This window comes from Paraburkholderia sp. UCT70, from assembly GCF_050434085.1.
GTDB lineage: Bacteria > Pseudomonadota > Gammaproteobacteria > Burkholderiales > Burkholderiaceae > Paraburkholderia > Paraburkholderia tuberum.
On record NZ_JBNPVZ010000002.1, the window covers coordinates 743,494 to 799,939 of the forward strand.

Sequence of the window (56,446 nt, forward strand, 5' to 3'; positions counted from 1 at the left end):
CAACCGGCTTCCAGCGTATCCCTACGACCATCCTGACCGGCTTCCTCGGTGCCGGAAAAACGACCTTGCTCAACCGCATCCTGACCGAGCATCACGGCGGACGCGTTGCGGTCATTGAAAACGAGTTCGGCGAAGCGGGCATCGACAACGAATTGCTGGTGCAGGACGGTAACGAGCAGATTGTCGAAATGAACAACGGCTGTATCTGTTGTACGGTGCGTGGCGACCTGGTGCGTATCCTTTCGACACTCGCCGCGCGACGGGAGACAGGAGAACTCGCGTTCGAGCGGGTCATCATCGAGACAACGGGTCTTGCCGATCCGGCGCCCGTCGCGCAAACGTTCTTTGTTGACGATGTCGTGCAGGAGAAATACCTGCTCGACGCCATCGTGACGGTGGTCGACGCGCGGCATGGCGGCGAGCAGCTCGACGAACATCACGAAGCGCAGGAGCAGGTCGGATTCGCGGACCGTATCCTCGTATCCAAGGTGGACCTCGTCGGCGAAGAGCAGGCGCAGCAACTGATGCGCCGGTTGCGGCAGATGAACCCGCGCGCGACGATCAGGCCGGTACATTTTGGCGAGACGGACCTGAAGCAACTGCTCGACATCCGCAGCTTCAGTCTGGATGCCATCGTCGACATCGAGCCCGATTTCCTTGAAGACGTTTCGCACGAGCATGACGACGATGTGACGTCCTTCGTCTACCGCATTACTGCGCCTCTGGATCGGGACAAGCTCGAGGCGTTCTTCAGCGCCACGGTTGCGATCTATGGTGCCGCGATGCTGCGCTACAAGGGTGTGCTGAACCTGGCGGGTGTCGACCGCCGCGCAGTGTTCCAGGGCGTACACATGATTTTTGGCGCGGATATCGGTAAGTCCTGGGGCGCGAATGAAACGCGCGAAACCCGGATTGTTTTCATCGGCAAACAGTTGCCACATGATCTTTTCAAGGCGGGCCTCGACAATTGTATGGTTGGCGAAGTCGTGCAGAACTGACACGAAGGATCGCAAGCCTGCTTGCCGCGCACACGCCTCGGCCAGCAGGCTGGCCGTGTCGATCATGCGATCTTCTTCACCACGTATGAGGCTCCACTTTTTCCATGCACAAGCTCCCCGTCACCGTACTGTCCGGCTTTCTCGGCGCGGGCAAGACCACGCTCCTGAACCACGTCCTGAATAACCGCGAAGGCAAGCGGGTGGCCGTAATCGTGAACGATATGTCGGAAGTCAACATCGACGCTCAACTGATTCGTGACGGCGGCAGCCAGCTCTCGCACATCGACGAAAAGCTCGTCGAAATGAGCAACGGTTGCATTTGCTGCACATTGCGCGAGGACCTGCTGATCGAGATCCAGCGGCTCGCGCGGGAGAAGCGCTTCGACTATCTGCTGATCGAATCCACGGGCATATCGGAGCCCTTGCCGGTGGCGGAAACCTTCACGTTCCGCGACGAACAAGGTCACAGCCTCTCGGATATCTCTCGCCTGGACACGATGGTGACGGTCGTCGACGCCTATAACTTTGTGCGCGACTACGGTTCCCACGACTTCCTGGCGGATCGCGGCGAAACGTTGGGCGGGGAAGACCGCCGCACCGTGGTCGATCTGCTGACCGAGCAAATCGAGTTCTGCGACGTGATCGTGCTGAACAAGACGGACCTTGTGAGCGCAAGCGATTTGGAGTTGGTCAAAGGCGTGCTGCGGGTGCTGAACGCCCGCGCGAAGATCGTCGAAAGCCGCTTTGGCCAGGTGCCGATCGGGCAGGTTCTCGATACCGGCCCGTTCGACTTCGAAGCCGCTGCGCAAGCGCCTGGGTGGCTCAAGGAGATGCGCGGCGAACACATTCCCGAAAGCGAACAATATGGCATCACCAGCTTCGTCTACCGCGCGCGCCGTCCGTTTCATCCGCAGCGTTTCTTCGACTGGATTCAGTGCGAATGGCCGGGCGTCGTGCGCTCGAAGGGGTACTTCTGGCTGGCCTCGCGCAACCATGCGGTCGGCGAATGGTCGCAAGCCGGCGCGATCTCGCGTCACGGACGCGCCGGGACCTGGTGGGCAACCGTGCCCAGGCACGCCTGGCCGCAGGAGCCCGAAGCACAGGCGATGATCCGAAGCCGCTGGCACGAGCGTTTCGGGGATCGTCAACAGGAGCTGGTCCTGAACGGCACCGGAATGGACGAGGTAACCTTGCGTGCGTCCTTTGATGCCTGCCTGCTAAGCGAGGACGAACTGGCCCGTGATGAAGTCGCGTGGCACAAATTTACTGACCCGTTCCCTGAGTGGACACAGTAAGGTGTGTCCACCCAGGCAGTAACCTGGCACCATGCATACTCAATCGCATTGAGGTACTTCGCCTGCCTGGTGCGGGGCACTCAGGCGAGTTCAACCGGGCCGTGGTCGTCGCAATGATCGCCGTGCGGATGGTGCAGGTGGCCGTTGACCAGGTAGTCGACGTGATCGCCATGCGGTACCGCTTCGTGGCCGCATGCCGGCCCGTGGACATGTCCCGGCTCATGACCGCCGCAGCTGGAAGTACATTGATCCGGATTTTTTCCGCTCACCTCCAGCCGGTGTTCGTCCACGTGATCGCCATGGGGATGGTGCAGGTGACCATCATGCAGATAGTCAATATGATCGCCATGCCTGATCGCAGTGTGTCCGCAGTTCGGACCATGCTGATGGTCATGTTGGGCATGATGCGGTTCGTTGCAGGTGCTCATAGCAATGCTCCTCGACTCACGTGATAGTGAACGCATGACGTGGGCTTCGCGGCGTGCCCGCAATGGGCAACGGTTAATCCGGCCAGATGGTAAGCGATCCTCCTTACGCACGGCGAAGCCAACGCCCTTTGTTTCCCCCCTAGATGATGCCATACCCCCAATAAAGTAAACGCGTCCGTGCTTTAATTAACTGGCGCGGCGGATTCGATAGTCGGAAAACATCGGGGCTTGCCTGGCAGGTCAACGGCAAAACGCGTCATTCCTCCTTCGGTGGCTCATCAAATTCGGACGGCGGATGTTCACACACGTGTTCAGCCATGTCGCTAATGACACGCTTTACATGCTCGTCAGCTGCTACACAGAAAATCTGTTTTCCGCGCCGATCGGCGCGCAGCCCCCGGGCTGCTCGCAGAAACCGCAGGTGATGGCTGACGAGCGTTTGCGACAGACCATATTTTGCCGCGATGTCGGAAACGCACATCGGCACGCGAAGGCATGCCGCAATTATTTTGAGGCGGGTCGGATCGCCCATCTGCCGGAACATCTCTACCAGTTCCGCGACCTGGTCGTCGGACAACTCGGATGCCTGCATTTTTGCATTCCAAAGAGTCACGTCGCCAATAGATGACGCACCGCCGCATGCACGGAAATACTGCGGTTGCCCGTGTCCTGCCAGAGGTCATCGGGATATCGACGTCGACCGATGGTTCTCGACACACTAACGGTGGCCGGCACCGATGTCACGAATCGCTTTGCCACAAAGCTTTGCCCAGTTCGACCGACGTCGAATGGCTGGGTTCCAGGCGCGACGAACAGGCTCGAACGTGTACGAAGGGTCGAATTGGGCGATTAGCTATCCGCAATCGAGCGATGGCGGCTGCACCTTCAAGGTAGCCCTTCGATCGGAGCCAGGTCGAACGGCTGCCGCCGCGAAGTATGGGTAGGATGGGTGGCGCGCGAATCGGCGCGGTCCGCGCAAGGATATCGGTGATGATCATCGATGCGCCGCAGTGCCGGCAGATGAAGGCCGGTCTCGTTTCGATGACGCTGTCTTCGGGTGATGCGTTGACCTCTGCCGCGACTTGCAGCAGTTCATGCACCTTCGCGAGGTTGGCGCGGCGCACCGGGTTCGCAAGCAGTCCATAGTGACCGATGCGATGGAAACCACCGGGAAGCACATGCAGCAGGAAGCGACGCATCAACTCGCCGGCCTCCAGCGTCATGGCCATGGAGCGGGTGCGCCCTTTCGAACGATAGTCCTTCCAGCGGAACGTCACGCCGCGTTCATCGAACGCGAGCAGGCGCTGGCTGGAGATCGCCACGCGGTGTGTATAGCGGGAGAGGTAGGCGAGTACCGCTTCGGGTCCCGCAAAGGGACGCTTGGCATACACGACCCATTCGCAGTCACGCAGCGGCGCAAGCCACCGGGCAAAGACAGCCGGGTCGGCGTCAGTCAGATTTGCGAAACGGGTAACCGGACGACTAGTCCTTCGAGGTCATTGGTCAATTGAATCTGGCATTTCAGTGTCCCACGGTTCCACGGTCGAGCGAACATGGTCGTGGAGTCCGCCTAGCTGACCGTGAAGCCGCCGTCCGCGGCGATGATCTGCCCGGTGACATAGCTTGCGGCAGGGCTTGCGAGAAAGAATACGCTCTGTGCAACCTCGATCGGGGCGGCCATTCGTCCCATCGGAATCCGTCCTGCGCCTACGATCGGCCCTCGAATCTTGAACGTCGCGCTGATGTTCTTGCCGCCCTCGCTGGCCATGCCGCCTGGAAGGATTGAATTGACGCGGATTCCGTCGGCCGCGAACTCGCTGGCCAGTGATCGCGTGATGCTGTCCACGCCGGCCTTCGCGGCGTCGTAATGGGCGTTGACGCCCCACAGCGTGGGTCGAAGCGCGCCGACGGAGGAGATGTTGACGATCGAACCGCCGCCGTTCGCCTTCATGCGCGTGATAGCCTCTCGGCAACACAGGAACGTGCCCCGCAGCGTGACGTCTTGCATCTGGTCCCATTGTTCGACGGACATTTCAAAGAATTCGGCCTTCGAACGGTGCGCCGCGTTGTTGATCAGAATGTCGACACCGCCAAACTTCGTATCTACGGCTGCGAATAGTGCCTTGACGGATGCTTCGTCGGCCACGTCGACTTTGCATGGCATCGCAATGCCGCCGTCCGCATCGATATCCGACGCTGTTGCCGACGCCGCGTCGGGGTTCAAGTCGGCAATCACGACCTTGGCGCCGGCCTCGGCGAGCAGTCGCGCAGTCTCGCGACCGAGACCTTGCGCAGAGCCGGTAACAACGGCGGTCTTGCCCGTGAGATTGAACCTCTGCGCGAGGTGCGCGCCGATCTGTGTTTCACTAAACATGGAATGCTCCGTTTTGAGTGTCGATGAAGGTCGCGCTGTTCGGTTCGCTTCAGTCTTGCCGCTGTGGCCCAATCGTTTGTAGTTCATCGGAATTCACCAGACAGTGAAGATGATTGGGTGCGGACGTCTTCAGCTAATCAGAAATCCGCCGTCGAGCGTAATCGATTGGCCCGTCATGTAGCGGCCTGACGGCCCTGCGAGGTACAGCACAGCGGCGGCAATATCGGCGGGATCGCCCCATCCAAGCGGCAGACGTCGCTCCGCATCCGTACCGGGTCCCGTGAGCTTTCCTGTTTTCAGGCGAGCCTGCATATCCGGATGAAACTGAACCTTGCCGGGCACTGCACCGGGAAGCACGCAGTTGACGAGAATCTGGTCGCGGGCATAGTCCAGCGCTGCGGAGCGCACTAAACCCGCTACGCCCGCTCGCGCGGCACCGTAGGCGCCATTGCCATTCAGTACGGCATGCGTGGCTCCCATGGTAGTCACGTTCACGATGCGTCCACCCCGGCCTGCGGCGAGCATGCGCTTGATCGCTTCTCGCATGCAAAAGAACACAGATTTCAGGTCGATCGCCATCACTTCGTCCCAGGCGGCTTCGGAGAACTCCGTAAGCGGCCCGTTATTGGTCATGGCCGCGCAATTGACCACGATGTCCGGGCTACCCCAGGCTGCGCTGACCTGATTGAACAACGCAATCACGGAGGTTTCACGTTCCACGTCTGCCTCGATAGCGATTGCTTCGCCGCCCGCCGAAACGATCTTGTCGACGACCGATTGCATGTGCGCTGCGCTGTGATCGGCGACTACGACCCGTGCGCCAGCCTCGGCCAGCACAGGGGCAATATCGATGCTGGAATTGCATCCCTTGTCAGTCACGACAGCGATTTTTCCGCTGATGCCGAATAGCCGCTCAAGCAAGGATGTGGTCATCGAGTTGTCTCCAGGGGGCTGTATTTCGCTTTTGATGAATTCTAGCGACAACGTCCGACGCGCAATGGTTACCGTGGGGAACAATTAGAGTGAGCTGGTTTCACTAATCCCGCGCTCTAACGGACGGCAGGAATGAAGCGACTCAGCGCCGTGCTAGCGGGCCTCGTGGAAACGGTGGGCGAAAATACGCACGCCGTTCTAAAACCGCAACGATTATACCAGCCGGGATTTCCCTCGTTGCGGGTCTTCGGACGTGCCGCGCAACATGTGCGTGGAGAACGTCGGTCCGGCAATGATGATGTCGGCACGAACGCACATACAACCTCACAGGAAGGCGCCAAGATGAATGTTGCGAAAAGAAGCCCCGTCCAGATGGAATCGCACCGACCGCGGCCAGGTACCGGCACGCTTCCTTTGCAGGTTGAGGACATCACCTCTTCGTGGCTGACGTCGGCGCTCGCGCGCAGCCATGAAGGGGTAGCCGTCGAATCACTGGCCATCGACGAGGTGATGTACGGCACGGCTACCAAAGTCAGGGTGCGTCTTGCTTACAACGCAACAGGGCGCGAGCTTCGCTTGCCGGAGTCTCTGATCGTCAAGGGCGGTTTCGTTCCCGAGTACCGGAACTTGAACGCCTACATATACGAATACGAGGCGAAGTTCTTCAAGGAAGTCCATCCCTGCTTGCGTGCAAATGTGCCTGCCTGCTTCTATGCAGAGACCGAAAGTCGAAGCGGGCAGTCGATCGTGATCCTCGAGGATCTACGTTCACGGGAAGTGGAATTCTGTCGCGTGCAGCGGACGCTGACGTTTGCGCAGGCGGCGGCAAACCTGGACGCGCAAGCGCGGTGGCACGCGCAGTTCTGGCAATCGCCTGCGCTCGAAAGCGATGGCGAACTGGCGTGGCTCGCGCCGCAGGACCCGCTGCCCGATGGCGAGTCCGGCACCTATCACTGGGGCCAGTTGAAACCCGAGGTGTTCGCCAGCTATACACAGTTGCCGCGCGGGGCCGCCCTGCCAAAGCGGTTTCACGATCGTGACTGGATGGAGCGGGCGCTCCTCGATCTGCGCGCTTTCGACCGCATCGGGCCGATGACGTTTCTCCATGGCGATGTTCACCTCGGAAACCTGTATTTCGACCGCGACGGCACGCCCGGCTTTCTCGACTGGCAGTCATATCGACGCGGACCGTGGGCTCATGACGTCACGTACTTCCTGATATCGGCTCTGGATATCGCGGATCGGCCGAGATGGGAGCGCGCGTTGCTCGAATACTATCTTGAGCGGCTCGCCTTTCACGGCGTCAACAACCCGCCGTCATTTGAAAGCGCGCTAGATGCCTACCGGCGCCACATCGTCTATGGGCTGTTCTTCTGGCTCGTGAATCCGGTGGAGTGGCAGGTCGAAGTCAACAATTGTGCAGTTGCGCCTCGGTTCGCGATGGCGGCACTCGATCACGAGATTCATGACCTCATGGGCCGATAACCCACCAGGCGTTGAGCGACACGCACTTGACGTCGCCACTTCCGCGGGAGTACATTTTTATGATCGGTATTCAAAAATGTGAATGACGGGAATGATAAAGGAGGCGAAGAATGTCGGAAATGGTCGCTCGACGCAGCACAACCTGGCCCAGCGTGTATGCGTGGGCAGGGCTCGGTGCCCTTTTCGCTTTTGCACAAATCCGCACCTACGTCGCATGGATTCGTTCGGAGGACTTCCGCCCCGTCGAGTTGGGCGCGGATCCACTACCGGAATCCGTGAAGGCGACGATCGACCATTACCAGTGGGTCAGCGTGCTGATCCTGATTCCCGTAGCGATCTGGTATGTCTACGGAATCGTCAGAAGTCGCAGCATCGACGCGGTGCGTTTGTTGATGATCGGTTGGCTTTCGGCATATTGGCTTGATCCATGGCTGGACTTTCTTCGCCCGATGTTCACCTATAACGCCTATGCGCTGAACTACGGCTGCTGGTGTCGCTTCATTCCATTCTGGCAATCGTCCCATGCTCGCATCGCCGAGCCTATCCTGATCGACGCGCCAAGCTACTTCTATACCTTTACAGGCACCGCCGTAGTGGCGGTGTGGGCGATGCGCGCGGTCCGTAAGCGTTGGCCCCGCGCGGGCAACGTACGACTCGCACTCGCTGGTTTTGCCGCCATCTGGATGACAATGGGATTGCTCGACATCGCGGCCAGCCGCTTCATGGGCTTCGACGCGTGGCCGGGTGCGTTCCAGAGTGTCTCCTTCTGGGGCGGTCACTACTACCAGTTTCCGGTCTATGAGTTCCTGCTGTTTCCGTCTGCTTTCGTGGCGTCGGCCTTCCTTCTGCTGAACGTCGACGAAGACGGATATACGGCCATCGAGCGAGGTGTCGATCGTGTCGGTTGCCATCCAGCGGTGCGCACGGCGCTTCGGGTGCTCGCTTTCATCGCGTTTTGCAACATACTGAATCTGGCCTACACGACCGCGATGGGTGTGCAGGCGGTGTATGCCGATCCGTGGCCGGCAGATATGCCGAGCTGGCTTGCTAACAACCGTTAGGCGCACAGTGCCCGCCATCGTCAAACGCCACAGCGGATAACCGATGACGCATTGCAAGCCGCATCGCTTCGCCGACGTCGAGTATCGTGTAGAAGACGAAGTCGCTATCGTCACGATGAGCCATCCGCCAGTCAACGGATTAGGTCTGGGAATCCGTCGCGGACTCGTTGCCGCGTTTGAAGCGGCCCGGTGCGACGCGCGGGTTCGCGCGATCGTACTCAATGGCAGTGGACGCGGCTTTTCCGCGGGAGGTGATATTCGCGAGTTCGGCACGTCCGCTGCCACAGCTTCGCCAGCGTTGTCGCTGCACGTTCATCCCGTGATCGAGGCGAGCGACAAGCCGGTTGTAGCCGCTATCCACGGGTTTGCCATTGGCGGTGGTCTGGAAACCGCGTTGGTGTGCCACTACCGTGTGGTCGCGGACAATGCGCAGATCGGCCTGCCCGAATGCAAGCTCGGCGTGATCCCTTTGTCCGGTACGCAGCGCTTGCCGCGTGTGCTGGGCTTCGCGAAGTCGATCGAATTCATTCTTGGTGCTCAAATCGTGCGCGCAGGAACCTTCCGGGGCACCGCGTTATTTGACCGGATCGTCGATGGCGATGAGCATGAAATGTCGCGCCTTGCGATCGAGCTTGCGCGTGAGAAGATAGGCGGTACATCGTTGCCATTGATTCGCCGGTTGCCATTGCCTGATGGCGATCCGGTTTCCATTGTCGCTGAAGCGCGCTCACGCCTCAGCTGTAGCGATGCAATAGAAAGCCAGTGTCTGGATGCCATCGCCGCCGCAGCCGAGTCGCCCGATTTCGATGCCGGCATGGCCGCAGCGCGTGCAATCTACGATCGGCTCGTTTCGTCCGATCAGGTGTCAATGCAACGAGATCGGTTTTTCAAGTCGCGCCGGGACGGCTCCGCTCGATGAGCACCAGCTGATTTGCTACTACGCGGAAAGTTGCTTGCGCAGATCGCCTTTTCGCACCTTTCCCGAGGGCGTGCGCGGCAGCTCTGCAACGATGCAAAGTTGCTCGGGCGTCTTTTGCCTGGCCACGCCCGCGCCGGCAAAGTGGGTCTGGACTGCGATCAGGTCGAGCGACGTGCGTTCGTGCAAGACGACGACCGCACAGACTCTTTCGCCATATCGTGCGTCTGGCTGCGCCACGACGGCGACATCGCGCACGGCCGGGTGAGTGGCAAGTACTCGCTCTACCTCGAGCGACGATATATTTTCTCCTCCGCGAATCACGATGTCCTTCTTTCGGTCCGTGATGGTCAGGCAGCCGTTTGCGTCGAGACGGCCGATATCGCCGGTCCGGAACCATCCGTCGTGAGTGAACGCGGCCGCATTGAGCGCCGGGTCGGTGTAGCCGACAAACAGCTCCGGTCCTTTGATCAGAATCTCGCCGTCGCGTCCGGCAGGCATGTCGCTGTCCAACTCGTCGACAATGCGCACCTGCGAGCCGGGTTGAATGCGACCGTCCGTGCAGGCCCGGATATCAAAAGGCGAATCGGCCCAGCCGACACTCACTGTCGAATGCTCGGTCAGCCCGTACGCGCGGGTTCCCGCGAAGCCGGCCCGATCGGCCATGGCGACGTGCTCGGGCGTGACACCCGTGCCGCCGAGACCGTAAGAAGCGAGGGACGCCAGGCTGCGCCCGTCGCGGCGGGCGGCTTCGAGGAGCCCCTGGAGATGAAACGGTGTGCCGCCCGAGAGGCGCACGCGATACTCGTCGACCAGTCGCGCGGCAAGCGAGGCGTCCCATCGGTCCATGAACACCATCTCGGTGCCTGTAATGAATGGACGCAACAGGAAATTGAAGCCTGCAATATGGCCAGCAGGGAAGGGCGTGAGATACGGCCCAGGCCCGTCGATGAACGGAATCTGCCACTCTGCGCCTACTGTGCGATGAGAGTGCTGCACGCCTTTGGGCGAAGCTGTCGTTCCTGACGTATACAGCAGCAGGCAGATGTCTTCCGACGTTGGCGGGTCAGCAGGGCGTTGTTCATGCGTTGTCGCGGCGAGTCGTTGCAGCGCGCCAAACGTGATGCCGTTCGAGGGCGCCCGATCGCCAACGACGATAACGCGCTCGAGGTCGGGCGTGTCGCCGAGCGCGGCGACACGCTCCAGGTAGTCGGTTCGGGACCAGAAATCGGGCACGCACAGAACGCGGGCGCGGGATTGTCGAAGGATGAAGCCGACTTCGGCGGGACCGTAGATGTGTACGATCGGCACGAGTACCGCACCGATCTCCAGTGCAGCCAGATACAGAAGCGCAGTCTCGCGCTGTGTGGGAAGCTGTATCGCGATCACATCGCCTCGACGCAGACCGACGGCTGTGAGTGCCTTGCCAATCTCTTTCGCGTCGTGCAGCAGGGACTCGGTGGTGCAAGTGTAGGCACCCGCCTGGGTATGAAAATGGAGTGGCGTCGCGCCGTGCTTTTCGACGGCGCGCGCAATCAGGGCCGCGAGAGGCAAACCGCTCGACCACGGCGCAGTTTTCGATTCGCGCAGATTGGAATTCATGCTAGCAAGGCTCGCAAGAGGCTCACCAGCGCGAGTGGCTGGTCAAGCATCATGTGATGGCCTGCGCGTGGCATCGTGATGGGACCCTTCGCGCCGGGAATCGAAGCTACTATGCGGAGCGCGCGATCGGCGCTGACCACGCTGCTGCACTCGGCGTGCACGTAGCTGACGGGAACCGCGATGCGGGTCAGCAGGTCTTCTTCGCCTTCGACCGGCTGGAGATTCCGCAACTTCGGGTCGAAGCGCCATACCCAGCCGTCGGCGGTTTGACGAAGTGATGTCCGCGCGAGATGCTCGAGCAGCCACGGCTCGCAATCTTGTTCCGGGATGAGTCGAAAGCGACTGAGTGCAGTATGCCAGTCCGGATAGGGACGGGGCGGCGGGCGTCGTTCCACTGCAGGCAAGGTTTCGCCGCGTAGCATGAAATACGAATCGAGCACGACTGCATGCGAGAGACGATCGGGAAAGGTCGCGCACGCCTGGAGCAGACGCGATCCGCCGAAACTGTGGCCCACCGCGACGCACGGTCCAGAGCCGATTGCATCTACGACAGCGACGAGGTCGCGCACGAAAACGTCGGCGCTGTATTCCTGCCTGTAGGCGCTGTCGCCCATGCCGCGGAAATCCAGAGCAAAGACGCGAAAGCGATCGGTGAAGAAGGGCGCAATGAAGTCCCACCAGTGCGTGTGCCCGAGAAAACCGTGTGCGAAGACAAGTGGCGGCTTACCGGTGTCTGCGGCGTTCCACGAGACATAATGGACAGTCACCCCGCCGCCTTCGGTGAAGTGAGATCGACGCGGCTGGGCCATGGCGTGGTCGAACCATGAGGGGACACGATCATTCATTGCGGATTTTCCATTACCTGAGGCTTGCACTCGCGGTCCACCGACCAGCTATGCGAGTACGATGTGCTGTCGATTCGCATCGATCCAGTCCACCATCGGGGTGAGCTGGACACCACGTTTGGAAAGCGAATCGATATCGACGCGGTACCCGACCGCGTTGATCCATTCCTGTGCATTCACCCATCCGGGTGCGAGACCCTTTGCTCGGGCTTCATCCGGTGACACGTGCGAAACGTTGATCTGTGCGCCCAGAACGTTGTTCAGGCGATTCGCAACTTCAGACATCGTGAGTCTTTCCGACGCCAGCGGCACAGTCTCACCGTGCCAGCGTTGCGGATCGTTTAGCGCGCTGGCCGCGAGCGCGCCCACGTCGTCGGCGGCAATCCAGTCGAGTCGTGCGTCGGGTAGCAACGCGCTGAGCAGCAAGCCTTCGCGCAGGTGCGGAAACATCGCGCCCGCTTTCGGCTCAGCGAGATTGTCCATCATGAATGCCGGTTGCAAGACCGTCCACGATTCGAAACCCGCGGCGCGAACGGCCTCTTCCACGTCCCATTTGTCCGTCCAGTATTTTCGGTTCCAACGTTTCTCGCTCCAGCCAGGAAACGTCTCATGATTGCCGGCCTGCGCCACGGAGGTGTGAACGAACTGCGGGACCTCCGCGTTGCGCGCTGCGTTGACGAGCGCAAAACCCTGGCGGCGTTCCCTGTCGCTGCGATCGAAATCAGGCAGGAGAACGGAGAAGACGGAACCGACGCCCTCCATCGCTTTTGCGAGCAAGTGGCGGTCGTCCAGATCTCCCCGTAGCGCCTGCGCATCCATTTCGACGAGTGCCCGCGCAGCCGGCGAGTCTGGATTTCGTGTCAGGAAGCGTACCTTGCGTCCAGCCGCAAGAAGATGGCGAGCCGCGGCGCCTCCTTGTGCGCCAGTGGCCCCGATGACGAGTACCGCGGCGGATGAATCGATCATGACTTGTCCCGAGGTCGAACGTTAGACGTTGGCCAGGCGTGTCACGCCTAGGCGGCTTGTCGCGCGATGCCGCTAACCCTGTGACAGCCATTGCAGGCTCGCGGCCTGGTGCTCACAAGCATTCGTTCTGATATTAGCACGATGTTCATAAAACCGCGAGCAAAGGCTGCCCGTGTCGATGCTTCAGAATTGCCAGGCCAAAGAGCAAGGCGAATGCCGCGAGGCGCAAAGACGAAGCTTCGTCTTTGCGCCTGACACGACGATCAATGCTGCGGGCGCAGCGTTTGAACGAGGCCGCCTTCATGTGCAACGATCACCTCGGATCCCGGCTGATAAACGCCGGCAATTTCGTCTCCGCGCAGGCGGTTGCCCTGGAAGCCGCGCAGATAACTCGTGTCGTCGAGTCGCAACACATGTTCACCATGCGCGTCGCGCACGACGATCTGGTCCGATGCGATCGACGTTAGCGTGCCCACATAGGGCAGCCGGGGCTCAAACGGGAAACTTCCGCCGTGCGGCAGGATGCGCGTGTCGAGTGACAGACGAAAACGGTCCGAATGATTGCTGAGACCAGAGTGCGGCGTGCGTCGGCTCATCAACAGGACGTCGCCCAAGCGGTAGTTCGTGCGGCGCCATGCGTCTTCTGGCACGCTCGCGAGATCGATGGGAACGATTTTGTCGCCGTCCTTCCTGTGCAGGCACGGAAGCTTATGCAATCCTTCCGCGACGGCCAGTCCGCCGACTTGCGCATCGATATCGCTGAGCGGAATCCAGCAGATGATGAAATCGAGGCGGTCGCTGTAGATAGCATCTTCATGAATGAAGTCGAACCGTGTGCGGCTTTTGTCGATAGCGGGCGGCGACGTGCGGTATTCGGTGAAAGGTACCCAATAAAGCGGTACGCCGAAGAGCCGCTGAAAGAATGCACGAACCGCGGGGTCGTCCATCACGGTGCGTGCCGCACGCTGCTCGTTCATCGCCTTCACGGGAAAAAAGCTGAAATTTTCGCGGTCTTTGCCAGTCCATCGCACGTCTCGGTCGTTGCGGTCCACGAAGCCGTTGCTGTCGAGGTGATCAACAAGCAGACCGCGCATGCGCTCCAGCGGCTCGTGGTCGAGAACGTCGCGAAAGAACAGGTAGCCGTCTTCGTTCCAGCGTTCTTGCAACTCGGCGTGATTGCCGAGAAGGTCATTGGAAACGTTGAATTCGCGCATCGTCGGCACGATATCCATGCTTGGTGTGCTCATAAATTGTCTCCTTTGGTCGCGGGGGGCGCTCTGATGTCGGCTCACAGCAATCCGCGCTCTTCCGAAGTGCGGGTCGTGGTGTCGATGCCAAGTTCCCGCAGCGTCTCCAGAACGGCCGTGGTAGCGGAGGCGACGGCCGGGAAGCCTGCATACGGAAGCGCCTGAATGAGCACCCCTTCGAGTTCGCGTGCGCTCAGACCGTTGCGCACGGCAATGCGGACGTGGTTCTTCAGTTCGAGCGTCTGCCGGTTGGCGATGAGAATGCCCAGCGTGACGAGGCTGCGCTGCTTGCGCTCGAGTTTGTCGTCGCCCCAGACATCCGCGAACGCGTAGTTGATGGCAAGGCGTGAAATGTCGGATCCGAAGCCGGTGGACTCGCTTGCGGCCCGTAAGCCGGCTGCCTTGTCTTCACCCATGATTTCGCCGAATACCTTTAAACCATAGGCAAGTTTTTCTTCGAGGCTCTTCACTTGTGTCTCCTGTTTAACCGCGGCGGCGCGGCTATTGATAGCGGATGCGACTCCGTGTTCCCCGCCGTTCCTGTCGCCGGCGATACCGACGATGATGCGTGCTAAGATCGCGGCGAAAGAGGATCAAAATCTGCATATTGGGGGATCGAAATTCGCAAGCCCACCGCCCCGACCGAGCCAGTGAAGGACGTTGCCGCGCTCGTGCTGCCAGGCAGTTATCTGTCGAGCGTCGGCGCGCTGGTAGACGGATTCGCGCTGATTGCACGACACATATTCACCCAGTTCGCGCCCCCGTACCGGCACACGATGAAGACCCAGGTACGCCTTCTGGGCGCCGACGGAAACAGCCTGGAGTTCGCCGGCGGGCGAAGGATGGAGAGTGACGGGAACCTGCTGGGCGATACGGAGTACCGCATCGTTTATGTACCGGCTTTCGCCGTGGCCAGCGAAGAGGCACTCGCAATGCTCCTCGATCACGCCGAGCCCGTGACGGAGTGGTTGCGCTGGCAGCGTGCGCGGAGAGCGGTGTTGGCCGCGAGCGGCACGGGAGGAGCGCTGCTCGCGCAGGCGGGGCTGCTCGACGGCGGCGCAGCAGCGGTCCCGCGAGTGCTCAGGAGCCTGTTCCGGTCGCGCTTTCCAAAGGTGCGCGTGGACACTGGCGCCACGATCGCCGAGCACGACGGCGTGCACACTTGCAGCGTGCCCGCAAGCGAGTGGCAACTGGTGGCCCGCCTCGTCGATCGTGCAATATCTCCACATACCGCTCAATGGCTCGCATCGACGACAGGAACGGACGGCGAGCGCGAGGAAGGCCGCCTGACGAGCGACGATCCGCTCGTCAGCAGCGCGCAATTCTGGCTCGCGCAGCGCTTCGCTCAGGACTTCAAGATCAGCGAGCTGGCGGACGTCCTCGCCGTCAGTCACGCCACGTTGCTGCGGCGCTTTACACGGAGCTTGGGCATGACGCCACGTGCCTATGCGAGTTCACTGCGCATCGAGTCTGCAAAGCGAATGTTGCGTAACACGCAGATATCCATCGAGCAGATCGCCGTGATGGTCGGTTATTCGGACGTGCGCGCATTTCGCAATATCTTCCACAAGCGGGTTTCGACAAGTCCTTCCGCGTATCGGCGGCGTAGCACGGACCGCGAATGAAGGCGGCCAGGGTTCTAGGCCGAATATTTGTCGAGTTCCGCTTTGCCGATATCGGTTGTCCGAAAGCGTTCAAGGAGATAGTCCACGAAAACCCTGACTTTCGCGGGCAGATACTGGCGGTGGGGATAGTGCACGTAAATGCGTGGCCCCACACCCGCCGCATCGTCTACGCGCACCCTGTATTCGGGAAGGACTATCTTGAGTGCTCCTGAATGCAGATGCGGCAGCACCACAGGCACAGAGGACGGCGTGATGCCCGCGCCGCTGATCGCAGCGATAAGGCCGGTATCCGGCTGACCCGCCACGGTGAGGCGGCCGCGGGGATAATGGACGAACGTTTTTTCCCTGCGCGTGCTTCCGGGCAAGCGTTCGAGATGAAGCGCTGCGAGTCCAAAAGGCATCCGGATGCCGACGAAATCATGTTCCGCCAGTTCATCCGGTGATTGCGGCACGCCCTTGCGTTCGAGGTAGTCCGGGCTCGCGACCAGTACGATAGAGTAGTCACACAGCGGACGGCAGACATGGTTGGTCCCTCGTCCCCGCGCGTGCTGGATGCTGACGTCGACACCGTCATTGACCAGGCGTGGCGCAATTTCGTCGTAGCTGATGTCGATTTCGACGAGTGGGTAGCGTTGAAGAAACTCCGCGATCACCGGAGTCAGACAATGCCTTCCAAACGTGGGCGTCACCGAAACTTTGATCAAACCCTCAGGATGCTCGGGGCTGCGCCGCACATCCGCGACGGCTTCGTCCAGTTGACTTAACAACGGCGCCACGCGTTGAAAGAACTGCCGCCCTTCGCTCGTGAGACTGAGCTTGCGGGTGGTCCGGTTGAAAAGACGCACGCCCAGTTCACGCTCGAGCGTGGCAATGCTCTTGCTGACGGCAGGCGGTGTGACCTGGAGCCGGGTGGCTGCGGCGATGAAGCTGCCGCAACGGACGGCCTGAACGAAAGGCTGCAGGTTTCGGATTTCGGGCATCGTCAATTAATGAAAAAAATTACATCAATCGACGTAATCGAGATTTGTCATATTGTCGAACCCGAAGTTCTCTTTACCCATATCTGTTCCAGCTCACCCGAGCCCCCTCGGTCGTTGTTCGTATTGTAGAACGACATTCCAAAATGTATGTTGAACGGTGGTGGACGTCAAGATAGTGCGCACCCGATATGACCAGGGTTCGTCCGTAGTGCACCGCAACGGGACAAAGGCGATATGCTGGGGACACCCGATATCAAAGCCATATCACGTCATGGAATTGCGGCATCTCAGACACTTCGTTGCGGTTGCGGAGACCCAGCACTTTGGCCGTGCGGCTGCGCGCCTGGGCATGGCGCAGCCGCCGCTCAGCCAGTCGATCATGCGGCTGGAGGAGCAGCTTGGTATCAAGCTGCTCGAACGTACACCGCGAGGCGTTTCGCTCACAGCCGCCGGAGCCGCGTTGCTCGCGGAAGCGAAGCCACTGATCGCGCAAGCGGAGCTGGCCGAGCGGCGCGTGCGGCAAGCCGCCGACGAACTGGCGAGCCTGAGCGTAGCGTTCGTGCCGATGTGTGCGCTGCGAATCATGCCGCTAGCCATTCAGGGGCTTCGCAAGCAATGGCCGGGCGTTGACGTCCGGTTGATCGAGCGCGGCAGTGCTTTGACCGTCGCCAGCGTGAAAAACGGCAGCATCGACCTGGGCGTGGTAGTCACCAGCTCGGCGGACGTCTCCGGTTTGGAAAGCGTGGTCATCGAGCGTCTGCGTGTGGTGGCCGCGGTTCCGGCGAAGTGGCCCGTGGCGGCGCAGCCTTCAATTCGTATCGCGGATCTCGCGCGATACCCGCTCATCATGTTCCCTCAGCAGATGTCGCAGCCGCTGTTCGCTGCGTTCGAGACAGCGCGCCGCGAGGCGGGCCTGTCGCCGCGGGTGACCCAGCAAGCGCGCCATCCATACACGATGCTCAACCTCGTGTCTCATGAACTGGGCATCGGTCTGATGCTGGACTCGGCGCGATACCTGCCCGTGGAGGGTGTCGCCTTCGTCGACATCGAGGATGTTCCGGCTTCAGGCGAAACTGAGGTGTCGCTGGTGTGGGCCGATAGACCTCACAAGCCCTACCACCGTTCGATGCTCGACATCATGCGCGATATCGCGTCGCCGCCGGCGGGGTGATACGCGCAATCGCACTGCTCGACAGCTTCGTCCATGCTGCTCCTTTCGTCATCCGCTTCTCATTCATCTTGACACTCCAAAGTGGTGTGTTTATCTTTGCGAATGACGTTCAGAAAACAACCCGCTCGCGCGGCGAGCCAAAGGAGGAGCAATGAGCACGAATGTGGCGAGTCTTTTCAATCTCGATCAGAAAGTGGCGGTGGTAACAGGGGCAGGCTCAGGCATCGGCCGCGAGACGGCTTTGCTGCTGGCGTCGGCCGGCGCGGCGGTGGTCGCGGCGGACCTGAATGAGGAAGCGGCGCAGCACACGGCCAGGCAAATCGAAAGTGCGTCTGGCAAGGCTATCGCGATCAAAGTGGACATCGGCGATGAATCGTCGATTCTTGCGATGTACGAAACGGTGCAGGCCAAACTTGGGCGCCTCGACATTCTCGTGAACAACGCGGGCATCTATCCGAAGACGCAATTCGTCGAGACGTCGGCAGAAAAGTGGGACAAGGTGCTCGGCATCAACTTGCGCGGCACCTTCCTCTGCATGCGCGAAGCGATCAAGCGAATGCAAGGTGCCAAAAACGGCGGTTCCATTATCAATATTTCGTCGGTGGCTTCGCTGCAGCCGGTGATTTTCGACAACGGTGACTACGGCGCGTCGAAGGCGGGTGTCAACAACCTCACCAAGGTGGCAGCGCTCGAATTCGCAGCAGACGGAATTCGCGTGAACGCCGTGCTGCCCGGCGGCGTGGCAACCGAGGGCGCGGCCGCATCGACGAAGGTTCATCAGGCTCACGGCCCGATCACCCAACCTGGTCGCATGCCGCTGGGCCGCATCGGCGTCGCCTCCGATATCGCGAGGGCAGTGTTGTTTTTCGCGTCGCCGGCATCGGACTATGTCACCGGTCAGCTTCTCGCTGTCGACGGCGGCTTCCAGGTCTCCTGATTACTCGTCTGCGTGTCATGTTCGAATCGCCAAGCTGCGTCGAGAACGCGGCTTAGCGCTGCAATTGCCTTTCCCCGATTGATTGCCGACCCGTTCGCACACACGTCCATGTGTGCAGCGGGCGCTCGCGCATGCGCGTCGGTCTGTGCCTGGTCGGGTAGTGAAAACACCGACGTCATTAATTGAACGACCTGTTGCATAACCATATTCCATGACCTAGGATGTCCATCAAGAGGCGCCATGCAAGCGCCCGAGAGGCATTAGCCTGATCGGAGACATGCGATGTACTTTCTCGACAGCGATTTACGTGGTCCTCTTGCGGACTATACGTACGACTATCGTCGCCAGCGCGCTGAAAAGGGCGCTCCGTCGTCGGACGAATTGGCTCGCGCAAAGCAATCGAATTGGGCGGCGCGCGTGCTGGGCGCAATGGCGCCTCGTATTCTGGGCAAGCTGCGGACGGAGGGCCGGGCGCGATGAAAACGCTGACTCGCGAGAGCGCTCGAGAAGCGCGTAGAGTATGGCTCCCACTCATTCTCCTATCGATTTCGGCGGCCGCGGTCTGGCTGCTGCAACGCGATCTGCGCATGGAAGAGCTAGGCCGGTCCGCACTCTTCGACGTCGTGATGATGTTTGCCGTGCTCGGGGCGACGGCATTGGCGGGCATCATCGGATGTGCGATTGCGAGCCGTGCGCGAGCGCAGGAAGCCGATTTGTCGACAGGCGAGGATTATTGCTTCATTGGCGCCGTGATCGGTGCGGTCGTCTTTTTTGTCGCCATGACTATCTAACGGTAGAAGCCATGAATGAAGAACTGAGCGCACGCGTCGAAGCACTGTTGGATAAGCAGGACATACTCGAATGCGTGCACCGCTATTGCCGCGGGGTCGATCGCATGGACCGGAAGTTGACGCTGTCGGCGTACCATCCGGACGCAATCGACGACCACGGCGCATTCGTCGGGGATGCAGAGGAATTCGTTGACTGGGCCTTTGCGTATCATACCGAGCATCAGTTGTCGCACCACCATATGGTGTTCAATCACAGCGTCGAATTGCAGGGCGACGAGGCGCATGGGGAGACGTACTGGCTTTTCTTCGGAGAAAATCGCGTCAAGCCAGACACGCTAGCGGTGGGGCGCTATATCGACCGCTTCGAAAAGCGTGATGGCGTATGGGCGATTGCCGCCCGTGTCTGCATCTCCGAAGCGATCAACGAACTGACCCCTGCGCAAGTGCCCACTGCGTGGCGCGAAATCCTGATGGGCAATGGCGTCAGTGCACGAAATCGTGAAGACGTCTCTTACGAACGGCCTTTAAAGACGCGCCAACCCAGCGAGGTTTAAGGCCAGACGCAAGCCTGCAACGACGCTTGCCACGGATACCAGGATCGATTTGCCATGAAAGCCAACGTCGGCAGGAAGCCGACGTTGGCTTTCAGCTATTGGGTAATGGCGCAATCGTGCTGTGACCGACAATCGACAGAAACTCGCGGCGGGTGGAAGGATCGTCACGGAATGCGCCCAGCATTCGACTCGTCACCAGCGATGCGCCGGGCTTGTGCACGCCTCGCGTACTCATGCACTGATGCGCAGCTTCGAGAATGACAGCGACTCCCTTCGGCTGCAGCACGGTGTTCAGCGCATCGGCGATCTGAACGGTCATCTTCTCCTGAATCTGTAGGCGCTTGGCATAGACATCGACGAGGCGCGCGAGTTTGGAGATGCCGACCACGCGATGCTCGGGCAAGTAGGCAACGTGCGCACGTCCGATGATAGGCACCATATGGTGTTCGCAGTAGCTCTCGAAACGGATGTCCTTTAGCACCACCATCTCGTCGTAGCCATCCACTTCGGAAAACGTGGTGGCGAGAATCTGCATCGGATCGGAGTCATAGCCCGAGAAGAACTCGCGGTATGCGCGCGCGACGCGTGCAGGTGTTTGAACGAGACCTTCCCTTTCGGGATCGTCACCGGCCCATCGGATCAGCGTACGCACGGCTTCTTCCGCCTGATCCCGCGTGGGGCGAATCGACACTTCCTCAGCGCCAATCTGATTGTCTCGTTTGTTCATCAACTCTCCTGATCATTCATGCCTCGTGCAATCGCATCGGCGTCCGCGAGTGCGGCACACGAGTGTCGGCGATGTGGAGGAAGTGTATATAATTGCACGGTGTTCGTAAATACAAACGTCCGGCGCATCTTACACGCGAGGTTCGACCATTGCGGGTCGAAAGATCAGGTTGCACTTACACAGGGATCAGCACATGAAAACGCGCATTACAGAGCTGCTTGGGATCCGATACCCCATTGTTCAAGGGGGCATGATGTGGGTGGGTCGCGCTGAACTTGCCGCCGCCGTCTCGAACGCCGGTGCGCTCGGCACCATCACTGCTCTGACGCAGCCCACGCCCGAGGCGCTGCGCAACGAGATCGCTCGGGTTCGCTCAATGACGGATCAGCCGTTCGCTGTCAACCTGACCATTCTGCCGACGATCAAGCCAGTGCCGTACGACGAGTACGTGCAAGCGGTCGTGGAGAACAGTGTGAAGATCGTCGAGACGGCGGGACGCAATCCCGAGCCCTATATGCCTGCATTCAAGGCTGCGGGAATCAAGGTCATCCACAAGTGCACGTCGGTGCGTCACGCGCTGAAAGCGGAGGCGTTGGGCTGCGACGCCGTGAGCGTGGACGGATTCGAGTGCGCCGGACATCCGGGCGAGGACGACGTGCCCAATCTGATCCTGTTGCCGGCCGCGGCCGCGAAACTGCATATTCCGATGCTTGCGTCAGGCGGCATTGCCGATGCGCGCGGGATGGTCGCCGCGCTCGCGCTCGGCGCGGATGGGATCAATATGGGTACGCGCTTCATGGCAACGCGGGAGGCACCGATTCACGAGAACGTCAAGCGCAGGCTCGTAGAGCATGACGAGCGCAATACGGCGCTGATCTTCCGCACGCTGAAGAACACGTCGCGTATCTTCAGGAATTCGGTAGCGGAGCAAGTGTTGGAACTCGAGCAAAAAGAGGGTGTGACGTTTGCGGATCTCAAGCCGCTGGTGAGCGGTGAGCGCGGTAAGCGAGTGTACGAGACGGGTGACACCGAGGACGGAACGTTTCCGGCTGGCCTCGCAATCGGGCTTATCGAGGATATTCCCACCTGCGCGGAACTCGTGAGTCGGATGGTCGCCGAGGCGCGCGCACTCATTCATGGCCGGCTGGCCGCGCTTGTAGAAGAGAGCTGAGTCCGCAACAGGACGGCCGTCGAACAAGGCTGCCCGCGCCCCCGGTTTTAGCGGGCGTGGCAGCCGATGCATGTATTACGATCGCAATCAGGCCTGCGAAGTCGGACGACCTTGTTCGTCGAGTCGTTCGAGGTGCGCCAGCAGCGACCGGGATGCCGCTGGCCAGAGCCTTTCGGGAACATCGGTATAAGCAAGACGCAGCCAGTCGTCGATCGAACCGGTCGGCAGTGCCTTTACCGCGCCGGCGATCTTTGCTTCCCGGGCGAGACGGTGTGCCTTGAGGCGGGCGATCTGGTCATGCGGTCGGTCCAGCACGTACCCATGTGCGGGCAGAATAAAGTCGATCTCACGTTCGGTGCAAATCGCGTTCACCCGGTCGAGTGACGTAAGGTACGCCGTCATGTTGCCGTCGGGAGGATCGATGATGGTCGTGCTGCCATTCAGAATGTGATCGCCGCTGAATAGCAGTCCGTCTTCCAGAAGGACCAGGCACACATGGTTGCTTGCGTGCCCCGGTGTCGAGACGACGAGCAATCGATGCGTCTCGCCGTCATGCGCGAGTGTCAGCAAATCGCCATCGAGCAATTCGCGGTCCGGAACGAAGTGATGGCTGGCCCTGTCGGCAAGCCCGGCCGAACGACCGAGGACTGGTGGCTCGTGCGGACACATGGACTGCAGTGGCCTCGCCCCGGGTGCGTGGTCCACGTGGGAGTGCGTGCAGACGATCATTCGAATATCGCCGCCCGTAGCCGCGAAGATGCGTTGAAGATGCGCCTGGTCGTCCGGCCCCGGATCGATCACGATGAAGCCGGTCGCCACCGTGCCGACGATGTAGCTATTCGTGCCGGGGCCCGTCATCAAGCCGCTGTTGCTGGCGGTCAACCGCATCACGTTTCTCAGAAGCGGGGCGGTTTCCGTCGATCGCCAATCCAGAGAGTGGAGCACCTGACCGTCGGGGCACACGAGACGCAGTTCCCCGTATGAGGGGTCACCTTCCATGCAGCGCACGACACTGCCTGAGCTCAACCCACCGCGCGGACAACTGCTCCACAGCGACCTTTCGGACCTGCAAGCCGTGAGCAGTGCATCAACCGAGTTGAACGAGCGAAGGCGTTCGAGCGTTCGCACGGTCGGGAAGATCATCGTGAAGTCGCCCGAGGCATGACGCGCCAGTGCCTCGTCGGGACGGAGCCACACGGGTTCGAACTGCTCGGCGCCGTCCGCGACAGCGGTTTGACCGACGGGCATGCGCGCCACGAAAAACTGCACGTCAAAGCGCCGCGGCAGATCACGATCGGTGATCCAATGCGCAAACGGATAGACCCGATCCGCGGCGAGTGAGAGGCCGTGCTGCGAGCAATGGTCTTCGATCACTGTCGCCCGGTCTAGCCTCGCAATATCGTGGTCGTCGACGAAACCGCCGTCGTGTCGCCATGCCAGCAGCACACCGAGCTCTTCGAATGTTTCCCGAATGGCGGCCACGGCCTGAACCGCTTGAGTATCGTCTTGCGTGGGGCGCCGTCGTACGCCGCCGGCGATTCGTTCATCTGACGGATCGATTGCGCCACCAGGAAAGACGAACGCGCCCGGCGCGAAGCTCGCTTGCGCCGAACGTCGTGTCATCAGCACTTCAATGGCGCGCGAACCCTCGTATTGCGCGTCGCGTAGCAAGAGCATCGTCGCAGCGGGGCGTGGTGCCACCGGCTGCCGTTGCGGGTGGAGCAGTTGTTCGGGGCGTACCACGTATGTCCCTCTGGTTGAATGGATAACGCTGTGCGAAGCCCTAAATGCGCTCGAAGATGGCCGCGATGCCTTGACCTCCGCCGATGCACATTGTCACGAGCGCATAGCGGCCACCGCAACGATGCAACTCGTGAATGGCCTTGACCGCAATGACGGCGCCGGTTGCGCCGATCGGATGGCCGAGCGAGATGCCCGATCCGTTCGGGTTGACCTTTGCGCTGTCGAATTCCAGCTCCTTCGCCACGGCGCAAGCTTGAGCGGCAAACGCCTCGTTCGCTTCGATCACATCGAGATCTGCGACGGTCAAACCCGCGCGCTGCAGCGCCTTGCGTGTCGCAGGGACCGGGCCGATGCCCATGTATTGCGGATCAACGCCCGCGTGAGCCCAGCAAACGAGTCGCGCAAGCGGACGAAGGCCCCGTTGTTCGGCGGTGCGACGGGCCATCAGCAGGACTGCAGCCGCGCCGTCGTTGAGACCCGACGCATTGCCGGCCGTCACCGTACCGTCTTTCTGGAACGCCGGGCGCAATTTGGCGAGATCGGCGATGGTCATGCCCGACCGCACATGCTCATCGGTGTCAAATACGGTTTCGCCCTTTTTCGTGCGCAGTGCTACGGGCACGATCTGCTCGCGGAAGTTGCCGTCATGAATAGCTTGCGCAGCGCGCCGGTGCGATTCGACGGCGAGCAGGTCCTGGTCGTCGCGCGAAATGCCGTACTTCTTTGCAACGTTCTCTGCGGTTACGCCCATATGGCAAGCGCTGAACGGATCGGTCAACGCGCCGACCATCATGTCGATCAGGCGGATGTCGCCCATGCGCGAACCCCAACGCGCGCCGCTCGCAACGTATGCTGCGCGCGACATGCTTTCTGCACCAGCGCCGATCGCAATTTCCGTGTCGCCGTGCGCGATAGCTTGCGCAGCGGAGATGATTGCCTGAAGGCCGGAGCCGCATAGCCTGTTGAGCGTCAGCGCCGGTGCGTCCGCGCTGACGCCGCCTTCCATCGCGGCGACGCGCGCGAGATACATGTCGCGAGGCTCGGTATGGATCACGTTGCCGAACACCACGTGACCCACCTCTTCACCCGGCAGATTCGAACGCTCGAGCAGCGCGCGAACGACCGTTGCGCCTAGCGTCGTGGGCGGAATGCTCGATAGCGCGCCACCGAAGTCTCCAATAGCGGTGCGAACGGCAGCGGTGACGACAACCTCTTCCGACATGATGGCTCCTTGGTTCCGGTAATCGGTTACGATCCGGTGTCGTGTTTAACAATACGAATGACGTTCAGAAAGTAGCGCATTTTTTGTTTTCTGTCCACGTTGTTGTGCGATGCGCAAGGCTGCGATCGTGCCGGACATTGCGCGCGTCATTCGCGCCAGATTGCGTGTGTGCTATCAGGCCTTCCTTGTGGGTGACAACGGATAGACGTGGCTGGGATTTCGCGTTATTCTGGTTCGTAAATATGATCGACGTTCAATTATTGGTTGAACTTGGCCCGCAACATTTCCAGGTATCGGAAGGCGATGCGAGCGCTCGCGGGACATGACATGCCAGATAACAACAGGACGACTCAGATGGATGCAGGTACGGCTTCGCACGACGCCCTGATGGATGTGCCGTTTCGCCCGATTCGCGTCGGCAGCATGGATGCCATCGTCGAGCGAAGGCCAGACGGAAGCGTGGTGTATGAACTGAAGGAACCGCTCCAGGCGTATCCGATCCGCTTGACGGAGCGGCTCGAACACTGGGCGAGCGTCACGCCCGAGCGCGCGTTGCTTGCGCGGCGGACGCCGGACGGCAAGTCATGGGAGTCGCTGACCTACCGCCAGGCGTTCGACGGTGCGTGTGCGCTGGGGCAGGCGCTGCTCGATCGAGGATTGTCGCCGTCTCGTCCGTTGATGATTCTTTCCGATCGAAGCTTTGAACACGCGCTCTTCGCGCTCGCCGCATTGCACGTCGGGATTCCCTATATCCCGGTGACGCCCGCGTATTCGCTGTTATCGCAGGACTTTTCGAAGCTCAGGCAACTCGCGGCCGTATGCACGCCAGGCCTCGTCTTCGCGGATGACGGCGCGCAGTATGGCCGCGCATTGCGTGAGGTGTTCGGCGACGTGGAATGTGTCGTCGTTGGTCCGTTGCCGGAGGGTCGTGGCGGTTCGCGCGTCGCGGAGTGGCTGAAGACGCCGGTTACAGCCGACGTCGACAAGGCGTTCAAGGCAGTCGGCCCGGATACGGTGGGCAAGATCATGTTTACTTCGGGAACGACAGGCGCACCGAAAGGCGTGATCTACCCGCAGCGCATGTTGTGCAGCAATCGACAGCAAGTCGCCCAGGTGTTCGCGTTTCTTCAGGACGGGCCATCGGATCTCGTCGACTGGCTGCCTTGGCATCACACTTTTGGCGGCACCCATAACTTCGGCATGGTGCTGTACGGCGGGGGGACTTACTACCTGGACCCAGGCAAGCCAACGCCGGAGGAAATTGGCCCGACGGTGCAGGCATTGCGTGAAATCGCGCCGGCGGTCTACCTCAATACGCCGCAAGGGTTGGCCTCGCTCATTCCGCATCTGCAGGCGGACAAGGCACTGCGCGAGAAATTCTTTAGCAAACTCGCGCTCATCTACTACGGCGGCGCAAGTCTGCCGAAATACATCTGGGCTCAACTCGACGAGCTCGCAGTGCGTACCATCGGCCAGCGTGTGCTCATCATGTCGGGCATCGGCAGCACGGAAGCAGGCCCAACGCCGCTATCGGCGGCCTGGGATCCGCGACGGGAAGCGATTGCGGGGTTGCCCGTGCCCGGCGTCAAAGTGAAGGTGGCGCCGGTCGGCGCGAAGCTGGAAATCCGTTTCCTCGGCGACTGTGTGACGCCCGGCTATTGGAAAGATCCCGAGCGCACCGCCGCCGCATTCGACGAGGAAGGCTATTTCCGCTCCGGTGACGCAGCAACGTTCATCGACCCGCAGCGCCTCGAACTGGGACTGCGCTTCGACGGACGCATTGCGGAAAATTTCAAGCTGTCCTCGGGCACCTGGGTCAACGTCGCCGAGTTGCGACTGTACGCGCTGAACGTATTGGGCCCGTATGCGCGGGATATCGTGATTGCCGGGCACGACCGCGACTACCTGACCGCGCTCGTCTTCCCTGACATCGAAGCGTGCCGTGCGCTTTGCGACGACCTTCACGATCCGATGCCGGGCGCCGACCAGATCGTCAACAGCCGCGGCGTGCGCGCGTTCTTCCAGACCGGACTCGACCAGCTCGCCGCGCGTCCTGGCGGCAGCTCTACGCGCATTGCGCGCATCGTGCTCGAAAGCGAGCAGCCGACGCTCGATAACGGCGAATTGAGTGCAAAGAGCGCAATCAGCCAACGCAATGTGCTCGAGCGACGGCGCGGTGTCGTGGACGAGCTTTATTGCGTGCCGCCCACGCCGCGCACATTGGTCGGCAACGCTGGCGCAGCAGCGGGCGCTGATCGAGTTCAACGTACTGAAAACGCTGGAAGCTAAACAATGGATTTTCGCGTAGATCCCGCGGACATCGCGTTCCGCAGAGAAGTTCGTGCGTTCCTCAACGAGCATTTGCCGGCCGACCTGGCCTTTCGCGGGCAGCAGGGCTTTCTGGCAGGTGACGACGATTCACAGCGCTGGACTCGCATCTTGCACGAAACGCACGGCTGGTCGGTGCCGCATTGGCCGGTTGCTGACGGCGGCACGGGGTGGACCGCGATGCAGCGTTACATCTTCGAGGAAGAATGCTATCTGGCAGGCGCACCGATACAGAATCAGGCGGGCGTGTCGCTCGTCGGACCCGTGATTTGCGAGTTTGGCAACGAAGAGCAGAAGCGGCGCTTTCTTCCTCCTATCCAGCGTGGTGAAGTGTTCTGGGTACAGGGTTTTTCAGAGCCGGGCTCGGGTTCCGATCTTGCATCGCTACGTACGACGGCGGTTCGCGATGGAGACCACTACATCGTCAATGGACAGAAGATCTGGACCAGCTTCGGCGCCTACGGTCAATGGAATTTCGTGCTGGTCCGCACGGATAGCGAAGCGAAGCCACAAAAGGGCATTTCCTTCCTGCTGCTCGACATGTCGTCGCCGGGCGTTACCGTACGGCCGATCGCGTCGCTCGATGGCTGCCATCATCTGGCGGAAGTCTTCTACGACAACGTGCGTGTGCCCGCTGAAAACCTTATCGGCGAGGTCAACAAGGGGTGGGGATACACCAAGTTTCTGCTCTTTAACGAGCGGGCGTTTCTTGGCGCTGAAGCGCCTGCCCTCAAGCGCTATCTGCGCAAGATCCGGCACTACGCCTCGCGCGAACGGATGGCCGGCAAGCCATTGATTCAGGATCCGACGTTTGCGGCACGTTTCGCGCAGCACGAATTGGAGGTTCGCGCTATCGACATGGCGGTGCAGAAAATCCTGCATCAAGGGATAGACGAGCGCAGCGGCGGTATGGCGATCGGATCCATGCTCAAAGTGCGCGGATCTGAACTCCATCAGAAGCTCACGGAGATGCTGCTGGAGGTGATCGGCGATTATGGCGCCGTGTTCTATCCCGATCCGAATGAAGAGCGAGAGCTGCGCGTGGCCCAGTTCATCGGACCTGAATACGCGCCAGGCCTGGCGGCAGAGGTCTTCTATCGGCGGGCTTGCTCGATCTATGGCGGGACGGCCGAAATTCAACGAAACATCATCGCCAAAGCACTGTTCGATCTTTGACGCCGTATCGAGTCACGAACGGTCTTCGATCCCCGAGACGTGGGATCGCATCAATTGCCGGCATAAAGAGGGTGCAGCATGGACTTCGAGTTGAGCGACGAACAGCGGATGTTGCAGGAAAGCGCGCAACGCTTCTTGCAAAAGAGTTATACGTTCGAACATCGTCGCAATCTTGCTTCGCAAGGAGGCGGATTTTCGCGCGAGACGTGGCGTAGGTTCGGCGAAATGGGTTGGCTCGGTGTCGCGGTGCCGGATGAATTGGGCGGGCTCGGTTTCTCGTCAGTCGAAAGCGCCATCGTGGCCGAGCAGATCGGGCGCGCGCTGGTGCTGGAGCCGTACGTGATGTGTGGTGTGTTTCCTGCGTCACTTGTCACGTGCTGCGGGCGAGACGGGCAGCGCGAGGCGATACTTGGCGAGATCGTTTCGGGCGAGACTGTCTATGCGGTCGCGCAAAGTGAACGTGAAGCGCGGGGTCAGGTGCATTACGTGACGGCCACCGCGAAGAAGACAGAGGACGGGTCGTGGCGGCTGGACGGCTATAAGACGCTCGTGGTTGGAGCGCCCGTTGCAGACCGTCTGCTCGTCGTCGCTCGAGCGGCGGGTGCAGCCGATGCCACGGACGGCATCGGGGTTTTCGTCGTCGATCCGAAGCAGGCAGGCGTGGCGCTGAAGACTTGCGCGTTGCTCGACGGCACGCCATCTGCCGACTTGCTGCTCGATGGTGTGATCGTCGCAGAATCGAATGTTCTGGGTGAGGCTGGGCGAGCGTTCGAAGGACTGCAGGCCGCCGTTGACGAAGCGGTCGTTGCGATCTGTGCCGAACTGGTGGGCGATATGGAAGACGCTATCGAGCTCGCGTCGGAATACTTGAAAACGCGCAAGCAGTTCGGGGTGGCGATTGGCAGCTTCCAGGCGCTGCAACACCGGATGGCCGACATGGCGATCGAAGCGATGCAGGCGCGCGCAACACTGCACCGTGCGTTGCTCTCTATCAGCGAGGACAGGGAGAACCGGAGCGTCGAAATCTCGGGCTGCAAGGCACAGACCATTCGTAGCGCGAAGTTCGTCACGCAACAGGGTATCCAGTTGCACGGTGGCTACGGCATCACGGATGAATACAAGGTGGGACATCACTATCGCCGTCATCTGGTGCTCGACGCATTGTTCGGCAACGCGGACTATCACCTGAATCGCTACGCACGCCAGATTCAGCACGAGGCAATGGTCGCGGCGGCGTGAACCCTTTTGAGGCATTGCCATGAACGCGAAAGCAACCGATCTGCTCGGCGTGCAGAGTGACGGAACGGTTCTCACGTTGACACTGAACCGGCCCGCGGCCCGCAACGCACTGAACCTCGCATTGACCGAAGCGCTGGTCGACGCATTGCATCGTTTCGAAGCGGACCAAAGCCTGCGCGTCCTCATCGTGACGGGCGCCGATCCGGCCTTTTGTGCTGGGCTCGACCTGAATGATTTTTCCGCGCCCGATGCTCCGCGCACGCGGGTCGCGGACATGATCGATATGTGGCCGCGCATCACCAAGCCGGTAATCGCGGCGGTCAACGGCGCTGCCGTTACAGGCGGGCTGGAACTTGCAATGGGGTGCGATTTCATCATCGCGTCCGAGCGTGCGCGCTTTGCCGACACGCACACGAAAATCGGCGCGCTCGCGGGGGGCGGCATGACCGCGAGGTTGCCGTATATCGTGGGTCCGCGGTGGGCGAAGCAGTTCAGCTTGACGAGCGATCCGATTGACGCGGCCACGGCGTTGCGCATCGGCCTCGTGAACGAGGTGGTCAGCCACGATCAACTGATGGAGCGGGCAACGTCACTAGCGAAGACGATTGCGAGCCGCCGACCCGACCTCGTCGCGACGGTCAAGCGCGTGATCGATCAGGGTGCGCTAGCTTCGCTGGAAGAGGCGTTGCGGATCGAGAAGGCTGCTTTGGCGCAAAGAAGGCAAAGCGGCGGCATGGCGTGGCAGGTGGGGAAATGATCGCTTGCCTGACCGAAGCGCGCGACGCGAGGGCCGTGACGCTGGCTCAATCAACAATTTCGCCCTGAGGGGACTCGCATGGCAAATTTCTACGATCTTCCAGACGACATTCAGGTGACGGCCGACGGCGGCCTGCGGATCATTACGCTCAATCGAGCAGACGATCTGAACGCGTCGACCACCGAGATGCTCTTCAGTTACCCCAAGCTCTTTGCTGCGCTAGCCTCGGATCCCGAGGCGCGCGTCGGGATTCTCACCGGTGCGGGAAGGGCGTTCAGCGCCGGCGGAGACATGAATCACTTCGTCAAGACGCTCGACGACCCCGACTTTGCGCGCAGCGTGCAGGAGAACGCGCGGCAGACGATCCACGGTTTCATCGACGTGCCGATTCCTCTGATTGCCGCCGTCAACGGGCCAGCCGTCGGTTGGGGCGCGACGATGGCTACGCTGTGCGATATCGTTCTGATGTCGGCGAAGTCTTTTCTCGCCGAGCCGCATATCAACATTGGTCTCGTCGTCGGTGATGGGATCTCCGTGTCGTGGCCGCTCTACACCAGTCTGCTGCGGGCGAAAGAACTGATCTTTACTGGAGATCGCATCACAGCGCAGCAAGCCGTTGATTTCGGTCTGGCCAATCGCGTTGTCGAGCCCGACAAGCTGATGGAAGAGGCTATGACTCTTGCGCAAAAGCTGCTCAAGCAACCGCGCCACGCACTGCGCGAAACCAAGAAGCTGATGAACCTGCATCTCCATCGCAGTGCGGCCCAGATGCTCGACACGACCCTAGCACGCCAACTGGAGGCGACGCTCAGCGACGAGCATCACGAGATCGCGTCGGCGTTCATCGCCCAGCAGAAACGCAAGCAAGCCTGATCCTGCCCGGTGAACCTTGCTTTCATCGACAAGCCTCCATCTTTGCGGAGTACGTATGCCCTCATCGCTTTTTGACCTCACGGACAAGGTCGCAATCGTCACCGGATCGAGTCGCGGCATTGGCTATGCCAGTGCGCTCGGCATGGCGGAACATGGCGCCAAAGTCGTCGTTTCCGGCCGTAACGCCGACGCCTGCGAAACTGCCGCGCAAGCCATCAACGAAAAGGTCGGAACTCGGGTGGCCTTGCCGTTTGCCTGCAACATCGGCCGTAAAGCGGAATTGCAAGGTCTCGTGGCTGCGGCGAACGGCGAGTGGGGCAGAGTCGACATCGTGATGGCCAATGCCGCGATTCACCCGTGGATAGGCTCGGCACTCGATCTGCAAGACGAAACGTTCAACAAGTTCATGCAGGTCAACGTCCAGAGCAATATCTGGCTCGCGCAGATGACTGTGCCCGGCATGATCGAGCGTGGCTATGGGCGCTTTATTTCGGTGGCATCCGTGGTTGGCCTGTTCGGCGATGCCGTGACGGGAACCTACGGGCTCACCAAAGCCGCCGACATGCAGCTCGTGAGAAACCTCGCGATGGAATTCGCCGCAAAGGGCGTCACCGCCAATTGCATCGCGCCTGGCACCTTCAAGACCGAGATGGCGCGATCGCAATGGGAGGACGAGGCGATGGTCGAATGGTACCGTGGTCGCAATCCATCACAGCGCTTCGGCGAGGTCGACGAGATCGCTGGGCTAGCCGTGATGCTCGCATCGCGTTCGGGCGGCTATATCAACGGCCAGACGATCGCGGTGGATGGCGGCCACACGATCTCGTTTCGCTGACCTGCAGGAGGGAAGGACATCGTGCGCCCCCAGATGTTCAGAACGCGAATCACCGATCTCCTCGGCATTCGTCACCCGATACTTTGCGGCGGTCTTGGGCCGCGCGTGTCCGACGCACGGTATGTCGCGGCCGTCGTTAACGCAGGCGGCATGGGGTTTATTGTCGGCGCGGGCTTTCCCGATTCCGACGAATTCCGCAACGAGTTGCGCACCTGTCGTGAACTCACCGATGCAAAGAACTTCGGCGTCAATCTCTACATATCGCGGCAAGCGGGCGGAGTGGAGCGCGTCAAGCAACAGATCCGCATTCTGATCGAAGAGAACGTTGCCTGCGTGGAGACCGCCGGTGCGAGCCCCGACGCGGTCGTGCCGTTGCTCAAGGAGGCGGGCATCAAAGTTTTGCACAAGGTGCCCGCCGTGCGCTATGCACATACGGCGGTGCGGATGGGCGTCGACGGTGTGATCGTCGTCGGCAATGAGTGCGGCGGCCATCCGGGCATCTACCAGATCGGCAGCATCGTGCAGGCCGCGCAGGCGCCGCGCGAAATCGGCTTGCCGGTTGTGATCGGCGGCGGCATCGGCATCGGGCGACAGCTTGCGGGCGTGCTGGCGATGGGCGCCGACGCGGTCATCATGGGCACGCGCATGATGGTCGCCGAGGAGCTGTGGATTCATCCTGAAGTCAAGGCGAAGGTGGTGGCGGGCGACGGCAGCGAAAGCGTCGTGGTCAAGTCTGCGATTCGCGATCATCATCGCGTGCTGCGCAACGAGAGCGCCGAGGTGGTCATGGAACTGGATCGCGCGCAGGTGAGCGAGTTCGAGCAGTTCCGCCCTCACGTGATGGGCGCACTCGCGCATCAGGCTTACGTGACTGGTGACACGCGCAAGGGCATGATCGACTATGGCCATGCTGCGGTGTTTGCCGACGCGGTCAGGAAAGTCGAGGCAATTTTCGACGAGATGATCGACGACGCGGTGGCGGCGTCGAACCGGTTGAGCAGGCTGACGACGTAGACGGCTAGCACGGCCACGGTTCAAGATCGGTGACCGTTGAGGCGGGCAGGCAAGCGCAGCGCTGCCGCTACTCTAGCCACGTCCTGATCCCCGCGATGTAGTCGGCCATTTGCCTGCGAGCCTCCTCTTTATCGCGGGCAATGATCGCGCGCGCGATCTCGCGATGATATTCCTTGATCCTCTCCACGACGCGGTCGCGGTCCGTTCGGCTGCGCCGATGAAACGTGGAATGCGCATCGGCAAGTTGCAGGACGATGCCGTCGAAGAGACGCAGTGCGGGATCGCCGCAAAGTTCGGCGAGCAGGAAATGAAATCGCAGCAACTCATCGGCGCCGGCACGACCGTCGAGTGGCGCCTCGGCCTGAACCTGGTCGTGCACGCGTCGCTCACCTTCATGGTCGAGCCGTTCGATGACGAGATCCAGGACGGCCAGTTCGAGCGTGCGGCGCGTCGCGAGAATATCGCGCGGCGCGATGCCCGCATACTCCAGATAGACGCTGACTGCCTGCATCGTCGCGCTCAGGTCCGGCTGGGCGACGATCACGCCGCCTCCGGTGCCGCGCTGCACCCTCACGATGGAGTGGTGCTCGAGCAAGCGGATCGCTCCGCGCAACGCAGCGCGACTTACTCCATGGACCTTCATTAATTCCTGCTCGGAGCCGAGCGGTAGTCCTGCCGGCCATCCCAGATCGATGATGTGCTTCAGCAGCGCCATGAAGAGCGTCTGCGTCCGCGTGATCGGTGCGCCGATCGCATTGCGCTTGCGGCGCGACCCGGCAGTTTGGGGCAGCGCAGGCGTCATCGCGGTCAGCATCGAGAGCCACTGCTGGCGCGGGGCTTGGGCAGGATGTCTGTTGTCGCGCAGCTTTTCGCGGCGTTGCGCGGCGAACTGGCTGAAGAGGGCGACGTCGGCTGCCGGGACGACCAGTGTCAGGCTCACCATGCCTTCGGCCTTCTTGCGGGTGCGATAAGCGGCGACGCGTTCGGCAGACGACTTTGGCATGTCCGAGTTCAGTATTAAATGCGAACGTCGTTCAATATATCGCACATGATCGTTACGTGTAACGAAGCTTTCGTGCGCGCAGGCAGCGTGCGTTTCCGGACCGCAGAGAAAGCCGGTAAATCAATACGTTAGCTCCTGTGCCCCTGTGCTGATCGCGCGCCGGGCGTGCTCGTGGCCAGACGAGCGGATCGACCGGTTTTCAGCCACGCGCGAGGATACCTATAGTGAGCCGCTCCAACCACTTCACCATCGTGACGGGTGTAACGACCATGAGCGACACCAAACTATCCATGCCGCGCCGCGGCGACTTTGGCTGGCAGCCTCTTGTCAGCGCCTTCGAGCCCACCATCGAGGACATGCTGTCCAACCGCGCATACTTCGGCATGCCGCCCGAAGCACTCTACCTGTGGGGAACGCTGCGCGACGAGGATGGCGAGATCTATTGCCCGATGCGGCGGATTCCCGCTGGCCTGCGGACCGACGCGAAGGACACGCGGCGGCGTTTCTACCTGTGCACGACGCTCGGCCACGACGACGGCATGCATATGCATCCGGTAGGCAAGGAATCGGTGCCGAACGATGGATTCGCAAGAACGCTCGAAGAGGGGCGCATCCACTGGCGAAGCCACCCGCAGGCGCGCGGCAATCGCTTTCACGTCACCTGGACGCCCGAGGATTGCAGCTGGTACGAAGAGAACGGCATGGATATCAAGGGCAAGCTCGTCAAGCCCGGCATGCACTGGTATCTGCCGGGCCGCGACGCGGGCATGTACTACGTCGCGAACATCTTCGAGATGGAAGGGACGATACTCGGAAAGAAGGTGCGCGGCATGATCGGCTTCGATCCGATCCATATGTACGAGGGCGGCGAGATCTACAAGACGAAAGATGCGCTGGTGCAGGAGAAGCTGGAACTCGTCTGGTACACGTGGGCGACGCGCTATAAGGATGGCAGCATCGACTTCGGGCACTTCACGCTCGGTAACGACATGTTCGGCTTCGCGATTCTCGGCAACGAGAAGGGCGAGGTGCGCTTTACCTATGACGTGACGGGCACCATCGATTTCGGCGCGAATGGGTATTGGCAGGAAGGCATCCGTTACTCAGCGTTCGGCGAAGAGTGGGAGTTCATGCCCGATCCGCGCGGGCGTCTGGTCGGTCTCGGGACGCTCAAGAATCCGCAGGTGGACGGCCGCTGGCGGCGCGTGGGCGATGTGCGCGAGCCTGACGTGTGGTTCGCATGGGGCGAAGCCGCCCCGGAGCATGGCAGCCGCCCGATGGACCGGCTCCCGGGGCTTGGCACGCGTGTCGGCGTGAACTTCCGCAAATACTGAACTTCGGCGCGCGGATGCGCAAAGGGCGACGCCGAAGCTGAGCGTCGCCCTGCCGGCATTTCCACCGGTCACTTCACGTACTTGCGAAACTCCGGCTTGCGCTTTTCGCGGAACGCATTGCCGCCTTCCTTCGATTCGTCGGTGTCGTAGTACATCGCAAGCGCCTGCATCGCGAACGCGCCGATGCCGCGGATGTTCTCGGTATCGATATTGAACGAGCGCTTTGCGAGCGCAATAGCGGTGGGGCTCATCTGCAGAATCTCGTCGCACCACTTCTTCGTTTCGGCGTCGAGTTGTTCCGCAGGCACGACGGCGTTGATGAGACCCCAGTCGAGCGCCTGTTTCGCGCTGTATTTGCGGCACAGGTACCAGATTTCCCGCGCGCGCTTCTCGCCGACGATGCGCGCGAGGTAGGCGGTGCCGAAGCCCGGATCGACCGACCCGACCTTCGGGCCGACCTGACCGAAGACCGCGGTCTCGGAAGCGATGGCGAGATCGCAGAGCGTCACCAGCACGTTGCCGCCACCGATTGCATAGCCGTTCACGCGTGCGATCACGGGCTTCGGAATGTCGCGGATGATGCTTTGCAGTTCCTCGATCGGCAGGCCGACGGTGCCGCGCCCGTTGTAGCCGTCGCCGGACTGGTCGCCGCCCGTGCAGAACGCCTTGTCGCCGGCGCCCGTGAGCACCACGACGCCGATATCCTTGTTCCATCCCGCGAGGCCGAAGGCCTTGATGAGCTCCTCAACGGTGTTGGCGCTGAATGCGTTGTACACCTTCGGGCGATTGATGGTGATCGTCGCGACCCCGTCCGCCTCCTGATAGCCGATGTCCTTGAATTCCATGTCGTATTCCAATGTTGTTGGTTGATCGCGTTCGCGGAGCCGTTTATCCAGCCATCGTCAGACCGCCCGACACGCTGATGACCTGACCGCTGATGAACGCGGCGTCGTCACTCGCGAGAAAGGCCACCACCCCCGGGATGTCGCCAGGTTCGCCCATGCGGCCGAACGGCACGGCCTTCACGAGGGCGGCCTTGATGCGCTCGCCTTTCTCGCCCTGCGCGAGGTTGTCAAGAAGCGGGGTCGCGGTCGGGCCGGGACAAACGACGTTGACGGGAATCATCTGGCGGGCCATTTCGCGTGCCATCGTCTTCGTGAAGGCGATGAGGCCGCCTTTGCAGAACGAGTACACCGCTTCCATCGAGGAGCCCACGCGTCCCGCATCCGACGAGATGTTGACGACGCGGCCACGGCCACGTTCGGCCATCCGTCGCAGCACGGCATGGTGCATGTTCAGCGGTCCGTACAGATTGATCGCCACCACCTTGTCCCAGAACGGTTTCTCGGTTTGCAGGAAGAACGCACCCATGTCCCAGCCGGCGTTGTTCACGAGAACCTCGATCGGTCCCAGTTCTTCCTCGACTCTCGCCACCGCGGCATGCACACCTTCGTGATCCGTGATGTCGACGCGGTAGGCTCGCGCCTTGCCGCCCGCCGCCTCGATTTCCGCCGCGACACGCGCGGCGCCTTCTTCGTTCAGGTCGAACAGCGCGACGGTCGAACCTTCGTCGCCGAATCGTCTGCTGATGGCGGATCCGATCCCACCTGCCGCGCCAGTGACAACGACGACCTTCTCCTTGAGCCCCTTCATTGATTCCCTCCGTGATGTGCGAGGCGCTGTCGCGCCAGTTAATCCTTGCTCAGCGCTTCCGATACGGCTTCGCCCCTTCCTGTGGCCCGGGCGAGGAGCGCGCTCGCTTCGTCCGCGCTATATCCCGCTTCGACCAGAACCTGGATGCTGTGCTCGCCGAGATTCGGCGGCAGATAGCGAACGTTGCCGGGCGACTCGGAGAAGTGCACCGGTATCGAGGTCATGACCATGTCGCCTTCGGTCGGGTGCTCGAAGCGCTGGAAGAACCCGGTCTCCTTGATGTACGTGTCGTGCATCAGGTCTTTCAGGTCGCGCACGGGACCGTGCGGCACGTCCGCCGAGGCGAAGATCGCATTCCATTCCGCAGTCGTCTTGTTGCGGATGGCGTCGCCGACGATGCGATACAGCTCGCTGATGTTGCGCATACGCTCGGCCATGTGGTGGAAGCGCGGGTCGTCGAGCAGATGCGCTGCATCGATTGCGCACAGCACGCGGCGCCATTGCTCGTTATTCACGGCGAGCAGGCAGATATGCCCGTCTTTTGTCGCGTAGGGCCGGCGGTGCGGCGAGAACATGCGCGGATAGCCCAGGCCGGTTCCGTCATTGGAGCCCAGCGCACCTTCCCAGAGATGCTCGAAAAGATTGAATTGCAGCATCGTTTCGAACATCGGCACATGGACGAGCTGGCCGACACCGGTCCGCTCGCGGTGATAGAGCGCCATGCCGATTGACGACGCCAGCACGTAGCCGCAGAACTTGTCGACGATCACGGTGGGGAAGTATCGCGGCGAGCCGTCCGCGTCGCGGTTCATCGCGGCAATGCCGGTTTCGCCCTGAATCACGTCGTCGAAAGCGGGGCGGTCCTTGTAGGGTCCGTCGATTCGATAGCCGGCACCCGACGCGTACACGATGCGTGGGTTGCGCGCCCGCACGGTTTCATAGTCGATGCCGAGGCGCTCGGCGGCGCTCGGGCGCATGCTGTGCACGATGACGTCGGCGGTCTCGACGAGCTTGAGCAGCGCTTCGCGGCATTCGGCCTGCTTCAGGTTCAGGATCACACTGCGCTTGTTGCGGTTCATGATCGTATAGAACACTGCCATGTCGGGGTTGCGGCCAGGGCCATTCTTGCGGTTCTGGTCGCCTTCGGGCGGTTCGATCTTGATGACGTCCGCGCCCATGTCGCCGAGTAGCTGCGTGGCGACCGGACCGAGCACGTTGATGGTCAGGTCGATCACGCGGACACCGGCTAACGGGCCGGTCGCCGGTTCGAGGGGTTGTTGGGGATTTTCCATGCTCAGGCCTTGTACTCCTTGCCTTTAACGAGTCTGAGCGGCGTGTACACCATCACTTCCGTGCCGTCCTGCCTGATCACGCGGTTACGGGTGCGCACCAGCCCAAGTCCGGGGCGCCCCTTGCTAGGCCTGCATTCGATCACCTCGCATTCCACGTGAATCGTGTCGCCCACATAGGTCGGGCCTTTGATGTCGAGTTCCATGTTGAGGAACGCGAAGCCGACGCCCTGCATGGTGGCCTGCGTGAGCAGCCCTTCCATCAGCGTGAAGACCAGCGCGCCCGGCGCGACGCGCCCCTTGATGGCCGACTGCTCGCGAAGAAACTCGGTGTTGGTGAACAGAACTTCCAGCATGCCTGTCACCGAAACAAAATTCACGACATCCGTTTCGGTCACCGTGCGGCCCACGGTCTTGAACTTGCGTCCAACGGGCAGGTCCTCCCAGTGAATTCCCAGACCAACCGTTTCGATTTCTTCCATTGCCTGTCCTCTGTCGTTGTCGGCTCGGCTGTTAGCTGAGCTGTCGTTGTCAGTTCTTCTTGATGCGGCCTAGCACGCTGTCCGCGACGATGTTGCGTTGGATCTGGTTGGTGCCTTCGATGATCTGCACCACCTTCGCGTCGCGGAAATAACGGTTGATCGGATACTCGTTGGAGATGCCTGCGGCGCCGAATAGCTGCACGGCATCGGTCGCGACCTTCATGGCGACATCCGACGCGAACATCTTCGCCATCGCCGCCATTGGGGCGAGTTCACGGCCGCTAACGCCCGCATCGACGAGCGACGCCGTGCGATAGACGAGTTGGCGCGCGGCTTCGGTCTGGGTGACCATGTCAGCGATCATCCAGCGCACACCCTGAAAGTTGCTGATGCTCTGGCCGAATGCAACGCGGTCCTGAATGAATTTGACGGTGTGATCGATCGCGCCCTGCGCGATGCCAACCGCGCGCGCGGCCACGATGGGACGGCTCGTGTTGAGCGCCTCCATTGCCACCTTGAACCCCTGGCCGCCTTCCGGCCCGAGACGGTCTTCCGCGCGGACGAAGGCATCGTCGAAATAAAGGGGGCACGACGCCACGCCGCGCGCGCCCATCTTGTCTTCTTCATTGCCGATCTTCAGGCCCGGCGTGTTGCGATCGACGATGAAAAGATTGATCCCCAGCGCCTGTCCTTCCTCGTCGAGCGTCCTGGCGGCGACGAGAATGAAGTCGGCGATATGCGAATTCGTGCACCAGATCTTTGAGCCGTTGAGCACATAGCCGCCGTTCTTGCGGCGCGCTGTCGTGCGAATGCCCGAAACGTCGGAGCCGCTTTGCGCTTCGGTAATGGAGAGAGCACCGCGTAAGTCACCGGTGGCGAGCCCCGGCAGAAGGCGGGCTTTCTGCTCTTCCGTGCCGCCTTCAAGAATGGCTCCGAACGGTGTCCATTGCACGACCAGCAGATAGCCCGTGTTGTAGCAAACCCGCCCGAACTCCTCGACCGCGATGCAGGCCGACATCACGCTGCCGGCGCCGCCATACGCTTCAGGAAACGGCAACGTGAAGAGGCCGAGTTCCTTGAGCAGTGCGTACATGTCGTGCGGATACCCGGCCGTACGGTCGATCTCGTCGGCCCGCGGCGCCACGCGCTCCCGTGCAACGCGACGGATGAGGTCGCGGATCTGAAGCTGGTCGTCTGTTAGTTCGTATGTCACTTCGAGCTCTCTTGCTAACGGTTTTTTCGGGCCGGCCCCCGGATTCGTCTCCGGAGTGGGGATACGTCGCCCCCACCGACCACTTCCTGATCACATCCGAAGTCTTCATGTTTATGAACAATGTTCGATAAATTAAACGAATGGCCAGGTGGTCGTCAAGCGCTGAAACCGGCTCACGCGGGTTTGTCCGAGGTGCGCCGGGAATTTGGTCGGGATGTAGTTGCAGCCTTGCGTGGCGGGGCGTGGCAGGGCTTTTTCGCCGTTGACAGCGCGCTCCCAGTGCGTTTAATATTTGGAACAGTGTTCGGTTATTTGTTCCATCTTGGCCCGACGGAGCGGCTCGATTCGGCGCGAGCCCATGGCAAAACGATTTGGAGGAGCGGGGAATGGACTTTCTTTGTCCTGAAGTCGATTATCAGAAATTCCTGGCCGAGGGCCGCTTGATGATCCAGCGCAGCCGCGGCAGCGGCCGCTATGTCTTCTACCCGCGGGTGGCTGAGCCGGTCACCGGGATGCGCGATCTGGAGTGGGTCGAAGCCTGCGGGAAGGGTACGGTTTATTCCACTACCGTGGTGCGCCAGAAATCGCCCACGCCCAGCTACAACGTCGCAGTGATCGATCTGGAAGAAGGTGTGCGCATGCTGAGTTGTGTGGAGGGCATCGAGCCGGAGGCCGTGCGCATTGGCATGCCGGTGCAGGCGAAGATCGTGTACCGAGGGGATGCGGCATTGCTTGTGTTCGAACCAGCCTGACGCCCGCTAACCCGCAGCCGGCCGTCAACAGCCGGTCACACCGATGAAAGGTAGATCGAATGGAATTCAACTTGCGCGGGCGTACCGCACTGGTGGCAGGCGCCACCTATGGGATTGGGGAAGCACCTGGCTTGTCGTCGCTGGACCTTGCTGCGCGTGCGTCCGTTGACGCGCTCGCCCAGGTGGGACTTACGCCTGGCGATGTAGACGGCCTTTTCGTGTGCACGCCGGACGACATGCTGTCGGGTCTCACGTTTGCCGAATACCTCGGTATTAACCCGAAGTTCACCGACAACAACCGAAGCGGCGGATCGGCGTTCGAAATCTACGCGCACACGGCGGCCATGGCGTTGTGTACGGGACAGATAGATGTTGCCTTGATTGCATATGGGAGCAATCAGCGCAGCGCGGCAGGCAAGCTCGTGCAGTCGTCGCGTCCTTCGCCGTGGGAGAGCCCGTATAAGCCGATAAATCCGGTGTCGTCGTATGCGCTTGCGGCGGCGCGTCATATGTACGAGTACGGCACGAAGCGTGAGCATCTGGCCGAGGTGGCCGTCGCCGCGCGCAAGTGGGCGCAACTGAATCCGGATGCGTATATGCGCACGCCCATGTCGATCGACGACGTGATGGGCGCGCGCCTCGTGTCGGATCCGCTTTCCGTGCGCGATTGCTGCCTCGTGACGGATGGCGCGGCAGCGATCGTCATGGTGCGCGCCGATCGAGCGCGTGATCTCACCGACAAGCCGGTGTATCTGCTCGGCGCGGCTTCGGCCACTTCGCACCGCGAAATCGCGAGCATGCCGGATCTCACGGTGACTGCCGCAGCGGAATCGGGCAGGCGTGCGTATCAAATGGCGGGCGTGAAGGCGAACGATATCGATGTCGCGATGCTGTACGACGCCTTCACGATCAACACCATTCTGTTTCTCGAAGACCTCGGCTTTTGCCCTAAAGGCGAAGGCGGCCACTTCGTTTCAGACGGCGGCATCGCGCCGGGCGGCCGGCTCGCGGTCAATACGAACGGCGGGGGTTTGTCGTGCGTTCACCCCGGCATGTATGGGCTGTTCCTGATGGAAGAATCGATGCGGCAATTGACGGGCCGCGCTGGCGAGCGCCAGATACCCGGTGCGAAGCTGGCGATCGCGCACGGTAACGGTGGTGTGCTCTCGAGCCAGGCCACGGTGATTCTCGGGACGCAGGAAACCCTGTAAAGACACGCTGTGAGACACGCCGCCCGCCAGGGTCACTGTCAACAGCTTTGCATGGGATCGGAGTAAGCGCTAAAGCGCTAACCCCGATCGACAGGAGACGGACAGATGAGCGAAGAGACCAGCAACGATGCAGCAGAGATCGTACAGGTCCGGCAAGACGGTGCAATCGCGATCGTCACATTGAACTATCCCCAACGGCGAAACGCGTTTTCGCTAAAGATGCGCGAGACGTTGTACGCGCAGCTTTATCGCCTGATGCATCATGAGGAAGCGTGCCGTGCGATCGTACTGACCGGCGCGGGCAATACGTTTTGCGCGGGTGGGGATATCTCGGAGATGCGGACGCGCAAGGTGCTCGAGTATCGACAGCGCAATGAACTGCCGCTCGATATTTTCAGACTGATGGTCGAAGGCCCGAAAGCGATCGTCGCCGCTGTCGAAGGGTTTGCGTTTGGCGCTGGTCTGTCGCTCGCCGCTGCTTGCGATCATGTCGTCACATCATCGGCCGCGCGCTATGCGAGCGCGTTCGTCAAGGTTGGGCTGCTGCCCGATACGGGGCTCTATTGGTCGTTGTCGCAGCGCGTGGGCGGCGGCCTTGCACGCGAACTCATGCTGAGTGCCCGGGAGTTCAACGGCGTCGAAGCGGGCGAGACCGGTTTTGCCAATCAGGTCGTCGAGCCTGGGGAGGCGCTGAACGCGGCCTCGAAGGTGGCGCAACAATACGCGGAACTGCCCTCGGTGGCCACCGCGCACCTGAAGGCCGCGCTCGCGACGGGCATCCGTACGCTCGACGAAGCCATCGAAGCGGAAGTCAACCTGCAGCCCATCCTGCGCCGCAGCCGCGAACACCAGGAGGCAGTGAGCGCCTTCATGGAAAAGCGCAAGCCGGTGTTCGTGGCCGACTGAAGGAAGCCAACATGAGCGAAAAAGAAACGGCAGAAAACGATACGACGTCGCTGATCGAGGTGACCCGCGAGGGACCGGTCGCGATCCTGACGCTAAACAATCCCCGACGCCGCAACGCGATGGGACGTCAGATGCGTCAGTTGTTGCGCGACACGATGCATCGGCTGATGGTCGACGATCCGGACTCGCGGGCAATCGTCCTGACGGGCGCGGGCGAGCACTTTTGCGCCGGCGCCGACATCTCCGAGATGACGAAGCGCACGATCCTGCAAAGCCGCGAGATTCTGGCGGAGTCGTGCGTGGTAGTGCGTGAAATGCAGGCGGGACCCAAGCCGGTCGTGGCGGCCGTGGAAGGCGTAGCCTTCGGCGCCGGGCTGTCGCTCGTTGTCGCGACCGACTATGTCGTGGCTGCATCGAATGCACGCTTTTGCGCGGCGTTTCTGCGCGTCGGCCTGATTCCGGACACCGGTATTCTGTGGACGCTTCCGAAGCGCATCGGCATGGCTCGCGCGAGGGAGATGCTCTCGCTCGCCACTGAAATCGACGGAGACAAGGCCGGAACGATTCACCTTGCCAACGAAGTCGTCGGGCCGGGTACTGCGCGCGCAAAGGCAATCGAAGTTGCGCGCGGTCTTGCCGACTTGCCGCCGCTCGGCGTGGCGCTGCTGAAGGACGCGCTGACCAACGCGGCGACGACCATGGAAGGCGCGCTGCGAGCCGAGATCGACTATCAGCCCATCCTGCGTCAGTCGAAAGACCATCAGGCTGCCTGTAAGGCGTTTATGGAAAAGACCAAACCGGTCTTCACGGGTGAGTGAGCGCGGGGAGCAATGCGATGAGTATCGAGCAGAAGGAAAATGCCGCGGGCGCCGACGAGATCGTGCAGGTGCGCCGTCAAGGCGACGTGACCATTGTCACGATGAACTATCCCGAGCGCCGCAACGCGTTCTCCATGAGGATGCGCGTTGCGCTGACCGAGGTCTTGCACCGGCTAATGCACGACGATCCGCAAACGCGCGCCATTGTGCTGACAGGCGCGGGCGGCCATTTTTGCGCGGGCGGCGACCTGTCCGAAATGCACGCGACCACTCTACAGTTGCTGGCGCTCCGTGAGCGTATCGCGGTGGGCGTGCGTCTGTTCAAGCTGATTTATACGGGCACGAAGCCGGTCGTCGCGGCGGTGGAGGGCGCGTGCTATGGAGCGGGGCTGTCGCTGGCGGCTGCATGCGATGTCGTGGTCGGTGCCGATACCGCGAAGTACTCATGTGCGTTCGCCAAGGTCGGACTGCTTCCCGACACTGGAATTCTATGGACGCTGCCGCAAAAGGTCGGCGGCAGCAAGGCGCGTGAGCTGATGCTGAAAGGCGATGTCATCGACTCGGCCACGGCGCGCCGCATCGGCCTGGTCAGCGAGGTGGTCGCGAGCGGCGGCGCGCTCGATGCGGCGATCGAGGCCGCGGCGCGCTTCGCGAACTATCCGCCAGTGACGCTGGCGCTCCTGAAGGCGAGCCTCGTCAATGCGGGCAATTCGATCGAAGACGCATGCCGCCTCGAAACTGACCTCAATCCGCTGACCCGTCAAACGAGCGACCACGCGGAGGCGGTGACGGCCTTCATGGAAAAACGCAAGCCGGTTTTCACGGGTGCCTGACGCCGCCATTCTCCGTTGCTGTCTCTACTGGAAGTTCAACGCATATGTTTACGCCCGACCTGCTGAAGAACAAAAGAATCCTCATCACCGGGGGAGGCACCGGCCTTGGTAAGAGTATCGGCCTGCGCTACCTCGAACTGGGCGCCGATCTCGTCATCTGCGGTCGCCGCAAGGAAGTGCTGGACGCGACGGCCGACGAGTTTCGCGGCGTCGTGGCTGGCGCGCGTGTCACGACGGTGCAGGCGGACGTGCGCAGCGCCGAGTCCGTCGAGTCGATGATGGAGACCATCTGGCGGGATGGTCCGCTCGACGTATTGCTGAACAACGCGGCGGCCAACTTCATCGCGCGCACGGAAAGCCTGTCGGCGCGCGCGGTGGATGCGGTGCTCGACATCGTGCTGCACGGCAGCTTCTATTGCACGATCGCGGCGGGCAAGCGCTGGATCGACGCGGGTCACCCGGGCAACGTGATCAGTACCGTATCGACGCCCACGATGACCGGCTCGGCCTTTACCGTGCCGTCCGCGGCCGCGAAGGCGGGTATTCTCGCCATGATCCGCAGCCTTGCGGTCGAGTGGGGCCCGAAGGGCATTCGCCTGAACGCGGTGGCGCCCGGACTGTTCCCGACGCCGGGCGCATGGGAGCAGTTGTACCCGCCGGGCTCGCAGGTCGAGCCGCAGGAGCGCTCGGTGCCGCTGAGGCGCTTCGGCGATCACGCGGAACTTGCCAATCTCTACGCTTATCTGGCGTCCAATGGCTCCGGCTACATCACCGGCGACATGATCGTGATCGACGGCGGCCGCTGGATGCAGGGTGTTGGCGGCCCGACCTTCCGCGCGATGCAGGACTGGACCGACGAGCAATGGGACGCCATGCGCGCCCACGCTCGCAAGGGTTGAACCATGGGTCCGCTCGCAGGAGTTCGAATCATCGAGCTGGCCGGCATCGGCCCGGGGCCCATGGCGGCGATGCTGCTCGCCGATCTGGGTGCGACGGTGTTGCGCATCGAACGTCGCCAGCCGGTCAAGCTCGGTATCGAGCGTCCGCTGCGCTACAACCTGTTGCTGCGCAACCGAAAGACGATTGCGCTCGACCTGAAAGACCCGGAGGCCGTCGAACTCGTGCTCACGCTGGTGGAGCGCGCCGATGCCCTGATAGAAGGTTTCCGGCCCGGCGTAACCGAGCGACTCGGGCTGGGTCCGCAGGCCTGCCTCGAACGCAATCCGAAGCTCGCTTACGGACGCATCACGGGATGGGGCCAGGAAGGTCCGCTCGCGCAGTACGCCGGGCATGACCTGAACTACATCGCGATCACCGGCGTCCTCAACGCAATTGGCCGCCGCGATCAGCCGCCGTCGATACCGCTGAATCTGATCGGCGACTATGCGGGCGGTTCGCTGTACCTTGCAATGGGGCTCCTGTCGGCGATCCTGCATGCGCGGAACGGGGGCGCCGGACAGATCGTGGATGCCGCGATCGTCGACGGCACGGCCAACCTTGCTACCACGTTCTTCGGCATGCAGGCTGCCGGCATCTGGCGCGATGGGCGCGGGACGAATATCACGGATTCGGGATCGCACTTCTACGACGTTTATGAATGCGCGGACGGCCAGTGGATTACGGTCGGTCCCATCGAGGACAAGTTCTATCTCGAACTCCTCCGCCTGCTCGACATCGATCCGCAAACGCTGGGTACGCAGCTCGACGCAAGCAACTGGCCCGCCGCGCGCGCACTGTTCGCGCTGAAATTCAAGAGACGCACACGCGAGCAATGGACCACCTTGCTCGAACACACGGACGCGTGCTTCGCACCGGTTCTGTCGTGGACCGAGGCACCCGAGCATGCGCATCTGAAGGCGCGCGGCACGTTCATCGAAGTGGACGGCATCGTGCAGCCCGCGCCGGCGCCGCGCTTCTCCGCCACGGTGCCCGCGAAGCCGACGGCGCCCGAGGCACCCGACGCGACCACGATCGACGCCGCGCTGGCGGCATGGCTCGAACCGGGCCGCATTGGCGAGTTGAAAGAAGCGGGAACGCTGGCCTGAGCCGCACCCGACAGGCGACCCATCAAGACGAAACGAGACACTCATGGATCTGCGATATACCGACGAAGAGCTGGCGTTCCGCAATGAGGTCAGAGCCTTCTTCAAGGAAGCGCTGCCGGCCGACATCCGACGCAAGGCTACCTTGGGGCAGCGCTATTCGGCGGCCGACCTGCGCCGCTGGCAACGCATGCTCTACGAGCGCGGCTGGGCGACGCCAGCGTGGGACAAGGCGTGGGGCGGGACGGGCTGGAGCGCGGTGCAGCAATACATCTTCAAGGAAGAGCTGCACATGGCCCCGGCGCCCGAGACGCTGTCATTCAACGTGAACATGATCGGTCCGGTTTTGATCGCGTTCGGCAGCGAGGAGCAGAAGCGCCATTTCCTGCCTCGCATCGCGAGCCTCGAATACTGGTTCTGCCAGGGATTCTCCGAGCCCGGCGCCGGTTCGGACCTGGCCGCGCTGCGGACCCAGGCGGTGCGCGACGGGGACCACTATGTCATCAACGGCCAGAAGCTCTGGACTTCGACGGCGCATCACGCGGACTGGATGTTCTGTCTCGTGCGCACGGATTCGAGCGGCAAGAAGCAGCAGGGCATCACGTACCTGCTGATCGAGATGAAGACGCCGGGCCTGACCGTGCGCCCGATCATCACGATCGACGGCCACCATGAAACCAACGAGGTGTTCTTCGACAACGTGCGCGTGCCGGTTGCGAACCGAATTGGCGAGGAGAACAAGGGTTGGGATTACGCGAAGTATCTCCTTGGCAACGAACGCAGCGGCATTGCGCGCGTGGGCGTTTCGAAGATGCGCGTGCGTCACGCGAAGGACCTTGCGAAGCGCGTGCCCTGCGGCGACGGTGTGCTGTGGGACGACTCGCGATTTCGTGAACGTGTCGCGGCTGTCGAGGTGGAACTGAAGGCCTTGGAGATGACGCAGATGCGCGTGATCGCCGAGAGCAGCTCGCAGGAGAGCCATGTACCCGACCCGAAGACCTCGATCCTGAAGATCAAGGGTTCGGAGCTGCAGCAACTCGCAGCTGAATTGCTCCTCGAGGTGGCAGGGCCGGATGCTCTACCGCTCGACCTCGACTTCCTGCGTGGGCTTGCCGATCCGGTTCGCGAACCCGAATGGGCGCTCACCGTTGCGCCGAATCACTACTTCGCGCGCCACGTCTCGATCGTGGGCGGCTCCAACGAGATTCAGAAGAACATTCTCGCCAAGTCCGTACTCGGACTTTGAGCGACGGGCGAACTGCGGAGAAGCATGAGATATGGACTTTGATTTCACCGATGAGCAACGCATGCTCAAGGACAGCGTCGACCGGCTCGTCAAAGACGAGTACGGGTTCGAGCAGCGCGCGAAGTATCTCGCCGAGCCGGACGGTTTCAGCCGCGAGCTTTGGGCGCGTTACGCCGACATGGGTCTGTTGGGCCTTTCGTTTGACGAGGAATACGGCGGCAGCAACTGCGGCCCTGTCGAGACGATGATCGTGATGGAGGCGTTGGGCCGCGCTCTCGCGGTCGAACCGTATCTCGCGACGGTCGTGCTGGGCGGCGGCTTGGTGCGGCTTGGCGGCAACGCGGCACAACGCGCGGCGATTCTGCCGCGGATTGCGCAGGGCGAGTTGCAGATGGCGTTCGCGCACAGCGAGGCGCAGGCGCGGTACGACCTCGCGGACGTTGCGACCACCGCACGACGTGAAGCCGCCGGCTGGGTGCTCGACGGCGCCAAGCGCGTTGTGCTCCACGGCGGCAGCGCCGACGTTCTCGTGGTGTCGGCGCGCGTGTCCGGTGGTAGGCGCGAGCGTGACGGCATCGGGCTGTTCGTGGTCAGGGCCGACGCGCAGGGCGTGACGCGCCACACGTATCCGACGCAAGACCGGCTGCGTGCGGCGGACGTCGAGTTGTCGGGGGTGCGCGTTCCGGATAGCGACGTTCTGGGCGTGGCGGGCGCTGCCTTGCCGCTCATCGAAACGGTCGTTGCTCACGCGGTCGCGGCAGTGAGCGCGGAAGCCGTAGGTGCAATGGCAGCTGCGCACGAAGAAACCGTGGAGTACCTGAAGGTCCGCAAGCAGTTCGGGGTGCCTATCGGATCATTCCAGGCGCTCCAGCATCGTGCAGTCGACATGCTCGTCATGGTGGAGCAGGCGCGCAGCATGGCGCTCTTCGCGACCATGATGAGCGAGGAGCCGGACGCGGCGGAACGCGATCGCAGTATGTCGGCGGCGAAAGTGCAGATCGGACGCTCGGGCCGCTTCGTCGGTCAACAAGGCGTGCAATTGCACGGCGGCATCGGGATGACCGAGGAGTGCAAGATCGGTCACTACCTGAGACGCCTGAGCATGATCGACATCCAGTTCGGTTCGACCGAACATCATCTGACCCAGCTCGCCAATGCCGGCGGACTGATCGATGCAGCAGCGTGAACCGCGCGTCCAGCCAAGCAAACGGAAACCATTCATGAGCCGAATTTCCACACCCGATCAATATCAGGAACTGCGCGACGCCTTGCGCGACCTCTCGAAGGAGTACCCCGACGAGTACTGGCGCCGCATCGATCACGAGCGCGTCTATCCCGAGGCGTTTGTGGACGCGCTGACGAAGGCCGGCTGGATGGCCGCGCTGATCCCTCAGGAGTATGGCGGTTCAGGTCTCGGGTTGACCGAGGCGTCAGTGATCATGGAGGAGATCAACCGCAACGGCGGCAACTCCGGGTTCTGCCACGGCCAGATGTACAACATGAATACGCTGCTGCGTAACGGCTCGGAAGCACAAAAGCGCAAGTACCTTCCCAAGATTGCGTGCGGCGAACTGCGCCTGCAGTCGATGGGCGTGACCGAGCCGACCACGGGAACGGACACCACGAAGCTGAAGACCACCGCCGTGAAGAAAGACGGCCGCTACGTGGTCAATGGCCAGAAGGTATGGATTTCGCGCGTGCAGCATTCGGACATGATGATCCTGCTCGCGCGCACCACGCCGTTGTCGGACGTGAAGAAGAAGTCGGATGGGCTGTCGTGCTTTCTCGTGGACCTGCACCAGGCTATCGGCAATGGCCTGACCGTGCGGCCGATTCCGAACATGGTCAATCACGAGACGAACGAACTGTTCTTCGACAATCTGGAGATTCCTGAAGAGAACCTGATTGGCGAGGAAGGCAAGGGCTTCAAGTACATCCTCGACGGACTCAACGCCGAGCGCGCACTGATCGCGGCCGAGTGCATCGGAGACGGCTACTGGTTCGTCGAGCGCGCGTCGAAGTACGCGAGCGAGCGTATCGTGTTCGACCGGCCCATCGGTATGAACCAGGGCATCCAGTTCCCGATCGCCGAGGCCTACATCGACGTGCGCGCGGCGGATCTGATGCGCTACAAGGCCTGCGAACTGTTCGACAACCATCAACCGTGCGGCGCGGAAGCGAACATGGCGAAGCATCTCGCGGCCACGGCTTCGTGGAAAGCCGCGAATGCCTGTCTGCAGACCCATGGCGGCTTCGGTTTCGCTTGCGAATACGATGTCGAGCGCAAGTTCCGCGAAACCCGGCTCTATCAGGTGGCGCCGATTTCGACGAACCTGATTCTGTCCTACGTCGCCGAGCACGTGCTCGACCTGCCGCGTTCATTCTGAGCTTTGGAGGGATCTGATGCGCTTCGAGACCATTCTGTACGACGTCAAGGACCGTGTAGCGACGATCACGCTGAACCGTCCGGAACACATGAACACCTGGAACGACCAGGTGGCGACCGAAGTGTACGAGGCGATGCAGGCGGCGGGCGCGGACCATGGCGTGCGCGTCATCGTTTTCACCGGCGCGGGCAAGGCGTTTTGCGCGGGCGGCGATATTCACAGCTTCGGCGGTGATCCCGCCGCGCTCATGACGAAGCTCCCGCGTCCGTTCGATATGCGCAAGCGCGCCGACTGGCAAACGCGCTGCTCTTACTACCCGGCCATTCCGAAGCCGGTGATCGCGATGCTCAACGGCGCCACCGTCGGCATTGGCCTGATCCACGCCCTTTTCTGCGACATCCGCTTTGCGTCCGAACACGCGACCATCACGACGGCATTCGCGCGCCGCGGCCTGAGCGCGGAATACGGAATGGCCTGGATACTCGCGTGTCACGTCGGCCAGGCACACGCGCTCGACCTGCTGCTGTCGGGACGCAAGATCAAGGGGCGCGAAGCCGAACGTATGGGACTCGTGAATCGGGCAATTCCGGCGGACAAGCTGGTCGAGGAGACCTATGCGTACGCGCGTGAAATGGCGGAGTACTGCTCGCCGCGCTCGATGCGCATCATGAAGGAGCAGGTCTGGGAGGTGCCGTTCCAGACGCCCCACGAGGCGGTGATACACGCCGGGTTGGACATGCCGATCGCCAACCAGTGCGATGACTACAAGGAAGGCATGGCGAGCTTTCTCGAGAAGCGCAAGCCCAACTTCACGGACTACTGAGCACACATAGGACTACCACCTCATGCTGAACTACGAAGTCGTCAAGAACTGGCCGATCGAAGATGTCACGCAGACATATAGCGAGCGCGACGTCATGCTGTATTCGCTCGGTCTCGGGTTGGGCGCGGACCCGCTGGACGCAGAACAGCTGCGCTACGTATATGAAAAGGACCTGCAAGCGATGCCGACTTGCGCGGCCGCGTTCGCGTGGCCGAAATCGTGGATGCGCGATTCGCGTACGGGCATCGACTACCTGAAGCTCGTGCACGGTGAGCAGGACGTTCGCTTCATGCGCCCGATGCCGGTTGCAGCGACCATCGTCAGCAAGACGCGGGTGAGCCGCATCTCGGACAAGGGCGCGGGCAAGGGCGCGATCGTCGAACTCAAGCGTGACATCATCGACGCCTCGACGGGCGAACAACTTGCCGAAGTCCGGCAGGTGTCCTTTCTGCGCGGCGACGGCGGGTTCAGCGCCGAGTCGGGCGCGAGCGACGCGCCGCCCGAAGCGCTTCCGGCTGTGCCGGAGCGCGCCCCGGACGCGGAATACGTCTTTTCGACCGGCGCGCATGCAGCGTTAATCTACCGCCTTTCGGGCGACGCCAACCCCCTGCACGCGGACCCGGAGGTGGCGTCGAAAGCCGGATTCAACCGGCCCATTCTTCACGGCCTCGCGACCTATGGCATGGCGGGTTACGCCGCGATTCGCACCTTCGCGGGCAACGATGCAAAGCGTCTGAAGCGACTCGCCTTGCGGCTGACCGCGCCGGTGTATCCCGGCGAAGAAGTGCGCTTCCAGTTCTGGCGTGACAGTGACACGCGTCTGCATCTGCGGGCGCGCGTCGACGCACGCGATGTGGTGGTGCTGAACAACGGAATCGTGGAAATTGCCTGAAACCGCGCCCGGCAGCGCCGACGTGCTTTGCCGGGCCGCGACTGGAGCCTGACGATGGACCTGAAAGAGAGTCCCGCCGACAAGGAATTTCGCGCCACGGTGCGCGAATTCGTAGCGACTCATTTGCCCGACGACATTCGTGAACGGGTGCTGAACTTCCGCCATGTGCCGCGCGAAGACTACGTGCGCTGGCAACGCATTCTGGCCGGGAAGGGATGGGGCGCACCTGCATGGCCCGCGCAATTCGGCGGCGCCGCCTGGAATGCCGCGCAGCGCAACATTTTCGACGAGGAATGCTTTACCGCCGGCGCGCCGCGCCAGATGCCGTTTGGCCTTTCGATGGTTGGACCTGTAATCCAGAAGTTCGGCACCGACGCGCAGCGCGAACGGTTCCTGCCGCGCATCATCTCGATGGAGGACTGGTGGTGTCAGGGTTACTCCGAGCCGGGTGCGGGTTCCGATCTGGCGTCGCTCAAGACGCGTGCGGACCGCGTCGAGCGCGACGATCAACCGTTCTACGTCGTCAACGGCCAGAAGATCTGGACCTCGTTTGCCCAATGGGCGAACTGGATTTTTTGCCTGGTCCGCACGGATGGCAGCGGCCGCCCACAGGAGGGCATCTCGTTCCTGCTGATCGATATGTCGACGCCCGGCATTACGGTCAGACCCATCCGCACGCTTGACGGCGGCCACGACGTCAACGAAGTGTTCTTCGACAATGTGGCAGTGCCAGTGAGCAATCTCGTCGGTGAGGAGCATCGCGGCTGGTCGATCGCCAAGTATCTGCTCGGCCACGAGCGGACCAATATCGCCGGCCTCGGCAACTGCAAACGTTTCATGCGACGTCTGAAGGAGATTGCCAGCACCGAGCGTAAGCACGGCAAGCCTCTCATCGAGGACGTTCGCTTTCGCGATCGCATCGCCAGGGTGGAAATCGATTTGATCGCGCACGAATGGTCGCTGCTGCGCGTCGTCTCAGCCGAAACTGCAGGACGTCCCATCGGACCGGAGGCTTCGGTGCTGAAAATCCGCGGTTCGGAGATTCAGCAGGAGCTTACGGAGCTGATCATGGAATGCGCAGGCCCCTATGCGGTGCCTTTTGTAAGCGAAGCGCTGGAGGCGCACTGGCGCGGCGAAACCGCGAACGGCGAGCTGCTCAACGCGCTGGCCGCGCACTACCTGGACTGGCGCAAGATTTCGATCTACGGCGGTTCGACTGAAGTGCAGAAAAACATCATCGCCAAGCAGGCGCTCGGCATCTGAGGACACGCCATGGACTTCACGCTGGTTGAAGAGGAACAGATGCTGGCCGACGTGGTCGGCCGTTTCGTCGAAAAGGAATACGATTTCGAGGCGAGGCGCCGTCTCGCCGCTACTCCCGAGGGCTGGTCGGCTGCGCACTGGACTACGCTGGCCGAAATGGGCGTGTTGGCGCTGAACGTTCCGCAGGACCATGGCGGCCTTGGCACGGGGCCGGTCGAGACCATGCTCGTGATGGAGGCCTTCGGCCGTGGGCTCGTACTGGAGCCGTTTGTTTCGACGGCCGTGATCGGCGCGAAGCTGATCGGGCGCGCGGGACACGAGGCGCGCAAGGCGGAGTGGCTGGCTGGTATCGCGGACGGCAGCCTGAAGACCGCGCTGGCGACGCTTGAACCGGGCGCGCGTTTCGATTTGTGGAATGTTGCGATGAGGGCCGAGCCAACGCGTGACGGGTTCATCCTGAATGGACGCAAAGGCGTTGTACTTCACGGCGACAGCGCGGACATTCTGCTGGTTTCGGCGCGTAGCGCAGGCGAGCGGACCGACAAGCACGGCATCACACTCTTCGCCGTCGATGCGCGAACGCAAGGCGTCAGCGTCAAAGGATTTCCGGCACTCGACGGCCAGCGTGTCGCCGAGGTGGTGCTGGACGACGTGCGCGTCGATGCGCAGGCTGTGATCGGCGCCATCGATCAGGGCTATCCCTTGCTCGAATGGACCGTCGATCAAGGTATTTTCGCGCTGTGTGCGGAAGCGGTCGGCGCGATATCGCGGCTGAGCGATCTGACCTTTGAATACCTGCGCACGCGAAAGCAGTTTGGTTCGCCGATCGGCAAATTCCAGGCGCTGCAGCATCGCGCCGCCGATATTTTGACCGCGGTAGAGCAAGCGAAATCGATGGTCTTCTTTGCTGCCGCGAAACTTGGCGAGGACGATGACCTGGAGGCCCATCGTGCTGTTACGGCCGCAAAGGCGCTCATTGGCCGTAGTGCACGCTTCGTGGCGCAGCAAGCGGTACAACTGCACGGAGGGATGGGCATGACGGACGAACTGGCGGTGGGGTGGTACGTGAAGCGGCTCACCTGCATCGACATGACTTGGGGAAACACCGAACACCATATCGAGCTGTACGGTGCGTTCCTGTAATTGCGGTTAATCAGACGACAAGAATGGTCCCGACCGCACATGCCGGTCGATTCGAAGAAAGGAGACAACTGATGTCAGTAGCTTCTCATGGCGCGACTCCGGAGCTGGCGCCAATTCCCGCGCACGTATTGCCTGAACGAGTGTTCGACATCGATATCTACAATCCGCCGGGTGCCGAAGACGACTACCATCTCTCGCTCAAGCAGTTGCACGCCGAAGGCATTCCCGACATTCTCTGGACACCCCGCAACGGCGGACACTGGATCGCGACGCGCGGCGATGACATTTATCACATCCTCAAGGACTATGAGAATTTCTCGTCGAAGCAGCTGACAGTGCCGCTCGTCGAGCATCAACCGTTGCCGCCGATCTTCTTCGATCCTCCGCAGCACACCGCCTATCGCGCGCTGATCGCGCCTGCGTTCATGCCACAGGCAATCGGCAAGCTCGAGGAGAAGGCGCGCGAAATGGCGATCGAATTGATCGACGGCTTTTATCTTAAGGGCGAGGTGGAATTCGTATCGGGGTTTGCGCAGCATCTTCCGATCGGCATTTTCATGAACATGGTGGCGCTGCCCGCCGAGGATCGCGAGTACTTGCTCGGCCTCGCTGACAAGATGGTCCGCCCGGTCGATGCCAACGAGAAGCTCAAGGCGCTCGGTGCGATTTTTCAGTACCTGGGGGTGAAGATTGCGGAACGCCGCGCGAACCCGGGTGACGATCTCATCAGCAAGATTGTCCATTCGAAGATCGACGGGCGCGCGCTCACCGACGAAGAAGTGCGGGGGCTCTGTGGTCTCGTGCTGATTGGCGGCCTCGACACGGTTGCCTCGGCAATGGGCTTTATCGCGCGATTCCTCGCCGGGAGCCCGGCCCACCGGAAGCAGCTCATCGACAACCCCGAACTGACGCAGAAGGCCGTGGACGAGCTTCTGCGGCGCTTCCCGGTGGTCAATCAAGGGCGGCGGATCACACACGATTTCGAGTACAAGGGCGTGCAGATGAAGGCGGGTGACATGATCATCATGCCGACCACACTGCACGGCCTGGACGAGAGGAAGTTCGACGATCCGCTGAGCGTCGATTTCGCTCGGCCTACGCCGATTCATTCGACGTTCGGCAATGGCGCGCATCGTTGTCCCGGGTCGTTCCTTGCGCGCGTGGAGTTGAAGGTTTTCCTTCAGGAATGGCTTAAGCGGATTCCCGATTTCCAGATCAAGCCTGGCGAGAAAGCGGGTGTCCACGGAGGTGTGAACGGCACGCTATACCACTTGCCTCTTGTCTGGGACGTGGTCCGCTGAGGATCGGTCACAATGGCCTGAGCAGGCCATTGTGACCATGTGCGTCTGTAGAAGGGGATCTGCGGCTCGGTGCGCCCGTCACATGGCGCGCCGACCGCTCCAAACGGGCGCGATTCTGGCACAAGCAGCTGCCTTGCAGTTTTATGGAGATGCCTTGCTCAACGCTCGCCAGACGACCTTCATGGCGTGACGGAATGAGTCCGCATTAACGGTGTCCGCGCCGGACCGGCGAAGAAAGACGACCAGACCGTGCAGATGTGAAAGGAGTAGGGCGCCGCGCAACGTGCATTCTCCCGAAGGCAAGGTTGGGTTGATCTGCGCGATCAGTTCCGCCAGGAGACCCTGAAAATCCGCAGTAGATTTCGCCATCAGGGCATGAAGAAAGGGCTCGTGCTCTGCGAGGCTCCAGGATTCCAGCACAAAGGCGCTAACGCGTTTTCCGCCGCTCGCCGTCAGTACGGAGAACGCCTCGTCGACGATGACATCCAGCCGCGCTTCCGGTGAGCGGGATTTGTCTTGGGCGATCGCCCGATAGTGCTCGAAATAGCGATCCGTGTATGCC

Annotated in this window: 56 protein-coding genes and 1 pseudogene (2 of these 57 running past the window's edge); 36 read left to right on the top strand and 21 right to left on the bottom strand. The window is 61.6% G+C overall.

The genetic code is table 11. From position 1 onward, the window contains the following. A protein-coding gene (locus tag OKW41_RS05670) for a CobW family GTP-binding protein (RefSeq protein WP_429445330.1) crosses the window boundary here: on the top strand, positions 1-998 show its 3' portion. Its footprint begins 10 nt before the window's first position; the window shows 998 of its 1,008 coding nt (coding positions 11-1,008); its start codon lies beyond the left edge, outside the window; the stop codon is at positions 996-998. A 62-nt stretch (positions 999-1,060) separates the two neighbouring features. On the opposite strand, the gene OKW41_RS05675 is transcribed toward OKW41_RS05670, so the two are convergent. Beyond that, positions 1,061-1,246 (bottom strand): hypothetical protein, encoded by a 186-nt coding sequence (locus tag OKW41_RS05675; RefSeq protein WP_429573439.1) that lies wholly within the window; start codon positions 1,244-1,246, stop codon positions 1,061-1,063. Between OKW41_RS05675 and zigA the strand changes: the two genes are divergently transcribed. Then, the gene (gene zigA / locus OKW41_RS05680; protein WP_429573355.1) at positions 1,163-2,293 is read left to right on the top strand and encodes a zinc metallochaperone GTPase ZigA; all 1,131 of its coding nucleotides are present in this window, start codon (positions 1,163-1,165) and stop codon (positions 2,291-2,293) included. The two genes, OKW41_RS05675 and zigA, sit on opposite strands and share 84 nt — an antisense overlap. Before the next feature lie 113 nt (positions 2,294-2,406). Further along, the gene (locus OKW41_RS05685; RefSeq protein WP_429571812.1) at positions 2,407-2,745 is read left to right on the top strand and encodes a hypothetical protein; all 339 of its coding nucleotides are present in this window, start codon (positions 2,407-2,409) and stop codon (positions 2,743-2,745) included. A gap of 232 nt (positions 2,746-2,977) precedes the next feature. Here OKW41_RS05685 and OKW41_RS05690 read toward each other — a convergent pair whose 3' ends face one another. The 4 genes and pseudogenes from OKW41_RS05690 to OKW41_RS05705 form a co-directional block, all read right to left on the bottom strand. Then, positions 2,978-3,313, bottom strand: a complete 336-nt coding sequence (locus OKW41_RS05690) for an ArsR/SmtB family transcription factor (RefSeq protein WP_429571813.1) — start codon at positions 3,311-3,313, stop codon at positions 2,978-2,980. Positions 3,314-3,668: 355 nt separating this feature from the next. Then, positions 3,669-4,169, bottom strand: a pseudogene (locus OKW41_RS05695) (IS91 family transposase); the annotation flags it as partial. A gap of 122 nt (positions 4,170-4,291) precedes the next feature. Beyond that, complete coding sequence (locus tag OKW41_RS05700) at positions 4,292-5,095, bottom strand: SDR family NAD(P)-dependent oxidoreductase (RefSeq protein WP_429292100.1); 804 nt, start codon at positions 5,093-5,095, stop codon at positions 4,292-4,294. 129 nt (positions 5,096-5,224) lie between these two features. Continuing rightward, positions 5,225-6,028 carry an SDR family NAD(P)-dependent oxidoreductase gene (locus tag OKW41_RS05705; protein WP_429571814.1) on the bottom strand — a complete coding sequence of 268 codons (804 nt, stop codon included), beginning with the start codon at positions 6,026-6,028 and terminating at the stop codon, positions 5,225-5,227. A 132-nt stretch (positions 6,029-6,160) separates the two neighbouring features. On the opposite strand from OKW41_RS05705, the gene OKW41_RS05710 reads away from it, so the two are divergent. From OKW41_RS05710 to OKW41_RS05720, 3 genes are all read left to right on the top strand, one after another. Further along, a complete protein-coding gene (locus OKW41_RS05710; RefSeq protein ID WP_429571815.1) occupies positions 6,161-7,513 on the top strand; it encodes an aminoglycoside phosphotransferase family protein in 1,353 nt (450 codons plus the stop codon). A 110-nt stretch (positions 7,514-7,623) separates the two neighbouring features. Further along, positions 7,624-8,574, top strand: a complete 951-nt coding sequence (locus tag OKW41_RS05715) for a spirocyclase AveC family protein (protein WP_429571816.1) — start codon at positions 7,624-7,626, stop codon at positions 8,572-8,574. A gap of 43 nt (positions 8,575-8,617) precedes the next feature. After that, positions 8,618-9,493, top strand: a complete 876-nt coding sequence (locus OKW41_RS05720) for an enoyl-CoA hydratase-related protein (protein ID WP_429571817.1) — start codon at positions 8,618-8,620, stop codon at positions 9,491-9,493. Between the two features lie 18 nt (positions 9,494-9,511). On the opposite strand, the gene OKW41_RS05725 is transcribed toward OKW41_RS05720, so the two are convergent. The 5 genes from OKW41_RS05725 to OKW41_RS05745 form a co-directional block, all read right to left on the bottom strand. After that, complete coding sequence (locus OKW41_RS05725) at positions 9,512-11,092, bottom strand: AMP-binding protein (RefSeq protein ID WP_429571818.1); 1,581 nt, start codon at positions 11,090-11,092, stop codon at positions 9,512-9,514. Next, positions 11,089-11,937 (bottom strand): alpha/beta fold hydrolase, encoded by an 849-nt coding sequence (locus OKW41_RS05730; RefSeq protein ID WP_429571819.1) that lies wholly within the window; start codon positions 11,935-11,937, stop codon positions 11,089-11,091. Before OKW41_RS05730 ends, OKW41_RS05725 begins: the two co-directional genes overlap by 4 nt. A gap of 48 nt (positions 11,938-11,985) precedes the next feature. Continuing rightward, on the bottom strand, positions 11,986-12,903 hold the full coding sequence (locus tag OKW41_RS05735; RefSeq protein ID WP_429445348.1) for an NmrA family NAD(P)-binding protein: 918 nt from the start codon (positions 12,901-12,903) through the stop codon (positions 11,986-11,988). Between the two features lie 263 nt (positions 12,904-13,166). After that, positions 13,167-14,150, bottom strand: coding sequence for a phytanoyl-CoA dioxygenase family protein (locus OKW41_RS05740; RefSeq protein ID WP_429571820.1), 984 nt, complete (start codon positions 14,148-14,150; stop codon positions 13,167-13,169). Positions 14,151-14,191: 41 nt separating this feature from the next. Further along, positions 14,192-14,620 carry a carboxymuconolactone decarboxylase family protein gene (locus OKW41_RS05745; protein ID WP_429445352.1) on the bottom strand — a complete coding sequence of 143 codons (429 nt, stop codon included), beginning with the start codon at positions 14,618-14,620 and terminating at the stop codon, positions 14,192-14,194. Positions 14,621-14,800: 180 nt separating this feature from the next. Here OKW41_RS05745 and OKW41_RS05750 point away from each other — a divergent pair, with 180 nt between their 5' ends. Continuing rightward, positions 14,801-15,775, top strand: coding sequence for a GlxA family transcriptional regulator (locus tag OKW41_RS05750; RefSeq protein WP_429571821.1), 975 nt, complete (start codon positions 14,801-14,803; stop codon positions 15,773-15,775). A 14-nt stretch (positions 15,776-15,789) separates the two neighbouring features. Here OKW41_RS05750 and OKW41_RS05755 read toward each other — a convergent pair whose 3' ends face one another. Beyond that, on the bottom strand, positions 15,790-16,755 hold the full coding sequence (locus tag OKW41_RS05755) for a LysR family transcriptional regulator (RefSeq protein ID WP_429571822.1): 966 nt from the start codon (positions 16,753-16,755) through the stop codon (positions 15,790-15,792). 157 nt (positions 16,756-16,912) lie between these two features. On the opposite strand from OKW41_RS05755, the gene OKW41_RS05760 reads away from it, so the two are divergent. The 5 genes from OKW41_RS05760 to OKW41_RS05780 all read left to right on the top strand — a co-directional run bounded on the left by OKW41_RS05760 (position 16,913) and on the right by OKW41_RS05780 (position 20,208). Continuing rightward, positions 16,913-17,926 carry a LysR family transcriptional regulator gene (locus tag OKW41_RS05760; RefSeq protein ID WP_429571823.1) on the top strand — a complete coding sequence of 338 codons (1,014 nt, stop codon included), beginning with the start codon at positions 16,913-16,915 and terminating at the stop codon, positions 17,924-17,926. 151 nt (positions 17,927-18,077) lie between these two features. Further along, positions 18,078-18,863: an SDR family NAD(P)-dependent oxidoreductase gene (locus OKW41_RS05765; protein ID WP_429445358.1), complete on the top strand. Its 786-nt coding sequence runs from the start codon at positions 18,078-18,080 to the stop codon at positions 18,861-18,863. Between the two features lie 282 nt (positions 18,864-19,145). Next, positions 19,146-19,343, top strand: coding sequence for a hypothetical protein (locus tag OKW41_RS05770; RefSeq protein ID WP_429445360.1), 198 nt, complete (start codon positions 19,146-19,148; stop codon positions 19,341-19,343). Next, positions 19,340-19,654 carry a hypothetical protein gene (locus OKW41_RS05775; protein ID WP_429571824.1) on the top strand — a complete coding sequence of 105 codons (315 nt, stop codon included), beginning with the start codon at positions 19,340-19,342 and terminating at the stop codon, positions 19,652-19,654. Before OKW41_RS05770 ends, OKW41_RS05775 begins: the two co-directional genes overlap by 4 nt. An 11-nt stretch (positions 19,655-19,665) precedes the next feature. Continuing rightward, positions 19,666-20,208 carry a nuclear transport factor 2 family protein gene (locus OKW41_RS05780; protein WP_429445362.1) on the top strand — a complete coding sequence of 181 codons (543 nt, stop codon included), beginning with the start codon at positions 19,666-19,668 and terminating at the stop codon, positions 20,206-20,208. A gap of 91 nt (positions 20,209-20,299) precedes the next feature. Here the strand turns inward: OKW41_RS05780 and folE are convergent, their stop codons facing one another. Further along, positions 20,300-20,935, bottom strand: coding sequence for a GTP cyclohydrolase I FolE (gene folE / locus OKW41_RS05785; protein ID WP_429571825.1), 636 nt, complete (start codon positions 20,933-20,935; stop codon positions 20,300-20,302). A 193-nt stretch (positions 20,936-21,128) separates the two neighbouring features. Between folE and OKW41_RS05790 the strand changes: the two genes are divergently transcribed. After that, positions 21,129-22,106 carry an NAD(P)H-dependent flavin oxidoreductase gene (locus tag OKW41_RS05790; protein ID WP_429445366.1) on the top strand — a complete coding sequence of 326 codons (978 nt, stop codon included), beginning with the start codon at positions 21,129-21,131 and terminating at the stop codon, positions 22,104-22,106. Between the two features lie 87 nt (positions 22,107-22,193). Here OKW41_RS05790 and OKW41_RS05795 read toward each other — a convergent pair whose 3' ends face one another. Both OKW41_RS05795 and bktB read right to left on the bottom strand, forming a co-directional pair. Beyond that, complete coding sequence (locus OKW41_RS05795) at positions 22,194-23,849, bottom strand: MBL fold metallo-hydrolase (protein ID WP_429571826.1); 1,656 nt, start codon at positions 23,847-23,849, stop codon at positions 22,194-22,196. Positions 23,850-23,889: 40 nt separating this feature from the next. Continuing rightward, positions 23,890-25,071, bottom strand: coding sequence for a beta-ketothiolase BktB (bktB, locus tag OKW41_RS05800; RefSeq protein ID WP_429571827.1), 1,182 nt, complete (start codon positions 25,069-25,071; stop codon positions 23,890-23,892). A 354-nt stretch (positions 25,072-25,425) separates the two neighbouring features. On the opposite strand from bktB, the gene OKW41_RS05805 reads away from it, so the two are divergent. The 7 genes from OKW41_RS05805 (at position 25,426) to OKW41_RS05835 (ending at position 33,293) form a co-directional block, all read left to right on the top strand. Further along, positions 25,426-27,360 (top strand): AMP-binding protein, encoded by a 1,935-nt coding sequence (locus tag OKW41_RS05805; RefSeq protein WP_429571828.1) that lies wholly within the window; start codon positions 25,426-25,428, stop codon positions 27,358-27,360. A gap of 3 nt (positions 27,361-27,363) precedes the next feature. Continuing rightward, positions 27,364-28,575, top strand: a complete 1,212-nt coding sequence (locus OKW41_RS05810; protein WP_429445372.1) for an acyl-CoA dehydrogenase family protein — start codon at positions 27,364-27,366, stop codon at positions 28,573-28,575. A gap of 78 nt (positions 28,576-28,653) precedes the next feature. After that, positions 28,654-29,814 (top strand): acyl-CoA dehydrogenase family protein, encoded by a 1,161-nt coding sequence (locus tag OKW41_RS05815; protein ID WP_429445374.1) that lies wholly within the window; start codon positions 28,654-28,656, stop codon positions 29,812-29,814. A gap of 19 nt (positions 29,815-29,833) precedes the next feature. Continuing rightward, positions 29,834-30,571 (top strand): enoyl-CoA hydratase, encoded by a 738-nt coding sequence (locus OKW41_RS05820; protein ID WP_429571829.1) that lies wholly within the window; start codon positions 29,834-29,836, stop codon positions 30,569-30,571. Positions 30,572-30,685: 114 nt separating this feature from the next. Then, positions 30,686-31,444, top strand: a complete 759-nt coding sequence (locus OKW41_RS05825) for an enoyl-CoA hydratase/isomerase family protein (protein ID WP_429571830.1) — start codon at positions 30,686-30,688, stop codon at positions 31,442-31,444. Positions 31,445-31,499: 55 nt separating this feature from the next. Continuing rightward, on the top strand, positions 31,500-32,279 hold the full coding sequence (locus OKW41_RS05830) for an SDR family NAD(P)-dependent oxidoreductase (RefSeq protein ID WP_429445380.1): 780 nt from the start codon (positions 31,500-31,502) through the stop codon (positions 32,277-32,279). Between the two features lie 33 nt (positions 32,280-32,312). Then, complete coding sequence (locus OKW41_RS05835; RefSeq protein WP_429445381.1) at positions 32,313-33,293, top strand: NAD(P)H-dependent flavin oxidoreductase; 981 nt, start codon at positions 32,313-32,315, stop codon at positions 33,291-33,293. A 67-nt stretch (positions 33,294-33,360) separates the two neighbouring features. On the opposite strand, the gene OKW41_RS05840 is transcribed toward OKW41_RS05835, so the two are convergent. Continuing rightward, positions 33,361-34,296 (bottom strand): FadR/GntR family transcriptional regulator, encoded by a 936-nt coding sequence (locus OKW41_RS05840; RefSeq protein WP_429571831.1) that lies wholly within the window; start codon positions 34,294-34,296, stop codon positions 33,361-33,363. 224 nt (positions 34,297-34,520) lie between these two features. On the opposite strand from OKW41_RS05840, the gene OKW41_RS05845 reads away from it, so the two are divergent. Further along, positions 34,521-35,630 carry a hypothetical protein gene (locus OKW41_RS05845; RefSeq protein ID WP_429571832.1) on the top strand — a complete coding sequence of 370 codons (1,110 nt, stop codon included), beginning with the start codon at positions 34,521-34,523 and terminating at the stop codon, positions 35,628-35,630. A gap of 68 nt (positions 35,631-35,698) precedes the next feature. On the opposite strand, the gene OKW41_RS05850 is transcribed toward OKW41_RS05845, so the two are convergent. The 5 genes from OKW41_RS05850 to OKW41_RS05870 are packed head-to-tail and all read right to left on the bottom strand — an operon-like array spanning position 35,699 to position 40,267. Continuing rightward, positions 35,699-36,475 (bottom strand): enoyl-CoA hydratase-related protein, encoded by a 777-nt coding sequence (locus OKW41_RS05850; protein WP_429571833.1) that lies wholly within the window; start codon positions 36,473-36,475, stop codon positions 35,699-35,701. A gap of 43 nt (positions 36,476-36,518) precedes the next feature. Further along, entirely contained in the window at positions 36,519-37,283 is a 765-nt protein-coding gene (locus OKW41_RS05855) for a glucose 1-dehydrogenase (RefSeq protein WP_429445389.1), read from the bottom strand. Positions 37,284-37,321: 38 nt separating this feature from the next. Then, positions 37,322-38,575: a CaiB/BaiF CoA transferase family protein gene (locus OKW41_RS05860; RefSeq protein ID WP_429571834.1), complete on the bottom strand. Its 1,254-nt coding sequence runs from the start codon at positions 38,573-38,575 to the stop codon at positions 37,322-37,324. 2 nt (positions 38,576-38,577) lie between these two features. Continuing rightward, positions 38,578-39,054: a MaoC family dehydratase gene (locus tag OKW41_RS05865; protein ID WP_090808761.1), complete on the bottom strand. Its 477-nt coding sequence runs from the start codon at positions 39,052-39,054 to the stop codon at positions 38,578-38,580. A 49-nt stretch (positions 39,055-39,103) separates the two neighbouring features. Beyond that, complete coding sequence (locus OKW41_RS05870) at positions 39,104-40,267, bottom strand: acyl-CoA dehydrogenase family protein (protein ID WP_429571835.1); 1,164 nt, start codon at positions 40,265-40,267, stop codon at positions 39,104-39,106. A gap of 386 nt (positions 40,268-40,653) precedes the next feature. Here OKW41_RS05870 and OKW41_RS05875 point away from each other — a divergent pair, with 386 nt between their 5' ends. The 15 genes from OKW41_RS05875 (at position 40,654) to OKW41_RS05945 (ending at position 55,884) form a co-directional block, all read left to right on the top strand. Then, on the top strand, positions 40,654-41,019 hold the full coding sequence (locus tag OKW41_RS05875) for a Zn-ribbon domain-containing OB-fold protein (RefSeq protein ID WP_429571836.1): 366 nt from the start codon (positions 40,654-40,656) through the stop codon (positions 41,017-41,019). Positions 41,020-41,078: 59 nt separating this feature from the next. Beyond that, entirely contained in the window at positions 41,079-42,230 is a 1,152-nt protein-coding gene (locus tag OKW41_RS05880) for a thiolase (RefSeq protein ID WP_429571837.1), read from the top strand. A gap of 105 nt (positions 42,231-42,335) precedes the next feature. Next, the gene (locus OKW41_RS05885; protein ID WP_429571838.1) at positions 42,336-43,136 is read left to right on the top strand and encodes an enoyl-CoA hydratase/isomerase family protein; all 801 of its coding nucleotides are present in this window, start codon (positions 42,336-42,338) and stop codon (positions 43,134-43,136) included. Between the two features lie 11 nt (positions 43,137-43,147). Then, the gene (locus OKW41_RS05890) at positions 43,148-43,954 is read left to right on the top strand and encodes an enoyl-CoA hydratase/isomerase family protein (RefSeq protein WP_429571839.1); all 807 of its coding nucleotides are present in this window, start codon (positions 43,148-43,150) and stop codon (positions 43,952-43,954) included. 17 nt (positions 43,955-43,971) lie between these two features. Further along, a complete protein-coding gene (locus tag OKW41_RS05895; RefSeq protein ID WP_429571840.1) occupies positions 43,972-44,787 on the top strand; it encodes an enoyl-CoA hydratase/isomerase family protein in 816 nt (271 codons plus the stop codon). A 44-nt stretch (positions 44,788-44,831) separates the two neighbouring features. Continuing rightward, entirely contained in the window at positions 44,832-45,686 is an 855-nt protein-coding gene (locus OKW41_RS05900; protein WP_429571841.1) for an SDR family oxidoreductase, read from the top strand. Positions 45,687-45,689: 3 nt separating this feature from the next. Continuing rightward, positions 45,690-46,832: a CaiB/BaiF CoA transferase family protein gene (locus OKW41_RS05905; RefSeq protein WP_429571842.1), complete on the top strand. Its 1,143-nt coding sequence runs from the start codon at positions 45,690-45,692 to the stop codon at positions 46,830-46,832. 43 nt (positions 46,833-46,875) lie between these two features. Further along, the gene (locus OKW41_RS05910) at positions 46,876-48,075 is read left to right on the top strand and encodes an acyl-CoA dehydrogenase family protein (RefSeq protein WP_429571843.1); all 1,200 of its coding nucleotides are present in this window, start codon (positions 46,876-46,878) and stop codon (positions 48,073-48,075) included. A gap of 31 nt (positions 48,076-48,106) precedes the next feature. Further along, positions 48,107-49,261: an acyl-CoA dehydrogenase family protein gene (locus OKW41_RS05915; RefSeq protein WP_429571844.1), complete on the top strand. Its 1,155-nt coding sequence runs from the start codon at positions 48,107-48,109 to the stop codon at positions 49,259-49,261. Positions 49,262-49,295: 34 nt separating this feature from the next. After that, the gene (locus tag OKW41_RS05920) at positions 49,296-50,462 is read left to right on the top strand and encodes an acyl-CoA dehydrogenase family protein (protein WP_429571845.1); all 1,167 of its coding nucleotides are present in this window, start codon (positions 49,296-49,298) and stop codon (positions 50,460-50,462) included. Between the two features lie 16 nt (positions 50,463-50,478). After that, a complete protein-coding gene (locus tag OKW41_RS05925; protein ID WP_429571846.1) occupies positions 50,479-51,285 on the top strand; it encodes an enoyl-CoA hydratase in 807 nt (268 codons plus the stop codon). 22 nt (positions 51,286-51,307) lie between these two features. Continuing rightward, entirely contained in the window at positions 51,308-52,177 is an 870-nt protein-coding gene (locus tag OKW41_RS05930; RefSeq protein ID WP_429571847.1) for a MaoC/PaaZ C-terminal domain-containing protein, read from the top strand. A 54-nt stretch (positions 52,178-52,231) separates the two neighbouring features. After that, complete coding sequence (locus OKW41_RS05935; RefSeq protein WP_429571848.1) at positions 52,232-53,440, top strand: acyl-CoA dehydrogenase family protein; 1,209 nt, start codon at positions 52,232-52,234, stop codon at positions 53,438-53,440. 9 nt (positions 53,441-53,449) lie between these two features. Beyond that, positions 53,450-54,583, top strand: coding sequence for an acyl-CoA dehydrogenase family protein (locus OKW41_RS05940; protein ID WP_429571849.1), 1,134 nt, complete (start codon positions 53,450-53,452; stop codon positions 54,581-54,583). Positions 54,584-54,654: 71 nt separating this feature from the next. Then, the gene (locus tag OKW41_RS05945; RefSeq protein ID WP_429571850.1) at positions 54,655-55,884 is read left to right on the top strand and encodes a cytochrome P450; all 1,230 of its coding nucleotides are present in this window, start codon (positions 54,655-54,657) and stop codon (positions 55,882-55,884) included. Positions 55,885-56,025: 141 nt separating this feature from the next. Here OKW41_RS05945 and OKW41_RS05950 read toward each other — a convergent pair whose 3' ends face one another. Further along, positions 56,026-56,446, bottom strand: the 3' portion of a protein-coding gene (locus OKW41_RS05950; protein ID WP_429571851.1) for a TetR/AcrR family transcriptional regulator. The gene runs 239 nt beyond the window's last position; only the last 421 of its 660 coding nucleotides appear in the window; its start codon lies beyond the right edge, outside the window — the gene reads right to left on this strand; its stop codon occupies positions 56,026-56,028.

Excerpts from the sequence above, each read along its gene's own strand:
- OKW41_RS05915 (WP_429571844.1), top strand. The coding sequence starts at position 48,107 with ATGGACTTTGATTTCACCGATGAGCAACGCATGCTCAAGGACAGCGTC.
- bktB (WP_429571827.1), bottom strand. The coding sequence starts at position 25,071 with ATGTCGGAAGAGGTTGTCGTCACCGCTGCCGTTCGCACCGCTATTGGA.
- OKW41_RS05685 (WP_429571812.1), top strand. The coding sequence starts at position 2,407 with ATGATCGCCGTGCGGATGGTGCAGGTGGCCGTTGACCAGGTAGTCGAC.
- OKW41_RS05705 (WP_429571814.1), bottom strand. The coding sequence starts at position 6,028 with ATGACCACATCCTTGCTTGAGCGGCTATTCGGCATCAGCGGAAAAATC.
- OKW41_RS05715 (WP_429571816.1), top strand. The coding sequence starts at position 7,624 with ATGTCGGAAATGGTCGCTCGACGCAGCACAACCTGGCCCAGCGTGTAT.
- folE (WP_429571825.1), bottom strand. The coding sequence starts at position 20,935 with ATGAACAAACGAGACAATCAGATTGGCGCTGAGGAAGTGTCGATTCGC.
- OKW41_RS05890 (WP_429571839.1), top strand. The coding sequence starts at position 43,148 with ATGAGCGAAAAAGAAACGGCAGAAAACGATACGACGTCGCTGATCGAG.
- OKW41_RS05885 (WP_429571838.1), top strand. The coding sequence starts at position 42,336 with ATGAGCGAAGAGACCAGCAACGATGCAGCAGAGATCGTACAGGTCCGG.
- OKW41_RS05720 (WP_429571817.1), top strand. The coding sequence starts at position 8,618 with ATGACGCATTGCAAGCCGCATCGCTTCGCCGACGTCGAGTATCGTGTA.
- OKW41_RS05905 (WP_429571842.1), top strand. The coding sequence starts at position 45,690 with ATGGGTCCGCTCGCAGGAGTTCGAATCATCGAGCTGGCCGGCATCGGC.
- OKW41_RS05850 (WP_429571833.1), bottom strand. The coding sequence starts at position 36,475 with ATGGAATTCAAGGACATCGGCTATCAGGAGGCGGACGGGGTCGCGACG.
- OKW41_RS05835 (WP_429445381.1), top strand. The coding sequence starts at position 32,313 with ATGTTCAGAACGCGAATCACCGATCTCCTCGGCATTCGTCACCCGATA.
- OKW41_RS05735 (WP_429445348.1), bottom strand. The coding sequence starts at position 12,903 with ATGATCGATTCATCCGCCGCGGTACTCGTCATCGGGGCCACTGGCGCA.
- OKW41_RS05880 (WP_429571837.1), top strand. The coding sequence starts at position 41,079 with ATGGAATTCAACTTGCGCGGGCGTACCGCACTGGTGGCAGGCGCCACC.
- OKW41_RS05910 (WP_429571843.1), top strand. The coding sequence starts at position 46,876 with ATGGATCTGCGATATACCGACGAAGAGCTGGCGTTCCGCAATGAGGTC.
- OKW41_RS05925 (WP_429571846.1), top strand. The coding sequence starts at position 50,479 with ATGCGCTTCGAGACCATTCTGTACGACGTCAAGGACCGTGTAGCGACG.
- OKW41_RS05895 (WP_429571840.1), top strand. The coding sequence starts at position 43,972 with ATGAGTATCGAGCAGAAGGAAAATGCCGCGGGCGCCGACGAGATCGTG.
- OKW41_RS05900 (WP_429571841.1), top strand. The coding sequence starts at position 44,832 with ATGTTTACGCCCGACCTGCTGAAGAACAAAAGAATCCTCATCACCGGG.
- OKW41_RS05780 (WP_429445362.1), top strand. The coding sequence starts at position 19,666 with ATGAATGAAGAACTGAGCGCACGCGTCGAAGCACTGTTGGATAAGCAG.
- OKW41_RS05820 (WP_429571829.1), top strand. The coding sequence starts at position 29,834 with ATGAACGCGAAAGCAACCGATCTGCTCGGCGTGCAGAGTGACGGAACG.
- OKW41_RS05690 (WP_429571813.1), bottom strand. The coding sequence starts at position 3,313 with ATGCAGGCATCCGAGTTGTCCGACGACCAGGTCGCGGAACTGGTAGAG.
- OKW41_RS05815 (WP_429445374.1), top strand. The coding sequence starts at position 28,654 with ATGGACTTCGAGTTGAGCGACGAACAGCGGATGTTGCAGGAAAGCGCG.
- OKW41_RS05765 (WP_429445358.1), top strand. The coding sequence starts at position 18,078 with ATGAGCACGAATGTGGCGAGTCTTTTCAATCTCGATCAGAAAGTGGCG.
- OKW41_RS05935 (WP_429571848.1), top strand. The coding sequence starts at position 52,232 with ATGGACCTGAAAGAGAGTCCCGCCGACAAGGAATTTCGCGCCACGGTG.
- OKW41_RS05775 (WP_429571824.1), top strand. The coding sequence starts at position 19,340 with ATGAAAACGCTGACTCGCGAGAGCGCTCGAGAAGCGCGTAGAGTATGG.
- OKW41_RS05740 (WP_429571820.1), bottom strand. The coding sequence starts at position 14,150 with ATGAGCACACCAAGCATGGATATCGTGCCGACGATGCGCGAATTCAAC.
- OKW41_RS05945 (WP_429571850.1), top strand. The coding sequence starts at position 54,655 with ATGTCAGTAGCTTCTCATGGCGCGACTCCGGAGCTGGCGCCAATTCCC.
- OKW41_RS05855 (WP_429445389.1), bottom strand. The coding sequence starts at position 37,283 with ATGAAGGGGCTCAAGGAGAAGGTCGTCGTTGTCACTGGCGCGGCAGGT.
- OKW41_RS05725 (WP_429571818.1), bottom strand. The coding sequence starts at position 11,092 with ATGAATTCCAATCTGCGCGAATCGAAAACTGCGCCGTGGTCGAGCGGT.
- OKW41_RS05875 (WP_429571836.1), top strand. The coding sequence starts at position 40,654 with ATGGACTTTCTTTGTCCTGAAGTCGATTATCAGAAATTCCTGGCCGAG.
- OKW41_RS05940 (WP_429571849.1), top strand. The coding sequence starts at position 53,450 with ATGGACTTCACGCTGGTTGAAGAGGAACAGATGCTGGCCGACGTGGTC.
- OKW41_RS05865 (WP_090808761.1), bottom strand. The coding sequence starts at position 39,054 with ATGGAAGAAATCGAAACGGTTGGTCTGGGAATTCACTGGGAGGACCTG.
- OKW41_RS05860 (WP_429571834.1), bottom strand. The coding sequence starts at position 38,575 with ATGGAAAATCCCCAACAACCCCTCGAACCGGCGACCGGCCCGTTAGCC.
- OKW41_RS05710 (WP_429571815.1), top strand. The coding sequence starts at position 6,161 with ATGAAGCGACTCAGCGCCGTGCTAGCGGGCCTCGTGGAAACGGTGGGC.
- OKW41_RS05920 (WP_429571845.1), top strand. The coding sequence starts at position 49,296 with ATGAGCCGAATTTCCACACCCGATCAATATCAGGAACTGCGCGACGCC.
- OKW41_RS05790 (WP_429445366.1), top strand. The coding sequence starts at position 21,129 with ATGAAAACGCGCATTACAGAGCTGCTTGGGATCCGATACCCCATTGTT.
- OKW41_RS05770 (WP_429445360.1), top strand. The coding sequence starts at position 19,146 with ATGTACTTTCTCGACAGCGATTTACGTGGTCCTCTTGCGGACTATACG.
- OKW41_RS05830 (WP_429445380.1), top strand. The coding sequence starts at position 31,500 with ATGCCCTCATCGCTTTTTGACCTCACGGACAAGGTCGCAATCGTCACC.
- OKW41_RS05810 (WP_429445372.1), top strand. The coding sequence starts at position 27,364 with ATGGATTTTCGCGTAGATCCCGCGGACATCGCGTTCCGCAGAGAAGTT.
- OKW41_RS05700 (WP_429292100.1), bottom strand. The coding sequence starts at position 5,095 with ATGTTTAGTGAAACACAGATCGGCGCGCACCTCGCGCAGAGGTTCAAT.
- OKW41_RS05730 (WP_429571819.1), bottom strand. The coding sequence starts at position 11,937 with ATGAATGATCGTGTCCCCTCATGGTTCGACCACGCCATGGCCCAGCCG.
- OKW41_RS05840 (WP_429571831.1), bottom strand. The coding sequence starts at position 34,296 with ATGCCAAAGTCGTCTGCCGAACGCGTCGCCGCTTATCGCACCCGCAAG.
- OKW41_RS05755 (WP_429571822.1), bottom strand. The coding sequence starts at position 16,755 with ATGCCCGAAATCCGAAACCTGCAGCCTTTCGTTCAGGCCGTCCGTTGC.
- OKW41_RS05805 (WP_429571828.1), top strand. The coding sequence starts at position 25,426 with ATGGATGCAGGTACGGCTTCGCACGACGCCCTGATGGATGTGCCGTTT.
- OKW41_RS05930 (WP_429571847.1), top strand. The coding sequence starts at position 51,308 with ATGCTGAACTACGAAGTCGTCAAGAACTGGCCGATCGAAGATGTCACG.